Origin of the sequence: Acaryochloris sp. IP29b_bin.137, from assembly GCF_028285745.1 — a bacterium.
Lineage (GTDB): Bacteria > Cyanobacteriota > Cyanobacteriia > Thermosynechococcales > Thermosynechococcaceae > Acaryochloris.
On record NZ_JANQOP010000063.1, the window covers coordinates 1 to 50,047 of the forward strand.

The window sequence follows — 50,047 nt, forward strand, 5'->3', positions numbered from 1 at the left end:
AGGGTAGTCGTTTCGGCCACCCTATTTTCTTTGAAATCACACTGCCCTATCTACTGCTGACTCTAGATTTGAAGTACCTTGTCATCCCCAAAGCAATATTCTATAATTAATTAAAAGTTATAGATTCAAAAATATCCTGAGCTGTTAGTTTTAGCTCAGGGAATAATTCATCACTTAGAACACAATTCTCGCGATAGCTAATAGGTAATTGTTCAGGAATAAACACCGTAATAGTTTTTGCCTTAGGATCTACGATCCAGACTCTGGATATGCCTGCATTTAAATAGTCTGTTGCCTTGTCCGCCATACCTCTGAAGGATTGATCCGGTGAGATGACCTCGATGGCTAGCTCGGGAGGGACAGGGCAGGGACCATCTTTATCTCCCATGCTAGAGAGACGCTCATTGGAGATATAGAGCAAATCAGGAACGGGGACCCAAGTTTTCCCCTCTCGGGATAGGACAACCGCCCATTCAAGACCCACTTCTCCTCGACCTTGTGCCCATTGTCGGAGCAATACGTATAACTCACCTGAAACCCGAGAGTGGAATCGTTGTGGAGATATTTTTGGAATCGCTTCTCCATCAATGAGTTCACAGGCCGTTTCACCCTCAGGAAGTGAGAGAAACTCGTCTAGAGTTAGTTTTCGCGTGACAGCCGGAGTCATGATTTGCTTCACCTTGGGCAATCAGGGTGGGCTGGGGACTAATTCTAATGTAGTCTGTTGCTGATTCTTAGATTAGATCCTTATTCTTTTCTGTACAGTTGTTAATTCTGAGAAGAGTCAAGGAAGACATTAGGCGTCCAGCTACCGTGGAATCCATGGGGAATATGATGTTGAAGGTATAATTTTGCAATTACGGTGTTCAGATCTTGGGCATCTAAAATGGCCAAATAAGAACGATTTGTGGAAGCATCAAATACGAGAGAGAGTAACCAGCCATCGTCTTCTTGAGTGCTGCCGGGGCGAGGGACAAAAATCGGCTCACCTGGAAATGATCTGGGAGCGACACTCCAGATTTGCTGCTCACCGGATTCTTTATCGAACTTAAGAATGGCTTGCAGGGGACCATTTTTATCTGAACTGTCACAGACATTCATGTATACATAACGATGCTCTTTCCCGACCCATTGGGGATGCACAGAGGGAAATTCACACCCTCTTCCCACCACTTTTCGGTGAAATACGGTTTTAGTAGATAAATCAACCTCAAATTCCCATAACTCTCCTGTGGGGAAAGACTCAAAGTCAATTTGCTCAAGGTCTAACTCGTCTTGCTGTTTCTGGGGGAAGAAATCACTACAAACGGATTCAAAGTAGAGTTTCCCATCTTTTTCCCAGGCATTGCCATGGTGAAATCCAAAGAATGAGTCGGTTTCTAATATCTCTAGGTCATGATTGCCATGGCGAGAAATAAGGATGATTTTGGTGGGTTGCTCTGGATTGAAGTCAAAACATTGTTCAATGGTTTTGAATCCCAGCAGGAAAGGTAATCCTTTGACCTGAAAGGGATGCTGCACAAAGATGTAGTAATTTTCCGTTACTAACATGTCGTGTAAAAACGCAAACCCGGATAAAGGATGAGAGGACTGTTTTAATGGGTTGCCCTGCTCATCGAGTTCAAAGATGGTTAAGCTTTGAGACGCAATCCCTTTAACGCCAAAATTAATAAAACGGCCATCAATGATTCTGGGGTGAGCTGAAAAAGGTTGATCGGCTGCGAGCAAGCCATCTAGAGTGTCTGGACCAATGGTTTCTAGGGTCTCAGGAGTGAGCTGATGGGGATGACCGCCTTCCCACATCGCCCATAATTTATCTCCCCAGTAAATCACGCTGGTGTTTGCCGCATTTTTGAAATTGGTGTCAAAGATATTCGCCAGCCATCCACCCGCTTTTTGGGTGCCAAACCCTCGGTACAGGATTTTTCCAGCGGCTTGTTCTTTAAGATAGCCTTCTGTGCGGACGTAGCGATTTTGAAAGTGGGCACGACCTTGCTCAAAGGTGATGGCACAGATCATGCCGTCCCCATCGAAGGGATGACCGATCTTTTGGCCGTTGACTTCTAAGCTTCCAGCTCCATTCCGAAACAACGTCCCTTGAAGTTCTGGGGGGATGGTGCCTTCAACCTCATCAATCCAATAACTATATTCATTTAGCTGGGATTCGTAACCTTTAGCCCAGTCTTTGACTAGAGAAGTGTTCTCGTCTAATTTCTCTGATGTAATAGCTGTCATACCAATTTCATTAAGTTTTGTGATGATCTTAGCGCGAAACAACCTATGCCAAAATTGCAGAGATATTGAGGTAATGTTCTAGCAACGGTAAGTTTAGTCAAACACTTTTCAAGTGGGAGTCAGCTCTCCCAAGTTCTTTCGTCTACGTGATGCATTAACTGTCTTTCTAAGATTGCCACCAATTTTCAATCTGTAGATTCAGATACCCGTTCAAATTCTCGCCTGTTTGCTGTGATCAAAATTGGGATTAAACCATTTGTAGAGTATTCGGTTTAGGGATATGTTGATCCTCCATTTGCCAGACCTCAAGATACATATCAATCACCTCTTCTCCCTTGCGAATTGCTTCTTCACGGGTTGCGCCATGAGTACAAGGCATAACGACGAGATCAGCGAACTCAGGGATTGTGACTAGATAAAGCTGATCTTCCAGGGACCATTGAACAATCATGCTGTATTGGCTCATTAATCTTCGTCCTTCCGTATTTCTCCCAACTCAATCAGTAATTTGGCTAGCTGTTTTTCTAGATAGTGGGGGACATCATCTCCATCTTTGCCTGAAAGGGTCAGGGTTTTATTAAGAAGAGGATGCTTCCAACGTTCGTGGCTACCTTTACCCCGTTTAGGTAAATAGACGAATCCTGTGCGTACAAGTTGAGCCTTCAGCTCTCGAATCTTTCGCGGCATGAACTGGCCTACTTACACCTTAATGGAGTTGTAAACCATATCTCTTCTATCTCGTTATTCCAAGATAGCGCTCTTGTTAAGGGAGATCAGCTTCTTAAAGGACTCATTATCTAACTCCGTTAACCACGACTCATCCGAACCTACGATTGCACCAGCCAGTTTTTTCTTGTCCTCAATCATTTCGTCGATCCTTTCTTCTAGGGTGCCAATGGCGACGAACTTATGGACAAATACATTCTTTTTCTGGCCGATGCGGAAGGCACGGTCTGTGGCTTGGTCCTCCACTGCCGGATTCCACCAGCGATCGAAGTGGAAGACATGATTGGCTTTGGTGAGGGTGATGCCGACGCCCCCTGCTCTAAGGGACAAAATAAACACAGACGGTCCAGTCTCAGGATCTTGAAACTCAGTAATCATCTGTTCTCGCTTGTTACGGTTGGTGCCGCCGTGGATGTAGTAGGTGGTGTAGTGGTGGGTTTGGCGCAGATACTTTTCCAGGGCATCACCGAGTTCGGTGAACTGGGTGAACACCAACAAGCTTTCTCCTTCTTCCATCACTTCAGTGATCATCTCCGTAAGACGGCTGAGTTTATGAGAACGCTCGGGGGTAAAGTCACTTTCATCTTGGAGGAACTGCCGGGGATGGTTACAAATTTGTTTGAGCTTTAGCAGGGTGGAGAGAATCATGCCCTTGCGCTGAATACCGTCTACCTCGTCAATGTCCTTGGAAATCTCTTTGACAACAGCTTCGTAGAGGGAGGCTTGCTCTTTGGTGAGGTTGCAATAGAGTTTTTGCTCCACCTTATCGGGTAGGTCTTTGATAATCGATTTGTCCGTTTTCACCCGTCGCAGGATAAAGGGCTCCACTAGCTTTTTGAGGGTGGTGGATTGCCTACGGTTATTGTCCTTTTGGATTGGTAGTTCGAAGTTTTTGCGGAACTGGTTTTGCTTGCCCAAGTATCCCGGATTAAGGAAGTTGAAGATGGACCATAAATCTAGCAGCCGATTTTCCACAGGGGTGCCAGTGAGGGCCAGTCGGTGGGTGGCTGAGAGCTTAAGGATGGCTTTGGTTTGAGCAGCTTTGGGATTTTTGATATTCTGCGCTTCATCTAAGACAATCCGATGCCAAGGAACAGCATCCAGTAGCTTGCTATCCCTGCGGGCGAGGCTAAAGGAAGTAATCACCACATCATTCTGGTCCGCCATTGCCTTAAAGTCTTTGGCGGCTTTGGCCCGTTCATTGCCGTGGTGAACGATGGCTTGTAGATGGGGAGCAAATTTCTGGATTTCTCGCCGCCAATTGCCCACGACTGAGGTGGGTGCAATCAGTAGGGTAGGGAGTATGGTTTCGTCGGCTTCTTCCCGTTCCTGAGCTAGGCGGGCAATCACCTGAACGGTTTTGCCTAGGCCCATATCATCGGCCAAGCAGCCATTTAGGCCGAGCTGCTCTAAATAATTTAGCCAGGAAACGCCTCGTCTTTGGTATTCCCGTAAGGTGCCTTGTAGGGTTTTGGGATCTGCGATCGCATCCAATCTACTCTTATCCTGAAGCTGCTTCAGCATCTGGGCGAGGGTCTTGTCGCGGTCAAAATCCACCTCCACATCGTCTCCTCCTTCTGCGGTCATCCGCATAAACTCTAGGAGCGTCATATCGGGATTCTCAGCCTGCTGAGTTTTCCAGAACTCCAGCATCTGCTGCATCTTGTCCTGGTCGAGGTGCATCCACTGGCCTCGAAACTGCACCAGGGAAGATTTTGCCTGCACCAGCTCCAGCCATTCCTGCTCAGAAACCTTTTGGTCCCCAATGGCTAGGTCGTACTTATATTCGACCAGCCGATCTTGGGAGAAGTAGCTTTTGGATTTATCGTTGGCGTTGGAGATGGATCGCCCCTTCGCCCGCAGCCTAATCTTGGCTCGCTGCCGTCCCTTGGGTGTCCACCAGGCGGGCACAATTACTTTGTAGCCTGCATTCTCTAATACCCAGGCGGATTCCTGCAAAAAATCTAGGGCGGCACCGATCTCCAAAGGAATACCAATGGGTTGGTCGGTTTCTAGTCCCTGCCAAAGCTGGGGATAAATTCGAGCGGCATACCCTAAGCCGAGTAATAGATGCTGCTCGAAACTCTCACCTAAATGCTTTTGTAATTCCTGTTGCTTTTCGGGTTTGAACCGCCAGTAATCTAAGAGGGAAATTTGTAAAGACGGATCCTGTTTGGGGGCGACGAGAAACTGCAATTGCCAATGATCTTTCGGCTTGGGGGGATCTTGGAATTGGAAGCAGAGATAAAAAGAGGTTGAAGTTTGGGTTTTGCGGATGCGATCACGCCACGCTCGCCACTGTTCATATAGCTCCTGATTGGCGTTACGGCCATCATGGTTGTCCGATTGCAGACAATCTTCAATCAACGTGCTGGCGATTTTTTTCGAAAAGCTGGCGGGTAAATAGGTTGCGGTAATTATTTCCGTCAGCAAATGTTCTGAAAAATGTCGCAACAGCGTTTTTCGATCATAAAAAGTGGAGGTTGGAGGACATTCCGTAAACCCAGACACACAGGCTAGGGGCATATAGTCCACAAATCGATCTAGCTCAGTTTCGTAGGATTCACTGACAATTTCCCAGGCTGGATAGATTTCGACGGCCTGAGATTTAGTTCGAGATTTAGATTTGCTGCGAGAACCCTTGGTGGATGACACTTCTCGGTAACGCAGGGCTGGAATATATTGATCTTTCAGCAAGACAGGTTTGAGGGTTTGGGTGTAGTGATACCAAAACAGCAAATCTGCCCCGAGCTGCATATCTGCCAGATTATGCAGGGCAATAAAGTGTAGCTCATTGAGCAGCTTGATGATGTCAGTGACGGGTTGCTGTTTATACTGCCCTGTCTTTACCCAAGTTTTAACCTCAAAGCAATCCACCTGCCAATACTGCCACTCAAAAGTCTCAGGAGTGGCCTGCTCCAGGTATCGGGCCAGTTCTAGGGAAGGGAGCGGGGCCTGATCTGTGCTAGGAAGCAAGAAATGGCGTGAATCAATCAGTTGTTCTAGGGGGCGACCGGGTTTCACACCTAGCTCATTGCTGAGGAAGTCTTCTAATTCGTCCCTCGCCAATTGGAAGGGATGAATGGAACGAGCTGTTTTTCGCTTCTTTTTGGGTTCGGTTGTTTCCACCCAAAGATAAAAAGCGCCTGATTGTATAAATGTGGCTTCGTCAGGGATCCAGGTTCCGTGGATGATCTTCATGACTTAGGTTAGATACAGGTGGCTCAGCGTAGTTCCAAGGTTAACCAAACTGTATCAGGTTGGGTTGACTGCATTGCGAGGCCTCTGATAGCCCTGCTTCCGCGCTAGTTGGTTTCTTCTGTCAATCGTTTACCCGGATCACAATCAAGAAGTTGGCATAGAAATACAGATTTAGATCGCTACTGTTTCTGCCAGTGATCACCATCACTGCTTTGCTTTGTGTAGGATCACTTCCTACTGAGGCCGAGCGTCATAGCATCGTGCAAGCAGACAGAATGATGCCAATGAATCTTTCGTATTACTTCATCCTTAATCTTGCGGGAATTAGGGGCTTTAACGAGGTCTAAAATCGAATGCATTTTGAGGGTCTCAAGTTTTTGGCAACGAAACGTCTTGAATGTGGAAATTGGCAACCTGGTTTTCTATCAAATGCTATCTTTTGCCCAATTCAGGGAATATTAAATGCGGTCTCCAACTTAGCTGATGGGCCATCATTCTGGGTACACACATGCAATACTTCCTAAAATTGAGCCCAAACACTGTCCGTGAATAGGTTTGTTGACTAAACAGACCCTAATGTGTTTACAATTGAGCTTTTTGTCAATCTAAAAGGATCTGTAATAAAACTATTGCGGCTTTAGATAATCGTTTTTTCTGTTTCACCCACGCGATCTAATTTTTCTTTTTTGAGGAGATATTTAATGGCAACCAAATGGAAACTGATTGTTCCTGGTATCATCGCCGGTGCAGTTGCGATCGGGGGAATTGCTGCCTATTTTTACTTAAAGGTTATTCCTGCTCGGGAAGGAACCAGTCCTGTCGCCAGCGCGAAAATTGTGCCCGATGAAGCCTGGATGGCCGGCTACGTTGATATTACATCTGACTCATGGGATAAATTACGTAATTTTGGCACTCCAGAGGCTCAAGACATCGTGTTTGGTGGTGTCGATACGATGACGGCAGATATCAAAAAACAGTTAGCCGAAGATAAATTAGACTATGACAAGGATATCAAGCCCTGGCTAGGCAGCGTTATGTTTGCTGCTGTCCCGGCAAGCGATGAGGCCTCCGTTCCTGGCTTCTTAATGGTGATTGGTATTAAGGACAAGGTTGAAGCCCTAAACTTTGCTAACAAAATCAAAGACAAGGAAGATCTAAACGTCAAAGAAACGGATCATAAGGGTGTCAAGATTCTAGAAGTTGAAACTTCTGGCTCTCCTAGCTTTGTGGCCATTCTCGATAATCACCTAGCGATGTCTGACAACCCAGAGGTTGTCAAAAAAGCAATTGATTCTTCCAAAGGCGATCCTTCTTTGGCGACTGATGGGGATGCCAGAAAAATTTTGGAAGAGAGCATGAAGCTGGACAACCCCGTTGCTCAAATCTTTATTCCCAACTACGGAAAACTGATTGAACAGACAGCGGCGTTTAATCCCGGTAATCCTCTCCCTCCTCAACTCAAGGATCAACTCAATCAGATTAAATCTGTGTCCGTTGGCATGGGCATTGACAATGAAGGGGTGCGGTTGCGTGCTGTGACCAAGGTCAATCCAGATTCATTTAAGTGGGAATTCAAGCCAGTTCCAGGCAAAATCATTTCTCAGTTCCCTGCCAACACATTACTATCGGCAAATGGAGGCAGCCTAAGCAGCCAATGGAACTACGCTATCGAGCAACTAGAGAGCTTACCTGAATTTAAAGAAGGTTTAGACGAAGTTAGACAGCAAATTCGTCAGAATACCCAGCTTGACTTGGACAAAGACATCATTGGTTGGATGGATAAGGAAGTAGGCTTGGCCCTTATCCCAGGCAATCAAGGTCTACTGCAATCAGTGGGGTTTGGAGGCACCTTGGTGTTTAAAACCAGCGATCGCGCTAAAGCGGAAGCAACCTTAGCCAAACTGGATGACCTTGCTAAACAGAGTAACGTCCCAGTTAACAAGAGTAAAATCGGTAATGTTGATGTAACTCAATGGCAATTCCCTCCAACAAAAGAAACCCTTGCAGGTCATGGTTGGATCGATAACGAAACGGTCTTTTTCGCGATTGGTGACCCGATCATCAAGGTAATGGCTTCTAAACCAGATAAAACCTTGGATCAAAGTGAGACATTCAAGTCTGTTACTCGAACATTACCCAAGTCGAATTCCGGTTACTTCTTCGTCAATATGGATGAAGCGAACAAAGTGATTTTGAGTAATCCGGCGATTACGAGTCAAGGCATCATCACACCTCAAGTTGAAGCTGTTCTCAAGTCAATACGAGGAATTGGCATTGCTAGCACTCAAATGGATAAGTCCACTTATACGGGTGATGTACTTTTAGCACTTAAGCCAAAATCATAAGCGCAATATTCTGATTGCTATAAGATCTGGTCGAGTCATATTCTCGACCAGATCTTTCTGCTTTAAGAGAATTGAAATCTTAGCTTTCACAGCAGCTTAATCAGGGTGCTCAAATCGAGTGTATCCAAACGTAAAATTGAGGGGTTGAGAAGGATTGAGTATGTTACAACTCTCTCATTCATTCACTTGGGAGTAGTAATCGATGAATGAACATCCGCAACCTTCGTCTGGATCTGGGCAAGAACCTGAAGGCCAGCCTGAAAGCCCTCCTAGTCCGCCCCCTTTGCCCCATGAGTCTCAAACTGTAAACCAATCTCCATCCACTCCCCCTCCTTATCCACCAGACTATCAATCTCCTTCAACGCCGATGCCCAATGAACCACCTGCCAATCCTTTCATTGAGTCCGGTAAAGCTGCCATGTCAGATGCAGCAAGCGTGGTCAAGCGGTTGCAGAAAGATCCCACACAGGGACTTCAAGCCGCTCTAGATTCATTGGGAGATCAGCGGGCCTTTAATGTTGGACTATTGCTAGGTGGTCTATTTGTATTTTTTTCCTGGGGAGCCGCTTGGCGCGTCAGCAATGATATTTTTCGTTTTTTTACGTTCTCTTTGAGTCGCTTCTCTACTGGATCTGACTTCCGTCCTCAGTTAGGCGTTGCCGATCACCTCAAAATCATTATTGTCTCTGCCTTGCCGTTCCTCGCTGCTGTGGGCGTATTGATTGCTATTCAAAAGCTCTTCAAAAGCCGAGGCAATAGCAAACAAATGGTGTTTATTGCAGGAATATGCTTTCTCCCTGTAGCCATCCTGCAGCTACTCATTATGGTATTTGGTGCGGGAAATATTGAGTTTCTTCTAATTCTGATTTTGGTGGTATTTACAACTACAGTGTTACTGATCAATACTGCTTTAATCGATGTCCTTAAGCTATCTTCGCGCACGGCGATGATTCTAGTTCCGGCTATTTTGTTAGTAATTTTCTATGTGCAGAAGCTTCTGTTGGAGAGTATTTTGACCCCCTAATTTTGACGCCTAAAGGAATACTTAGAGATTACGGGCACTAGCAAACTGCACTGCCGCTCTTGACGTCTTCACATATCGCCAATGCCAGGGCTCGAAATTAACCCCTTGAGCATTACTACGGGGAAATGAGAGCTCAAACCCATATCTGCTGGCATTGTTGCTTAGCCAACGATAGGCGGTAGTGTCTTCAAAGGCTACCTTTAGATCTTTGTCCGGTTGGTTGCGATCGCCAATGTCAATCGCATACCCAGTATGATGCTCACTAAAACCAGGTGGGGCACTGAATTTGGCTGCTGCTTGTTGACTACCGCGTTTTTGGACCTGCTTATCAAATAATTCGGCTTGATCCTTTACCGAGCGAAAACCAGAGATGGGCTGAAGTGTGAGGTTCGCCTTGGCAGCAGCATCGACGAGTTGAGAAAATGCTGCCGCTGCTTCTTGATCTAAATATTCTGTCCGACGATAAGCCCCACGGGTAAAGTCTCCAATACTGACTAGGCGATTACTGTCATTTTCGGCGTAGGGTAAGTGACCGTAAAAATCTTGAGGTTTGGAGGCAATGGGTGAAGTTGGAGGTGTGTTGATGTTAGGTTGTGGCTCGTTCGGAATGGATGGCAAGTTTTCATACAACGGTGGCGTTGGTTTACTTTGAGCAGAGGGTGGCAATTCTTGGGGTGTTTCAACAGTGGGTTGTGCTGGGAGCTGTGGCGATTGTTCTTCCGATACGGGGGAATCAGCAGGGATCCATTGAAGGCTAGCTGCTAGCCAGACAATAACCGCTGTGGTCAAAATACTGATCACTACAAACTGAAACTGACCGAAAACTTTTTGGAACCCTTTCATAACTCTATTTGCTGCCCCAAACTTTGACAGTATCCACAATAATTGAGAATAGAAGCTTTAGTGTCTCAGTCCCGCTGAATTAATTGAGCTGCAATCCAGCCCCTAGCACCTGACTTAGGAAAAAAGACGTCGTACCAGAGGTAACCGCCTACATCTTTTTGCTGACCCACAATTTGCACACGATCGCCAGGGTAAGCCATATGTTTAGTGGGGAACTTTGTTCCAGGGCCTGTACGAATATTTTTGCTTTCTGGACTGCCAACAATGGTTGCATTCGTCGTCGAGGGCACCGGTTTTGGCGATGGCTTCGGCGTCGGTTTTGGAGACGGGGGAGCGGTTTGATCCGCTTCTACTAGCTGAGCTGCAATCCACCCCTGTGCTTGGGATTTAGGAAGGTAAACATTGTGCCAGAGGAAGCCCCCTTGATCGCGATCGCTGGTAACAATCCTGATGCGATCGCCGGGGTAGACAATATGAGTTTGAGCATAGTTTGTACCCGGACCAGACCGAATATTTTTTGATCCAGGTTCTCCGACAATCCGGGCATTGGTTTGAGCTGCATTAGGCGGTAAGGCAACGTCAACTGGCGGGGGTGTGACCGGCCGGTTGATCTGGCTATCGTTATTATTGCTGGTGGATGACGAAGGAGTGGAGGACGGAGAGTTATCAACTGCTCTATCTGAGGTAGAAGGGTTTGTATTCACCGCAGGGGTTGGTGATGGGGAATTACGAGTGAGCAAGTCCGAGACCTGTCCTCGCAAAAGCACTGCCCCCGCTAGTACAAATACCCCCACAATGCTTCCGGTCAGCATAGCTTTCTGCCATTCCGGGAATCGAGCTTGATTGACGGTTGGTGAAACGGAGGGTGGATGTTGGGGAATGACAGCTTGTGTAGGTTCCGGTACACCCGGTTCAGTGACCGGTGGAGGAGAGGGGTGTTGAGGTGGGATATTTTGAGGGGAGTGAGAGACGATATTCGCTGCCTCCACACCTGCTGGGAGTGTTTCCTGATGAGCAAGGGTTGCAGACGGGCTGTTGGGTATTTCCTCCTGAGCCATATCGACAATATCGGTTGGAGGCAGAACCAGGCGATTCATCATGGCTGCAGCACTTAAGAACCTGTTGTTAGGGTGGGGATGAATGGCTTGATTCAAAGTGGCAACAAATTCTGGGCTGAGATGAGGGGCTAAATGCTGCCAGAGAAGCATACCCGTTTGCGGATCAGTTTCGAATTCCTGAGGAATTTTGCGGGTCAATAGATAAATAGCGGTCAGGCCAAGGCTGAACAAATCACTGCTATACACGGGACGTCCGGCCAATTGTTCCATGGGCATATATCCGGGTGTACCCACTACAATCGAGCGATTCGTTTGTCCTTGAGAATTAACGACCGTACTCATTGTTTCTTTGACAGCCCCAAAATCGATCAGGCTGGGAATTCCGTCCTTTTGGCGCAAGATAATGTTGTCTGGCTTAATATCCCGATGGACAATCCGCTGTTGATGGATATAGTCAATGACGGGTAGGAGTTTGACTAAAATCTCTCGTACTTCTGTCTCACTGAGGGGACCTTGCTGCATTTTCTGGGTTAGGGTTTGACCTGCAACCCATTCTTCAACTAAGTAAAACTGGCCTGCTTCTTCCAAAAAAGCGTAGAGTCTGGGGATTTGATCATGACTTTCTCCCAAACGCTCTAGGATAGCGGCTTCCCTCTGAAACCGATCTTTCACCAATTGGTAGATCTGAGGATTATTATCAATGGGCTTCAACTGCTTGATCACGCATTGACGGCGGGATGGCATCTGGGTATCTTCTGCCAAAAAGGTGGTGCCAAACCCACCATCGCCAAGGATCTTGATCACCCGGTAGCGGTTATTGAGTAAGGTTGGGGTTTGAGGGGGTTGCACATTAGGAGTATTCGCACCAGAATTCGTCATGCATCCACCTGACTGTCGAGAAAAAATAAGGGAACCTTAATCCCACCATAAAAGCTGCTACGGCAATATGCAGTGATCAGACCCTATCTGTCACGTGATTTAAAGCAATTCTGCCCCACCTTGCTTCGCCGAGGACAGGGATAGTCGCGTTCAAGCTCTTAAATTTCTTAGATTCAGTGCTGGGTAAACAGCAGCCAGAACCATATGCAATATTCCTTTCAAATCTATCAACGATCTTTCCAGCAACCTTTACAAACCCATCATGGCCTGTGGTCAATCCGACAAGGTTTGATTGTGTCGTTAGCAGATGATTCTGGCCATATTGGCCGCGGGGAAATTGCGCCCCTAGCCTGGTTTGGGTCTGAAACTTGGGAACAGGCCTATCACTTTTGCCAGCACCTGCGACAGCAGCTAACGCAATCTCAGATTTTGTCTGTCCCGGATGACTATCCGGCATGCCAATTTGGATTTGGCACGGCTTGGGAAGCCTTAACTCAAAACTTGGTATCAACCCCAGCTCCCCCTGATATCTGTGGCCTATTGCCAACCGGAATACAAGCGTTATCTGCTGCCTCACACCTGTGGGAACAGGGCTATCGAACCTTCAAGTGGAAGATTGGGGTGGATGCTCCCGAACACGAACAGAGTCTTTTCCGGCAGTTGATGGCAGCTCTACCGCAACAAGCCCTGATTCGACTGGATGCCAACGGTGGGTTAACCCATAAAGCGGCTCAGGGTTGGCTTCAGCTTTGCGATTTGGTCGCAGACCACAGGACGATTGAATATCTAGAGCAACCTTTGCCGCCTAATCAATTTTCTGACATGTTGTTGCTAAGTCAGCAGTTTGAAACACCTTTAGCCTTAGATGAGTCAGTGGCAACCCTATCTCAACTCCAGCAGTGTTATCGCCAAGGTTGGAAGGGTATTTTCGTGATTAAACCTGCCATTTGCGGTTATCCTGATCGCTTACGTCAGTTTTGCCAGACCCATCCCATTGATGCTGTTTTCTCCTCTGTGTTTGAATCAGATATCGGGCGACAAGCTTGCCTAAAGTTAGCCGCCGAACTCTCTAATCCTAGACGGGCGATAGGTTTTGGTGTTCGCCATTGGTTATCCCCTGATGAATAATAAATCGTTTCCTCGTGATTCCTTCAAGCCGACTAGTGCTTGTTCTCCTCAGGTACTCTGGCAACGACAAGACTGGATGATGGGTTTGAATAATCAGATTTGGTTAGAGCGAACTGGGCAACGCCAATTAGAGTTACAACACTGGATAGATCGAGAGCAATATCCCAGGATCCTATTAGTCCAGACCGATCCGTTAGAGTTCTTGGCTGGATTTATGGCGGCTTGCTTATGCGATTGTCCTGTGTTCTTAGGGAACCCGCATTGGCAACGGTCTGAATGGCAGCAGGTTTTACACTTGGCAAATCCCCAAATTATTTGGGGCGTCTCTCAATTGCCAAAGATTGATATCCCGGAACCGACTCCAACCCAGCCAAAAGAGAAGGGATGGATTTTGATTCCTACCGGAGGCTCATCAGGGCAAATTCGATTTGCGATTCACACTTGGTCTACCCTAGCTGCCTCAGTCAAAGGCTGCCAACGCCACTTTTTCGGCAATCAACCGGATGCTATCCATTCTTGTTGCTGGTTACCGCTGTATCACGTGAGTGGGTTGATGCAGTTTATGCGATCGCTCCTTACAGACGGCCAATTCATCCTATTACCCAAACACTGTTTTTCCACCCATCCCCCTTTGGTTCCAGACATTGCTGCCTTTCTTGATTCTGAATCTAAGCAACCTCAGCAGTATTTTCTTTCCCTTGTCCCCACTCAACTCCAGCGACTCTTACAACAGAGTGACGCTCGCTTACAATGGCTCGCTCGGTTTCGCACCATTTTGGTGGGGGGAGCCCCGGCATGGCCATCTTTATTAAAGACAGCTCGCCAGCACCAACTTCGCCTCGCTTTAACTTACGGCATGACGGAAACCGCCTCACAAGTCGCAACCTTAGATCCAAATCAATTTCTATTGGGGGCAATTCACAATGGCCCCGTCTTGCCCCATGCCCAGATCACTATTCGGGATGATCAACTCAAGCCGGTTACTGCCAATACCATAGGACAAGTGGTCATTCAAAGTGACTCTCTCTGTAAGGGCTATTACCCTCAACGATTTGCGTCTTCTCATCAATTTTTGACAGACGATATTGGCTATTTCAATGACTATGAAGAGTTGCATATCGTGGGCCGTTTAAGTCGCAAAATTATTTCAGGAGGAGAGAATATTTTTCCCGAAGAAATAGAATCAGTCCTCTTGGGTACAGGCATGGTGAAGGATGTGATGGTTTTTGGCGAGCCTCATCCCGACTGGGGCCAAAGTATAACGGCTTTAGTGGTCCCCTTATCTCCACACTTTTCCCTGCCTGCATTGAAATCGATGCTTGCCAACCAACTCAGTGCCTTTAAACAACCGCAACAATGGCATGTCTTACCTGAGCTTCCCCGTAACCCACAAGGCAAAATCGACCCGGCCCAAACCAGAACAGCCGTTCAGTTCCCTCAATCAGAGGGTTAGGGATCGGGGATTCGGATATGGGCTCATCCAATTTTATGGATATTTTGCGCCTTGTTAATCCCCACAAACAAGAGTGAACTTTGGTAAAAGAAGTGAGCAGGTGCTGGGGGTTAATGCTAGATTAAACCCAGGTACAAAAAGTCAAAGTTAACAAGTAATCCCAGAGCATGTCTGTACCTCCTACCTCTGTTCTGAAGAGCAACCTTCTATCTGAGAACTTACAATTTGTGGTCATCATTTTCTATATTGGAAGTGCAAAGGCCAGAACACTTATCTAGTAAAGATACGTAAGACTTACCTCTTAGAACTGTTGCTGTTGTTAATGTCCACTTTAGCTGTTTTTCTGTACACTCTATCTATTTTTCAACTCTGAGCAAACATACATTCTCGGTTTCTATAGGATTTGGGGTTTGGTTACAATAAGCCAAACCCCTTAGCCATTATAGGGTTGTTTATATTGCTCAAATTCAGAGGAACTACTGCGATAGCAGCCGTTGAGTTATTTCAAGAAAGCCTAATCCTTCAGCTGCCTGGGTCATGGCCTGGGGGTGGTGGCTGATATGCCCCAGGTAATGGGATAGGTTGGCAACACCAATGGACAGGGAAAAAACTTGAGGGTCAAATAGATCTTGATCATTAGGGCTATCGCCAATCGTCAAGACTTGAGATAAATCATATTGTTCAGGCAAATGGTGCGTGAGAACAGTCAGTAGTCCCGCTTGTTTGTTTTGGCCTTGGGGTTTGATATGGCATTGCACCGTACTGTAGGTGAAATCAAATCCTTCGGTGGCACATAATTGCGCCATTTTTTCTAAATCTACTGGGTCAAAGCCCGGATTATCAAAGGTCCAATCCGTGATCCTAAAGGCGTTGTCAGCGGTGGTCCGTAGATGAGGGAATTGGGTCTGGAGCTGACGGAAGGTTTTGGCTAAGTGGGTGCGGTGATCTTTGAGGCCAGGGATATCTGAAAGGACTTTTCCCGGTGTGTCTGGCTGATGAAAGAAAAGGCCACCATTTTCTGCGATCGCACCCTGTATAGGTAAATAGTGAGCCAAGCCACTCACCCATCCAGCTGACCGCCCAGTGACAATCACAACGGTATAGCCAGCCGATTGCAAATCCCATAAGGCCTGCCCCAATGCTGGCGGAAACTTCCCCTCCACTGTTAACGTACCATCCATATCAGTTGCGATTAGTTTAATCCCGTTTAGGATTTGCGGGTGGATCTCAGCCAACTTGAGAATAGAGTTACTCATTAAAATTTCTGTCGGGCGGTAATCTTCTACAGCTTCAAATTTTAGACTGCCTTGTAAATTACTGCTCCATCCGTTTCCCGGTTATCAATAACCAACAACTCCGCCAGGCATAATTCCTGTACCTTAATCTTGACCTCATCAGCGCTCCTTTCGGTTGCAATGACGCAGTCGCTGAGGGTTGCACCTTGCTGATCTCGACAGACCTTCAAAATCTGGACCTCCAGGGGGGGATGAGACGGAGAAAAACTGTTCACATCTCGAACAATGACGGGAGGTGTGAAGTTATCCCCTGATCCGTATAGCAATTGCTGCTTCATATTCTTGTAATCGACCATTTCTGGAATCAAAAACAGATCGACCACCTGACCGATTCCAAAAAAGCCAAAAGTTAGAAGGTAAAGAATGCCACTAACTGGTTTACCTAAGTAAAAACGGTGAACCCCGAATATACCAAAAGTTGCGAAGAACCAAAGAAGATAGGCTGTACCCGTATTGGCCATGGGAGTAGTATGACCTCTATCGACCTGCTCGCTATCTCTCAATTCTAGCCAAAACCCTTCTATGACCTAGCAATTCTCTTTAACTTTCTCAAGAAAAGCGCTTTCATGCTTCAGAGTTGCCAAGAGTATCTAGATCATTCTCGCAGTATAGGCGCAATCAGTCATGGTCTTATGACATAAAAATCAACTATCGGCGATGGTCCACCCTTGCACTGGAGATGTTGCTTCCAGGCTTCCAGAAATATAAATGGATAAAAATATATATCCCTAAAGTGGGAAAGCTGACCTAGGACTGCTCCTGTAACGATAAACAAAAAGAGCAGGAATATTGATGGACGACTAAGCTTTTCGAGAACCAAAAGGTTACCGGGAAGATGAATATTAGTCTTCCAGTCTCCCAATAAGCATTTTCAGCTCTTCAGCTAGCTCTTGACTGGTAATTTTATGCTCTACATCACTTGTGTCGTCCATAAACATATTCCCTTTACCGGTCAAGAGCCAATCGATTGAGACTTGATAATAGGTATTCAGCAGAATAAGGAAGTCTATATTCAATAAATAATCCCCACACTCGCAGCCAGACCACTGCCTTACAGAAATTGATAGATTTTTTGAAATTTGAACTTGCGACAAACCGAGATGAGCCCGCAACTGCTTCATCCTTCTACCAATTTTCTGGGCTGCAATATTAATGATCAGCTGATCTTTTTTCCCTAATTGCTTGCGAGGCATGGTGGATAACGGATTCGATAAACGATAGGAATATTCAATCACCAGAGAGATTCTATAGCATTACCAAAACGTGATTGACTGTAGATTTTATTACTGGAAAATATTGTCCAAATATTTAGAACCAGAAATATTTTAGATGGAATTCCTAGATCAGTTCTATGTAGGAATACGGATTCTTGATGCATCTTAAAACTGGAGTGAATGCCAATATTTTCAGTAAAAGTACTGATCTACCCACTCAACAGCCGTCAAAACTCCAGTAAAATCCCAATTTATGGGGGAGGCAACTCCGTATATTCACGGATACAATGGATGTATTCATAAATTGCCTACAGGGTAATTGCACCTGAAGCAATTGCCCACGAAATAGATAAATCAGTAATTTTACCAACCCCAATGGCTAGGTGTCTGGGCTATAAGTTCTTTGTAGCCAAAATCATGCTGCTTAAATTAGCAGCTAAAAGAAGACAGCGAGTCAAGTAAATATTACCTAGTAAATTATTCAGATACCGAAATGGAATCAACGCAATACAAACGATCTACAAGAGGATTTCAAACAAGAAGACGGGCAGAACGGCACTATTCAGATCCTCAACCTGCTGTTACTCAAAGCAGTCTGTTGGAGGCTGCCTATAAGACTCAGTTAGACCTGGCCGTCAAAGGAGTTTTATTTGAGAGTCTATATCCGCTCAGTCGCGATGAAATAGCTGAACGAATTACTTGGTTGTTGACAGATACTAAACACGGCAAGATCAATCGAATTTTTGCTTCCCTTCAACGTTTAATATCTAGTCGGCTTGTTGCAGCAACACGAGTTGTTGAGCAAGGGAAGGAAGTTACAAAATATCTCCTCGATCTTCCCTATGAAGAACTCCAACAAGAGCGGGCTGCTCGGATCAGAAATCAGCAGTTTCAGTACAACGAGTAAAACTGTTCATTGCAGTTGAATGCATTAAAGACAAACCATTGAAAGTCCTACCACTCGATAACATGATGTGCGATGTACTGATTAGGGATACTCGCACTCCATGCACCAAACTCCATTCTCAATCCAACCTATCAAGGTTACTGTCGGTAAGACTGGGCCATAGCTAGGTCGGTTACAGGTGCATAGACGAAAATAATAGGCTCATAAATCTGGGAACTCCAAGCCAGAGGATATTCCGAGTTAAGATTATAAGCTACTGGGGCAATCGGTACCCATAGAATCATTGCCCTATGCTCTCGGCTCATAACAAAAACACTCGTGCTAACCAACCAAAGTGCACGAGTGCTAGAAAAGTTCTAACCAATCTTAGATAAGCTATTTTCAGTATTCCCATTCCCGGCAAAAAGAAAACTTTTACTTTGAATAAACAACTTTAGCTTATGAGGCTAAGACTTTAGGATCCATATCTACAGGGATTTCAGAACGGTTGACCCATAACTGATTTACCCTGCCTCTGGAAGTAGTAAGGGATCGTTCCTTTATCAGCGAAAGGGGGTTTAGCCTGATTCAAAGTTTGAATTAAAAGTTACAGCTCACGCCATAGCTTAATTTAGCTATTCTCAATTTCATAGAAAAAGATAACTATATAAGAAAATATTAGCCCTATTTACTGAAGACGGAATAGGTTGGCTGCTCCCCACATCAACATTCTTTTGCTCGCAGAAGGGGTTGCTCCATTCATTTTGAGACATCGGCAGACTGTGGGAAATCGCCTGCACTGAGTCAAGGATGGGGGCAGAATGATTCTTCACTCCTTCAATCCACAACTCCAGCCATAGTGCGAATACTCTGGCTTGTCATTGTGAGAACCTTCCATCTGAGTCACAGTCCGCTAGGTGTTAGCAAGCTCGGTGGCGGCTGAATCCGCAGTAGAAGGTTGCCAAATAGCAGCTTTAATCAGAGCCCAAATTAGGGAAACATTATAGATTGCCCAAGCAGCATTGAGAACATGTAGGCCTGGGTTCTCTAGGCTACCAGTTGCATAACGGAATAAACTCCACGAAATACCTAAGGCTGTTAGCACAACAACCGTGATTTGTGGAATGACAAGACCAATATACATACCCGATTGACGCTGTTTTGGAGTCACTTGGAACTTTACAGGTCTACCCGTAAACACACTCCAAACAGCTTTGATAAACAGTGGGAATAGTGCGATCGCAAATTGTTCTGCTCGCCATAACTCTGACTTCTTAATGCCCCAAGCTGCCGCCATAAAGGTGATGCGGTTGAGAATAAAGGCAGGTACAAAATGGATGGCAAATGCTAATCCATAGGTTTGCACGGGAATCGCCCCGGTAAAAAAGTAGATCAGTGGACAAGCAATAAAAATCAGCGTAAAAAATCCCGAGAAGTAACTATACATAGTCTGGAAATATTGCAGCTGTTGCCAAACGGTTAGTCCTTTTTTCGTGAGTGGATTTTCCCGGAGAAGGACCTGAACCGTACCCTGAGCCCACCTCAGTCGCTGTTTCAAGGTGGAGCTGAGGTCGTCGGGGGCTAGGCCAACCGCCAAGACTTCATGGTGATAAACCGACTTCCATCCAGCTGCATGGAGACGCATGGCAGTATTCATATCTTCCGTAATACTGGCACTGGAAACGCCGCCCACCAACTCAAACTCTTCTAAGCGTTTTTGGTCCTCTAAATATTCATCCGCAAAATTTTGCAGACCAGTCGTCACCAATGCTTCCCGGCGTAAGATCGCATTGGTGCCAGTATAGAAGGCTGAGCTCATGCCATCCTTCCCTTGTTGAATCGGGCCATAAAACAACCGAGCTTGATGACCAAACGGATCGCCAGGCGGCAGATTATAAAAGTCTTGAGGCGTTTGAACGAAGGCAATGTCGTTGTCCTTGTACGCTCCATCTTGCATGCTGTATTCAAAGAAATAGGGCAAGACTCGCTGAAGAAATTGAGGCTTAGGAATATGGTCTGCATCTAGGGTCAAGATCAGATCGCCTGTGGTTTCCCCAGAAAACAAGGCATGGTTAATGTTGCCAGCCTTGGCGTGATGGGGTTTGCCTTTTGGCTTTTGACGAGCAATATAGCGGCTGCGGGCTAGGTCAATTAGGTCCTGTTCTTTTTGCTCAATGGCTCGCTTGACGGCCTTTACTTCTGCTTTCAGGTACTCTGTAGCCGAGCCATATTGATGATTTAACAGGCGGGTGCTTTGTTGCAAGCTATGGAGATACCCGGCCAATTGTTGAGTTTGATCTTGGATGGCGTTGTCTTCCGGAGTAAAGAATTTAATGGCAATGAGACACTGGCGTTGATCCGGGGTTGGATTGTAGCTGACAAAGTCTGTGAATTGGCTCATGATGCCAAATCCCCTCCCGCCTTCAGCCATTGGCTCAACATCTTCTAGGGACTTAAAGATTTTGTCAGGGTTATCGAGTCCGGGGCCTCGGTCCCAAATTTGTAGTACCAAAACGTTACTAGAAATATTGAGTTCTAAGTCAATCAGTGTCGTGGCAGGGAGATCTTTATGGGCATATTTCAAGACATTATCCACTGCCTCACCCAATACCGTTTGTATCTCCAGCCAAGGTTTCATGGGGATATGGGGTTGTTGGAGCTGATTATACCAGTCCAGCGCAACTTGAGCATTTTCCCGTTTGGTTTCTACCGTTAAGGTATGAGACTTTAACTGTTCCTCTCCTGCCGCAATTTCGGACACTAAACTTTGGAGGTGTTGTAGTTTTGCTTTGAGCTGCAGACGCTGTGTGTTAATGTCATCTGCTGCTGCGCGAAGCTGTGGCGTTTGCAGATCCGCAATACACAATTGCTCTGACATTTGCCGCATTTGGGGAGAACCGCCATCATCCAGCACATATACCTTCAGCTTGTTGGCAGGATAGTCTAGGTTTAAGGATGCTTTAGCCGTTTCACGAACCATCTCAACCGGTTCGTTATAGCAAGTGATAAAGACATCAATACTTGGCCACTTAGACTCTGGCAAGGTAGGGCGCATGTGTCTGAGAGGCTTGACATCTCGAACAATGGGCCGCCAGAGACCAATAAAGAACATCACCCCCCCGATATAGCTATATATTTCTGCCAGCAGGAGTGGAATGGCTAGCCAGAGCACATTAAAGTTGACAGAGTTGAGAATCCGCCACTGCAGATACCAGCCCCCAAAAATGAGGTTAACGATGACTAAGAACCGAAACAGCAACGTTCTATCCTTTAGCCGGATGCGGATATTGCCGGAGAAGGTAGGGGTATTTTCAACAATGGGGACGGCATTAGTCATGAGACTGGGTATCCTTACTGCTTGCCTAATAAAGAGGGATAATGTTGGTGGGTTTCAGTCATATTTTTAGGAATCACCACAGTAATGTTGTGGTTAAGTTGAGTATTGACACTGAGCTGCTTATTCTCACAACCTCTGGCAAAATAGTTGTCCAGGATGCCGATGAGGGTCGGTTCTGGCTGATCGATAGCTAGGGAGTAGGTATCCATTAATCCACTCAAAACAGTTGTTATTTATGGTTTTGGGACAGGGTGTTATTTGGGGTTCCCCAATAGGTGCCCGTTGAATCCGTAATCAGCTGCAATTTGGGTTTAGGGGTGGGGGGCAAACCGGTCCCTATCTCTTCGTTGGCGACAGCTTTCCACCATGGGGAATTGCGGGAGGTATCGGCAACCAGTAACGGTTGGCGATCGCGCAGCCGATACAAAATAGACTGCAGAACAATACTGTTGGTAGAGCCACTAAAACCAGGGTTAGACTGGCCGGTTTGCTCATTCACCCCTTCATAAAAGCCCAACACAGGGTTATAGAGGTCCAACGCAGACTGATATAGCTCTTGAGCATAGGCATTGTCAGGGAAAATCGCATGATAAGCGAAGGCTGCCGCACTGCTGATGATGCGTTGCTCGGGTTTCAGGGATTTATCGGCAGTGGATGCGGCCCAGGGTTGTTTATCTTTATTAATCAGGCTGCTATGAATCACGTAGGGTGCTTTGGTAGTGAGGGTGGTGCCTGCTGCCGTCAATACGCCTTCGCGGTTATAGCGTTCAGCCTGAGCCTGCAACATTGGTAAAACCAACCGCCGCATTTGTGGATCGAGGCCCAACTCTAAGCCATAAACCATAAATGGATTGCTAACTGTCTGTTGCTCAATATCAGGTTTCTTCCGCGGACGGTCTCGCTCAATCGGAATTTGAAAGCCTTCTAATTCGGCGGTTTTGTAGTTTCCACCGACGGCGGCTTCCGTCACATCAAAGCCCCAAAGTTGAAACCCCCGGGCAGCGTATTCTTCGTAGCCCAATCGGGAATCTGGCTTGACGCGAATTAAGCGGCGGCCATTGCTATCCGTTTCGACAAAAGCGCTGTGGATGCGACCATCTCGCACCACCCGCAGGAAAGACCAATCTAAGACAATTTCATCAATAATGGTGGCATACTCCTTGTGACAGCCCTTGAGATTGTGAAGGGCCAACAAGAACCGTCCCACATCTAAACCGGACCAGCCAATGCCTTCAGGGGCCGGGTTCATGCCGTAATCAACAGCTTCTAGGGTGCGAATATCGTAGTTGCGATGGGGCAATTCACCGCCATGTAACGGCAATTGTTTAATTGCACCTAAAAATAAACGGACCCGCTGATCAAATTCTTCGATGCTAATCACATCTAGGGATTCAGCCGCCTGAAGGGCGGCTAAATAGTCCCCCATTCCCCACAAAGTAGCGACTTTCATATCGCTGCGATCGCTGACCAATCCCGTACTGGATTCGTAGTTGGCCTCAAAGTATTTCCAGGCCGCTTTGGCATAGCGTTTTTCAGCTAAATGAGGACGGCGCGTCAGATCTTGGCAAACCGCTGATTCCTTCACTTTGCCACCAGACAGAATGGGAGCAACTGCCACCTGGACGGATTGTTCCACCATTTGTTCTACCTTGCCGATCGGAGCTGGAGCTGGGGTAGGGGCAGGTGCTGGAGTCGGTGCAGGCGTTGGTAAAGCAGCCGTTGTTTGGCTGGATGGGAAGTTAGGTGTAGCACCGTCGCCTTCGATCAATTGACAGCACACGACTAAATCCGAATCAATGGATTTAGAGGGGGATAAATGCTTGTGAGTGGGAGGAGGAGCATTGCTCGGAGATTGGGCAATAACAGGACTCGGCGTCGGTGTAGAGACTGGGGCCGGAGTAGGTGAGGGTGAAGGAGCGGGTGTTGGAGTCGGCGCAGGTGAAGGAGCGGGTGCTGGAGCCGGAGCCGGGGCAGGTGCCGGAGTTGGGGCCGGTGCTGGAACTGGGGCCGGAGCAGGTGCTGGGGCCGGTGCTGGAGCGGAAGCTACATTGTCTGGAGCTGGGTAACCTTCAGCAACGATGGTACTTTGGGGTGTTCCGGTGGAGGCATTCACCCCATTCCCCCCAATCAGGGGGCGATATCCTCTCGCTTTGTAGTAGAGGATTTCCATAATCAACCCATTTGTATTACCGGTTAGGGCCCGATTAGGCTCATTGGTTGCCTCATACATGCCGGCAAAAAAACCGCCGCCATCTGGGCTCATCAAGCCTTTCGCGACTTCGAATAATTCCTCTGCATAGGGTTCATCCGGGAAGATATAGCGCCACCCAAAGGCCGCTTTGGTGCTAATACTGCGTTTCTCGGGATGCAGTTCATTCTTCTCAGTAATGGTGGCCCAAGCGACACCATTGGAAAAAACGGTGTTGTAGAGGAAGTAAGGCGGGCCATCAATGTTATCTTCGGTAACCGCCGTTAGTTGGCCCGTAGCCTGATAGCGACGTTTTTGGACTTCGAGTACACGGGCCGCATAATCGCGCATTTGATCGCCCAAAAAGCCAAACTCAATGCCGTCCAAGATATAGGACTCACTCACCACATAATTGTTGGCATTCGTTTCTTGAAAGGCTCGGGTATCAACGGGGATTTGCACCCCGTATATCTCGACTAATTGAAATGGCTCAAAGGACAGCGCCTTGGGGACGGAATATCCCCACAACTCATAGCCTCGGGCCGCATATTCTTCGTACCCTAGTCGGCCTTCTTGGACAGGCAACGTTTGACCATCTTCAAGGACGGTAGCTCCAAATAGATTGCCGTCTTGAATGGAGCGTTCAATCGCCCATCGATCGATAATAGATTTTAACCAGTCTGCATATTGGGGATGACAGGTGCGCAGGACATGAAATGCTGCCAAAATTCGGCCAATATCTAAGGCCGACCAACCGATGCCGCGGTCAATGGGGTTGTTGCCATAGTCCACCATCGCACCATCGGCAGCGTTATAGACCTTATTGGGCAAGCTGTCTTCAAACAGCGTTAATTCAGATAGAGAAGACAGAAATTTATTGAGTTTGAGGTCAAACTCATCTTGGGTGATCAGGTTCATCCACCGGGCCGCATTGAGGGCCATGAGGTAGTTCCCCATATCCCACAGGGTGCCGGAAGGGTAGCCTCCGGTTGAGTTAGTAAATCCGGTGGCTTCTTGATAGTTGTTGACAAAGTACTGCCAAGCCGTGCGCGCGTAAGTCTCTTCTTCGGGGGTCAAAGGATTGGTAATCCCGCCACAGGAATTATCACTCGGCGGGGGCGGAGGGGCAGATATGGGGGCGGGCGCAGGCGCTGGAGCGGCGGCAGGAGTCGGGGGAGGAGCCGGAGCGGCGGCAGGCGCGGGGGCGGGCGCAGGCGCTGGAGCGGGCGCTTGTGCTGTTTCAGGTGCAGGAAAGCCTTCCAGAACAACGGTTGTTTCAGAGGTTCCGGTGGAAGCACTCACCCCATTTCCCCCAATTAGGGGTCGATTGCCTCTGGCCTTGTAATAGAGAATCTCCATAATTAACCCATTCGTATTTCCCGTTAGGGATTGGTTGGGTTGTTGGGTCTCTTCATATAAACCGGCGAAAAAGCCGCCCCCATCAGGGCTCATTAATCCCTTTGCAACTTCAAACAGCTGTTGAGCATAGGGGTCATCCGGAAAAATATAGCGCCACCCAAAGGCTGCCTTGGTGCTGATACTGCGTTTGTCGGGATGAAGTTCGTTTTTCTCAGTAATCGTGGCCCAAGCTTCGCCATTGGAGAAAACAGTGTTGTACAAGAAGTAGGGGGGACCATCAATATTGTCTTCGGTCACCGCCGTTAATTGACCTGTAGCTTGATAGCGTCGTTTCTGCACTTCGAAGACCCGAGCGGCATAGTCCCGCATTTGGTCACCCAGGAAGCCAAATTCAATGCCATCTAGGATATAGGACTCACTGACGACGTAGTTATTGGCATTGGTGTCTTGATAGTTGCGAGTATCCACAGGAATCTGCACCCCATAGATCTCCACCATCTTGAACGGTTCAAAGGATAACGCCTTCGGCACCTGAAAGTTCCAGAGTTGGTAGCCTCGGGATGCATACTCCTCATACCCCAGTCGGCCTTCTTGCACTGGCAAAGTCTGCCCATCCTCTAGAACAGTTGCCCCAAACATATAGCCATCTTGAACGGACCGATCCACTGCCCAGCGATCGATGATGGATTTCAACCAATCTGCATATTGGGGATGACAGGTGCGCAGCACATGAAATGCCGCCAAAATCCGACCAATATCCAAGGCAGACCAACCAATCCCTCGATCAATGGGATTGTTGCCATAGTCCACCATGGCGCCATCAGCCGCGTTATACACCTTGTTCGGTAAGCTGTCTTCAAACAGTGTTAACCCCGCTAGAGAAGACAGAAATTTATTCAGTTTTTGATCGAACTCTTCTTGGGGGATCAGGTTCATCCAGCGGGCCGCATTGAGGGCCATCAGGTAGTTTCCCATGTCCCACAAGGTGCCGGAAGGGTATCCCCCAGTGGAGTTGGTGAAACCCGTGGCCTCTTGATAGTTATTGAGAAAGTACTGCCATGCCGTGCGAGCATAGGTTTCTTCCTCTGGCGTTAGGGGATTGGTAATCGCCCCACAATCATTTGCTTCTTGTGCATTGGCAACTTTCCCTGTTGTGAAGGGAAGCCACAGAGAAGGAGAAAAAATGCCAATTGCCAACCAGGCAACTAGTCTAACTATCGGTAAAGGACGACGTCGCTTCATCAGGCAGGATGGCCCCAATCAAAAGATGCAAAAGAACAACAAACCCAGTTGCAGTTGACGAGAAAGTGAATAGGGCTAATTCCTACTACGCATCTGGCTCAGATACTCCCGCCCAAATGGCTAGAGGCTTGCCAACTTTCTTAAATAATAAGCACTCTAAAATAATGCCATTGTTATTAGCTGTCAATACGGCGTTTGGTTCATCTAAGGTTTCATAAAAACCACTGTACCAACCTTTTTCCGAACCAACTTTTTCTTGCACAAAAGCAAATAACTTTTTGGTGTAATCTGTGTTGTAAAGAACATGCCAACCGATGGCTGCTTTCGTACTCACAAAGCGAAGGTGGTTGTAATTTTCTCCAGTATCGCTAATGGTGGCCCAGGGTTTGCCGTTCACATATAAGGTGTTGTAAACAAAATAGGGTTCTCGGTCCAAATTATCTTCCGTGATCGCCGTTAATTGATTCGTAGCTTCATAACGAGCTTCCTGGGCCGCTAACATTCGATCCGCATAGGCTTTTGGCAGAGCTTTAAATCCGGTTTCGATGCCATCAAGGAAAAACGGCTCACTCAAAACGTAGTTATTCGCTTCCGAATTTTCGCGATCGCGGACATCAAACGGAATGCTATGGCCATAGAGTTCGACAAAGGCCGATTTGTTGTCATAGTCGAGGGCCTTATCAACATTGAGCCCCCACAGTTTCAAGCCATAGGCTGCATAATCTTCGTACCCTAGGCGCCCTTCTTGGTTGTATTGCTCTTGCCCCTCTTTGATACTGGTGCCATACATTTGACCATCTTTGGTCAACCGCTTGACATCCCAGGCTTTCCACACTGCTGTGGTTTGGGGTTCGAATTCAGGATATTTAGCGGCAATAATTTTCAGCCAGAGGGCGATACGACCCAGGTCAATGGCTGACCAGCCAATTTCTTCTCGCTGATCGAGGGAGCCATAATTCACGGGCATTAAGGTCTGGGAATTGTAGACCTTGTTGGGCAGTTCCCCCTTATATAGTTCCAGCTTGGCTAGAGTCGTCAGCATCTTGCTCATGGTCTCTTTGAATTCCTTCTCAGACACCAGATCTAATTCCTTCGCACTGACTAAAGCCGCCATCGCAGCACTTTGATCCCAGAGGGTCACGGATTGGAATTGATCCACAGAATTGACCAAGCCCGTTTCGGGATTCATATTGGTCTCAAAATAGCTCCAAGCCTTCTGGGCAACCTTGAGCTCTTCAGGGGATAGTTTGCCAACATGGGCGGGGGTAAAGGGCGTAACTGTCTTGGCAATTTCTTGTTTACTCACCCGTTCACCTGGAAATTTAATGGATCGTGAATCCGGTTTTTCATGTTTGACCTTCGGTTTCGCCTGGGTTGAGTCAGATTTGGCAGTATCGGGAGCAGTAGCAGTGGTGGTAGGTGCAGACTCTTGGGTTGTTTTTTTAGACAGATTTCCCGATAACAGTTCTAAGCCTGCGATCGCAGCGACGGCTGTTACGACGCCACCTAAATAGGTGAGAAAAGCAAGTTTTTTAGGTGGCATTTCAAAATTAGAATTCATAACTGCTCCCAGTTGGAATAATGACCGTAATTGTCAGCACTGAAACAATATTAATTGGCAGCTAGGATAACCAGCTAGAGAAAGTTTTCTTGATTTCTGAAAACTAGAAAAAAAGATCAATAATCATCAAGCAAGATAAACTTTCTTTACCAAAAAGGGGCTTATCTGCCCTAGAATTCCCAACTCATCAATAGGTTTAACACTCTGAAAAAATTAAAAATCGATTCTTAGTTGACCTGAAAAGATATGACTGTTACTGGCCCCAGCACCACTCGAAATAATATTGGTGAGAACATAGCCAAAATCAAGCTCAACATTTTCGGCTAAGGAGGCTGTACATTTTGCTTGTAAACCTCGACCCGTACTTTTACCGCCATTAACCACTTGGTTGCCAATAGAAGCAGCAAACTGACAGGTTAATGGGTCAAAAATTTTACCTTTCCACCCCACCTCAGCGTTATAGAGCAAAAAGCTAAGGGGCGAGAAATAACCACTTTCTGCCTCTAAATCTTCAGCGAAGTTCCAGGTAAATACGTTGGCGGCCACCGAAAAAGGCCCGATCTTGCGCTCCAAGCGGCTAAAAGACTGGATTTCTTGGTTGCCATCATTGAACAAACCCGCTTGGAACAGGCCAAAGAATGTGGTTTGACTGTCAATTTGCCAAAAGACACTCGGACGAAAGCGCCAATAGCTAATTTCATTCTCTAAAGTGGTGGTGTTGAACTTATAAGGGCCATGTTCAACCTCCCCAGAAACCAGAACTTGCCCAAAAAGCGACGTTTTCGCCCCTACCTTAAAGGTGGGCTGGGGGTCTAAACGGTTAAACACTTCAGCACCAGCAGCTACATTCAGAGAGACATCCCCCTGCTCAGTCTCCCACCCTAAAATTAGTGGAATATTTTTGACCGGTTCCAGATCATTTTGCTTATAAGTATTCAAGCCGGTTGTAAAGGTAACAAGGTCCCCATTTCGGAGGCGAAAAGAAATAATTTCTTCGATTTTTAAGTTTTCTTTGCCAAATTCATCGAAATCAAGCTTAAAATCCGTCGTCGAGTTCTCTAAGACCAAAAAGGACACCTGCGGATCATCGGCGGCTCCAATCGGAGCACCCTCTGTAGGCAAACGATCTGGAGGATTGATCTGAGACGGTTGCACCGGAAGATCTTTCGGTACCGATGAAGGTTGAACCGCTGCTGGGACCGGTGTTGGCGTATCCTGCACCAGAACCGGCTGGGATGCGGGTGAAATATTTTGCTGGCGGGCAGGTGAGGGTAACGTGCGAAATCGAGGAGCCGTTTTCGCAGAAGATGTCGCTGGAGGCCGATTTGTCTGGGCAGGACGGAGGCGCTGCGGCCTGGGTTGCCCTAGACGAGGACGGGGGCCTGATGGACGAACAGCAGGACTGGGTGTCGATATCTGATCAGCAGGTTCTGCAGCACCGCCTTGGGATGCCGCTTCGGGTGGGGGCGCTGAGGAGGGCAGCGTCGGGATATGGGTTGGTGGTAAAGCAGGACCTGAAGGCCGGGCAGCTGGGCTGTAAACAGGATTAGCAGACGGCAATGCCCCGCCTTGAAAAGCATCTTCTGAAGGGATAGATGAGGAGGTATCGGGGATATCTGTTGGCCGAAGCGCAGGACCTGAGGGCCGGGCGGCTGGACTAATGATCAGTAGGGGGGAGTTGGGAGGGACAGGGGCGGGGGAATAGGGCGGGGAGTTGTTTACCCTCGACGCTTCAACCTTGATATTCACATCAGTAGGAACGGTGGCTCCGCCTTGAGGCCCCTTTTCAGGGTGGCTCTGAGGCGTAATGGCAGGTGGGGGTTTGGGCTGTTGCGGGGCAGGATCTGGCTTCTGCCAGGTATCGTTCGGCTGAATAGGGAGCTGGCGTAAGCCAGGGTTCAACTCATAGGGACCCGCTATCAAATAAGGGGGCTGGATAACGGGCTGAGTCAAGCGAGTTTGAGATAACTCCTGTATGTCGGGAGCATTGAAGTCGGGTTGACAGCCCAAACATAGCGTTGCCAGCACGGAGAGCATGAGAGATGTTCTACCACAAAGCAGGTCATAGGGGAAATTCAGCCAAAAAGCGACATTATCTCAGAAAAATCAATCTGCCCCAGTTTAGAGTGCCCTGTAAATTGTGGACTAACGCATCATTATTTATGTCTTTTTAGAGGAAATAGGTCGCCATCCCGGCAAAATACTTTGCCGTTGACGAGCCACAACCAGAGCATCATCACCGACATCCTTGGTAATCGTGGAACCCGCTGCAACTGTAACATCTGTTCCTAAGCGGATGGGGGCCACTAAAACACTGTTTGCACCTGTTTTCGTGCGATCGCCAATCTGAGTCGGATGTTTGTTAACCCCATCATAATTAGCGGTAATGGTCCCTGCACCAATATTGACCTGGGTTCCCAGGGTTGCATCTCCTAGGTAAGATAGGTGGGCCACGTTGGTGCGATCGCCAATAATTGTTTTTTTCATTTCCACAAAATTACCGACCCGACATTTTTCGCCAATGTGCACATTTCCGCGCAGATGCGTGTAGGGTCCAATTCTGGAGTTATCGCCGACTCGGCTATCTGAAATCACTGAATATAGCACCTGAACATTGGCACATATTCGGCTATTCTCGATCAAACTCCCAGGACCGATACGGCAACCGGTATCAATTTTGGTATCACCTCGTAGGTGAGTTTGGGGTTCGATAATAACATCAGTCCCTAATTCGACGGTTTCATCGATGGTAATGCTGTCTGGGTCTACGATAGTCACACCAGCAGCGAGCCAAGCATCCTTAATTCGATCTTGCAAAATGGTGTAGGCCGTAGCTAACTGTTTGCGATCGTTAATGCCTAGAATCTCTTGATAATCCTCCACATCTAGAACCATAACCGGATCCAGGTAATTCACGGCATCCGTCAGATAATATTCTTTCTGATCATTCTCTGCTTTGAGATCCGGTAAGACTTCTGCTAAAGCAGACCAGCGAAAACAGTAGACCCCTGCATTAATGCGTTGATTTTGGCGTTGGGCGGGGGTGCAGTCTCGATCTTCAATGATTTCTTGCAAATGCATTTGCGCATCACAAAAAACCCGCCCATAGCCCTTGGGATGAGGAAGCTGGGCCGTCAAAATGGTAGCTGCATTATGATGTTTTTGATGAGTTGCCAACATCTTTTCCAGAGTTTCGGGTCTGAGCAAAGGCACATCCCCATTGAGAACGAGCAGATCTCCGTCAAATCCTTGCAGGACAGGCAGCACTTGCTGGACAGCATGCCCCGTCCCCAACTGCTCAGTCTGTTCAACAAATTCCAAGTTGGGCCAGGATTGCATCTCGGCTCGCACCTGATCGGCGCAATACCCCACAATTACGATCTGACGAGACGGAGATAGATTTTGGGTACTGGTTAAGACTCGCTCGACCAGGCTTTTCCCTCCCAACTGATGGAGTACCTTGGGCAGGTTCGACTTCATGCGCGTGCCTTTTCCCGCTGCCAAAATTGCTACCGCGATCATGTCCTTGTCCTAGCGAGTCAACACCCACGGAGTATATCGTGCTTCCTGACCTTTTGAGTTAAGTAGAAGTGTTATATCGACTGAGTTCACGACCAATATCCTGTAGTTCCTCAGCACCAATTTCACAAATCTCAGCAATCTGAGTTGGGATTAAACCAGCTTCTATAGATAGAGCTAAATTTGCACATAAATCTCTCAATTGAGCCAAACGATTAGTTGCTTCTCCTAACTGTCTGGGACTATGTTTCGGCATTACTGTTTATTCTCCAAAGTGGTGGGTGATTCTGAAAATTGCCCTCGCCAAAGGGATAAGTGATTACTCTGAAGGGAATCACAACATTCATCCATTGCGGTTGATACAAGCTGTATGTCCGTTCGTTCACTAATAGGCAAAAAAAATTCCTCCATTTATCAGGGGGATCTTCAATATCCCTTGCTGCTGCCTAGGCACTCTACCCCGGGTTAAACCCATGGAATGGGTTCAGCAAAAAATACTCCCATGCAAAGTTCCAAAACTTGGTTGACCTGTTTCTCCATACTGATATTTCCAAAAGCTTCTCGATCAATCACAGCTCTACTAACCAACCCCAAAGCAACACTGATCAGCGCTTCATCAGCAATTTGGCGGACAGGATAGTCCCGGCGCAAATTTTGTAGTAGCTCCAGCATCTTCACGTAAGCGGTTGAAAACTGATCGGTCGTGTAGTCAAATTGACCTTTGATCAATCTTTCTTGCTGATTTCTAACAAACCGAAACGTATACTCCTTAGGATGGTTAAATCCCCATCGGATAAACCCTCTCGTAACGGCAGTTAGAATTTCCAGCGAGTCAGAACCTGCATTTTCATAATCAATTAAAATTTGATGCTCTGTTTGCTTGAATATCTGGATAGAGAGCGCATCAGCAACAGCTTTTTTATTTGTAAAGTGTGCATAGAGACTGGCCTTGGATCGGAATCCTGCGGCTTTTCGCAAGTCTTCAATAGACGTCTCTTCGTAGCCTTGATGAGTAAATAACTCAAGGGCAGCATCTAAAATAGCTTGCTTGCCGTCTCGACGAGTAAAACATTTAGATTGGTTACTTTTCAAAGGTTATCATTTTAACTTTTTCTGGTTTTTAGTGAACGTACGTTCGTCAACATTCTAAGCAAGCCCATAATCGAGTGGCCTTATCTTGTAGCAAAAGTTTAAACATCTGACAGAGGTTAACCGTTTAGCCCTGCTGTGCAATTTTCCCTCAGAACCCTTTATAATCCGATCGCCTTGTGTTCCCCTGAATATCCTCATGCGTACTCCCCTAAGCTGGTCTGAATTAGCTGACCGTACCGACTTCCATTTGGATCCTGTGAATGGTCCAACCAATTCCCAATCCCGCCTGCGCCTGTTTGGGCAATCCGAAGACAACGTACGGGTAACGCTATTCCGCGATAACCATGCCTGGTGTCCCTACTGTCAAAAGGTGTGGCTATGGCTAGAAGAGAAGCAGATCCCCTATCGAATCGAGAAAGTGACGATGTTTTGTTATGGGGAAAAAGAGCGGTGGTATAAGCGCATTGTTCCTTCCGGGATGCTGCCCGCCCTTGAGCTAGATGGCCGGGTGATTACAGAAAGCGATGATATTTTATTCGCTCTAGAGCAAGCGTTTGGCCCCTTGGGCAAAGGCATGAAAGATCCGACAGTCATTTCTTTACGCCAACTGGAACGACTACTGTTTCGAGCTTGGTGTACTTGGTTATGCTATCCCTCTCGCCCTCGACAAGATCAGCAAAATCGAGAGCAGTTTATCAGCGTGGTGGACAAGGTGGAAGATACCCTAAGTCAAACCCCTGGACCTTATTTCCTGGAAGACTTTGGTACCGCAGACGTCATTTTTACCCCCTATGTGGAGCGCATGAACGCCAGCCTCTACTACTACAAAGGCTACTCCTTGCGAGAAGAGAATCCTCGGTTCTCGGATTGGTTTGATGCCATGGAAAGTCGGCCCACCTACCGAGGCACTCAAAGCGACTTCCACACCCATGCCCATGACCTCCCTCCCCAAATGGGCGGTTGCTACAAGAACAACGATCCACAAACGCCCATCCATATGAATCGAGTGGATAATGGCCCGTGGGCGGAGTTACCGGATGTCACCTATCCTGAACCCGAAACCTCTCGGGCTGAAGCCTTACATCGGGTGGTCAAGCATCACGAAAATATCATTAAGGTCAATCCCACTCAGGACAAGTTATTTGATGAAGCCTTGCGCTGTGCGCTGACCCATTTGATCACGGGCGAGGTCTGCCCACCCCCACCGGGTTCTGATATTGGGTTGCGTTACTTGCGCGATCGCATCAGTGTTCCGCGCGATATGTCCATCTATGCGGCTAAGCGTCTTAAGGAATCTCTAGAGACAACCGCTGCACTCGTAGGCAACCGACAAGGCACGCCTATTCCAGTCCGTCACCGCCATGACCAAGATCCCGCCAACTTTGCCAAAGCATGATGCAGCTCATCTGATCCTGCAGGTTCAGACACGCTAATAGTGACTTAGCTAGCGGATAGAATATCCTGTTTTGAGAAGTCTCACTTCCAAGAATATTTAGCCAACATAGATAATTGATTCCTCATTCTGGCTTGCTATTAGGATTCCCCAAAGAGCGTAATAAATAGCAAGATACCGTATTTATACGGGCACTAAAAATATTTTTTCTACTCTTACATAAATCACAAAAGTATTTCTATACAAAGATTTCAGAGCTCATAAAATCAGAATGTAAGACAATATTTCTGTTAAATCATTCACTCAAGAAAACGAGTGCAAACTCCGTATCAATTCGGATCTCATTCTCTTGCTATCCCGGCTAGGGTGTAGCTAGGATGCAAGATTCTTATCGTCCTTGACATCGGCAGATGTCACTCGCATGTCGCCATTCGGCATTACTGTATTTGATACTCACTCCACTCATTCCTGATCATGTATCTAGTTCGCATTGGCAAAGTCCTCACCCAAAAAGGCCTGATTAGCAAGCACCAACTCCAACAAGCACTCAGGATCCAAAAGCAAACTGGACAAAAACTGGGAGAGACGCTTATTCAACAGGGGCTGATTTCTCGATCGCAGTTAAAGCAAGTGTTGTTCGAACAGCGATGTCGGAATTGGGTGGCTTGTTCTCTACTGACTCTCAGCACCTTAGGGCCAACATTTTCAATCATGCCGCCCACATCAGCCAACCATCAAAATGCGAGAAAACAAAAAAGCATTGTGGATGATGCCCTTGGAGGTGCCCAAACCAGTGCAGAGCCACTGCCCCAACAGCCCCCTTTGCAATCCTCTCTGGTGGCGACCCAGCCTCCTACCCTTGCTTCTCCATTAAGTGGCTTCTGTCATCCCCTAAACGGTAAAGGATATCTTTCCCAAGGAATTCGTGGTAAAACTCACCAAAACCGGATGGAGTATGCCTATGACATTGCCAGTTCAATGGGCACTCCTGTCTATGCAATGAAAGCTGGACGAGTCATTCGGCTACAAGATAAATTTCCTGACACGGGAGGCACGAGGGCGAATGCTGCTAAATTCAACTACGTTTGGATCGAACATGCAGATGGCTATCGTTCCGCCTATGCCCATTTACAACAGGGGTTCCGCAGTCGAGTCCAGCTCAAAGCTGGAGATTGGGTCAAGGCGGGACAACTGATAGGATATAGCGGAAATTCAGGATGGTCCTCAGGTCCCCATCTACACGTTGAAGTCCAAAAAGGAGGGAGTCGCGCAAAGTTTTCGCAAACTGTGCCGTTTCGAATTTCAGGATCCTGTGCCCAATTTGCCCGTAGAGCGAGCTAATCTTTTTCATTGAGTTAGTTATTTGAATCTCATTTCATCTATATTGAATGCTTGACTTCGGAGGACGCTATATATTTTTATTATCGGTATAAATTAATCGCTTCAATTTCACAAATCAAAGTCACCATTCAACATCCTCAATGTTACTTTTTTCAATTTTCTTTGTTACTTTTGTGCAATTTCTTTGCTATAGGTGTTCCCTTTTTAAAAACTTGAGATAAAATGCTCGCAAGGTTTTGAGGATACCTCAATGAATAAAGGTGAATTAGTAGATGCCATTGCCGATAAAACTGGAGTAACTAAAAAACAAGCTGATGTTACCCTCAGTGCTGCAGTTGATGTGATTATTGACGCAGTTAGCCATGGCGATAAAGTTACGCTAGTCGGCTTTGGCAGTTTTGAACCGCGCGATCGCAAAGCAAGAAATGGACGCAATCCCCAAACAGGCAAAAAGCTGAAAATACCCGCAACTCGGGTTCCAGCTTTCAGTGCCGGGAAGCTATTCAAAGAGAAAGTCGCCCATTAATTGACCCACTTTTTCTTATTTCATTTCTGAAGCAGCCCATTGAAACCTCTACTTTGTGGGTTTCTCATCGGGATAGTTCAGGTTGATTTGCTGCGATTTATTAATGATCGCCTCCGCAATCTGAGTATAGCTTTGGTGACTTGTCGATCACTCCTTCATTTACCATTTCTTAGGCATAGATTTTTCACGACTATGTCTATTCTTCGCGCTATTTCATTGGGGTCACGTCTAGATTCTAATTCTTCGGCCCCTAACTTGAATCCCCCCATCCTGTTAAGCCAGAGTTTGGATGAGAGGGAGTAAAAGCGTTACGAAATAGTAAACCAAGGGGGCTGTAAATACGTAGCTATCGGCTCGATCTAGAATGCCACCATGGCCTGGGATAAGCTGTCCAGAGTCTTTTACGCCTGCATCACGTTTCATCATCGACTCGGTTAGATCTCCCAACAGACTGGCAATCCCAATTAACAACCCCAGAGCGAGACCCAAGAAAACCCAGAACGGCCAAAGAAAGAACTTCGCCCCCAGCACCGCAACAGTCACACTTCCTAAGACGCCAAATACAGCCCCTTCAACCGTTTTTTTAGGGCTAATATTGGATAACCGCGTTTTACCGAAGAGGCGGCCAAAAGTATAGGCACCAATATCTGCTGCCCAAATACAGCCAAATGCCAAAAGCGTAATGGTCAGTCCCATGGGCAGTTGATTGAGGTTGGACCATTGCTCGGGCCAATATCCCCAAAGGGGCAAATTACTGGTTTCTAAAGAATCTAGCGATCGGACCCTAATCCAATAACTGGGCAAGTAACCACCATAAAATAAGCCCAGTATTGAGCTGGAGATATCGGATATTGTCGCTAACTTAGGCTGGAAGAGCAGATAAAAACAAATAAACGTCCCTGCTACGGGTAAGACGGCATCAGCCAACGCTACATTGATGGTAGCCGTAATCAAGAGTAACTGACTCACAATCATGGTGGTCTTTCCAGCAGGCCGATTTCCTTTTGCCCGCACGAGGTCAAAATACTCAACCTGAGCTAAGTACACGAGTATGCAAAAGCCAAGGGTAAAGTACCATCCACCCAACAAAATCATGCCCAACGCCAGAACGATGGCAATTATCCCACTAATGATTCGAGCCCAAGGCATATAAACAGGTTATTATTTCCCTCAAAGTTATTATCCTATGTTGATGCCTCTAGGCGGGTTGGCCTGGGCGAGAGGAGGATGCATTGAGGATAACAAAAAGCATCCGAACTGGCGATCTCATCGAAAAACAGAGTATTCTGAGGAACGGCTCTTTGCCAACGTTTATGCCTGATGAGGGGGTACTCTCACAGGCCAAGGTTAAGATTGGCGTGTATGGTGATTGTCTGCGGATTAGTTTCAATTCTTATGTTCAACGTCCATGATGCATCCCAAAGTAGTAACCCTACAGCCCAACGACATATTTGACGGAACCACTGGAATAACGTTTCGCCAAGATGTCACAGCAGCAATCGATGATGGGGCGGACATTATTTTAGTGGACTGTCAAGATATCAAGTTTATGGACAGTTCTGGGCTGGGCTCTTTAGTGCTTGCCCTTAAGGCAGTTCGGGCCACAAAAAGTCAGCTGGTGCTGTGTTCCCTAACCACTCAGGTGAAAACGCTATTTCATCTCACTGAAATTACTCAAATCTTTCAGATCTACGAGAATCGGCAGCATTTCGAGCAAAGCGAATTACTTAAGCTTTGAATCGGATGATTCAGGCTTTAACGAAACCTAACTTTAACCAAAAACAAGCTGTAGTAACGCCAAATCGTCTGTAAATCCCTGGTTGGTGCACTGTTGTATCTGCGCCAAAATATCATCAATTGAAGGGGAGGGTCGTTGGTGTAGGGTCCGCAGAATTTGGGAGAACCCCTCTAGACCTAACAACTCTTGATTGGGTTGATTCACTTCATAAATCCCATCACTAAAGATATAGAGGGTCTGATCAAGCCCAATCTTGCAGGTTTGGCTTTGATAGCTAAACTCTGTGAAGAGTCCCAGGGGTAATCCTGGGGTTTTTAGAGGTTGAACTGCATCCGTATTGGATACCAGTAAGGCAGGGGGGTGACCCGCACTGGCATAGACTAGTTCTTGACGGGAATGGTGGTATACCCCGTACCATATCGTTAAGTATTTTGGGGTCTCCGGACTGATGGTAAATCGATGGTTGAGGGCCTGTAACACTTCATGGGGCTGCTGATAGTTAATGCCTGGGAAGGCCTGCGATCTCAACATATTCAAAATCGATACGGAGGGAAGCGCCGCTCCCAAACCATGCCCGGAGACATCCAGTAAGTAGACGATCAACGTATCCGGGGTCAACCAATAATAATCAAAACAATCGCCACCCAATTGACGCGACGGAATAAATCGGGACTGAATTTGAATCGGAGACTGCAAAGGGGGCGGTAAAATTGATCGCACATATTGAGCCGCTTCAGCCAGTTCAGCTTCCAACATCTGCTTTTGTTCTCGCAAGTCGAGATTTAAACGATGTAGCCGAAGCCCTGCCCTTACCCGAGCTTGCAACTCGCTCATATCAATCGGTTTAGTCAAAAATTCATCTGCCCCCGCATTGAGACCAGCAATCCGATCATCCAAATCGGAGCGGGAGGTCAACAAGATAAAAAAGGTTGCGGATAGGTGTGCATTCGATTTTAATTGCTGACAGACCTCAATCCCATCCAGTAAAGGCATCATCCAATCACAAATAATCAAGGCAGGTTGAATCTCTTGGGCTGTTTCAAGTCCGTCTTGTCCATTAACTGCAACAGCGACTTGATAGCCTTGTTTTTCTAACGTGCGGCAGAGAAGCAGCCGGGTAATCGGATCATCATCGATGATCAGAATTTGCATCATAAAATTTCAGCAACGTAGGATTCAGGCTAGAGCGTGCCAGGTCAACCCATCCAAGATACAGGATTCACCCACTGCATTTATTTAGTGTAACAAGCGGAAAATGTCCCTTAATCAGGGGATCTTGGGAGCTTCGTTTCCTATAATTAGATCAAAGATGCCTATTTCTAGCGTGTGATTCGAATCGCCTTGGACCCATGGATGGAGGAATAGTCCCCCCCAAAACAGATGCCAACGCATTATCATCTCGACGTTGATACCGATCTGAATAATTTAGCCCAGGTTATGGACTGGTTTCAAAAGATTCATCCGTCTCAGATACCAGAACAGAAGTGGCTAGAATGTCAGATTGCCCTAGCAGAAGGATTCACAAATGCAGTTCGCCATGCCCATCAAGCCCTGCCTCAAGCAACCCCTATTCAAGTAGAGCTGGGGATTGAGTTGGATCGAATTGAAATTCGGATTTGGGATCAAGGTCCAATCTTTGATCTGCGGCAGTATTTGCAGAGCCATCCAGCGTTTCCTAGTCAGGAGGTCGATGGGGGACGGGGATTGTTGTTGATCCACCGGATAGCCGACCATCTTCAGTACCGCCGAGTCGATAATTGTCGCAATTGTTTATCAATTGTTAAGTTTTGGTCTCCAAATGACGATGTCAGCTAAGGCTACCTTATCCTGGGTTGCCCTAAGTATTGGTAATTCCCGGTTGCATTGGTTCTCTTTTCAAGGTCCTCATCTGAATAAAACTTGGGACACAGCTCACGTCTCCACAGCCACCCTTCCCGTCAACTGGCAAGAATGGCAACAGCTTTCACCTGCATTCGAAGATTGTCCTGCTGGCACAGATAGACCAGAGTTATGGATTATCTCGGTCGTTCCGTCTCAAACGCAGTTTTGGCAGACCTACCCGCAAGCAAAGGTCTTAACAGCAATTGATCTCCCCTTCCAGTTGCCCTATCCCACCTTTGGCCTCGATCGGGCATTATGCACTTGGACTGCAGGTCTATTGTATGGCTGGCCCATACTCGTCATTGATGCTGGAACTGCATTAACCTATACCGGGGCCATTTCTATCACCCAATGTTTAGGAGGGGCTATCTTACCGGGTTTGGGATTGCAATTGCAATCGCTACAAGCGACCTCAGCCCTCCCCTCCGTCTCCTTACCCAATCAATTGCCCGACCGATGGGCAATGGATACAAACACTGCTATTCAAAGTGGTATTGTCCACACGGTTATCTCTAGCCTGACGACTTATATTCACGATTGGCTATCCCAGTTTCCAACCAGCAAAGTGGTGATGACGGGGGGAGATGCCCCCATGCTCTACCGTTATCTGTGCAAACCTAGACCCCAAATCTATGAATTCTCTAACCACATCATTCTCAATCCCCTACTGCAGGGCTCAGGGCTACTGCATTTGCGCCAACACCATTTACACGAATCCCATTCCCTAGAAACAGCGTCTGACCAAACTAGCGGATGACGAGCGTCCCCTGGAGGTAGTCCGCTAACTGTTGCCTATGGTCATGGCTAAGGGACATATTGGCGGCATGATCGAGGTCAAATGACTTTACCTCGGAGATTTCATTCATGTCCTTAACCTGTAGATTACCTTGAACCTTAATTTCAAAGGTGAGGCAAACAGAGTGGAACCGTGGATCTCGATCGGGGGATGAGTAGACCCCCACTAACCGCCCCATCTGTTCCATCACGAGTCCAGTTTCTTCCTCCAGCTCTCGCTCAATCGCTTGTTGAATCGTTTCGCCCCAATCCATCATCCCTCCAGGGAGACTCCAACAGCCATTGTCTCGACGTTTGACAAGTATGATTTGCCCATCCTCAAGAATCGGGATTAGGCATATTCCTAATAGCGGATGCCGAAAGAGTAAGCCCAGCGCTGTCTGAGCCACATAAGCAAAACGTTTCATAACGAACATAACGAAAGATGTTATCTAGGGCAGACAATGAAGCCAAAAAAACTGGATGAATGGTCTGACACGGCAATTAACTTATCAAGGCAAATTTCAAAAATTATGCACACTCTGATAACAGTTCAGTGAGATAGTTCGCTTAACCCCTGATGGACTGTATTCTAGGTGCTTTAGCGCGAGTTTAGATCACTCAAGACATCTGACGCATGCTGGGCAGGTTTGACTTTGCGATAAATCTTCGCAAACTTCCCGTCAGGGTCGATCAAAAAAGTATGGCGATAGATCCCTTCATATTCTTTGCCCATAAACTTTTTAGGCCCATAGGCTTGATAAGCTTTGGCAACGCTCAAATCTAAATCTGACAGCAAAATAAAAGGAAGGCTTTGTTTATCAATAAATTTCTGATGGGATTTCCCATCATCGCCACTAATTCCGAGGATAACGACCTGCTTATCTTCATAGTGGGTATACAAATCGCGGAATCCGCAAGCCTCTTTCGTACAGCCTGGCGTATTATCTCGTGGGTAAAAGTAGAGAACCACCCATTGCCCTCGGAAACCTTGCAAGTCAACCTGCTTTCCGTTCGCGTCTGGCAGGATAAAGCCGGGTGCATCTTCGCCAACTTCTAACGTCATAGTCTGTAAAGGTAAAGGATCAATCGATACAATGAAGCGGTAAAAATCTGGGTCACTTTTTAAGGGTCTAGTGACATTATTTGGGCGGAATCTCTCTAGAATTATGCCCTAAGATGCTCGTCTTCAGAAGTGTTGATGCAAACAATCACGTATTACCCAGCGCTATCCTGCCATTAGGGTCGAGCTAAGCGATGGAGGACTCCGGGCAACGCTAGGATAAAGATATCCCTCTCCTGTGATTCTCAACTATGACCTTTTTCCGTCAAACCATTGCTCCATTCTTAATCGTATTGATTTTTGTTGTCGCTCTAGTCGCGGTCAGTGCCAGAATTTTTCTACCCGAGGATATGGCTCAACCTGCACCCGTAGAGGAGATTAGTTCGTCCCCCGCAGTGGTCATAAGCGAGTAGCATTTCTGCTTGGTCCTGTTTTTTGTCTGAAGAATCACCCTTGAGTGAAGTCTTATTACCTGGATTTGGGTTCCGTTTGGGCGCAGGTTCTGAACGATATATATTGCTGCAATTTATGCAATATACGTTTGAAGAACTCTACCCAGGCAACAACTATCATCATCTTCAGGAAATCATTGATCAGTATTGGTCAGACCAAACCCCTTTTTGGCTAGTGTCTCCTCAATCGGATAACCAACATTTTGTGGGTTGCTTGTGGCTTGGAACGGCCATCGACCAGGTGACGGGAGAGGCTTACACCCATCTATTTGTTGTTTACGTCACGCCAAAATATCGGAGGCAAGGATTAGGAACCGCCCTATTAAGGCGAGCAGAACAGTGGGCGGTACAACAAGGGAATCCACAAATTGGTTTACAGGTCTTTGCCCATGCCCAGGCGGCGAGGTCTCTATACGAAAAACTGGGGTATGCCCCCAGAGCCCTCTTGCTGATGAAGTCTGTTAAACAGCCAGAGCGTGACGGAATGTTATGAGTTGTCCTCTTAGCAGCAGGCCGGTTATGTTCGAATCCAGGAATGCTATGCATAAACAACAGAGCAAGCTTGTAACCTTAGTTCGGAATAAGCTAAAACCCTTATTCTTGCGTTAGCTGAAACCTGCATTCTTTCGTAGAAGAGTCTCAAAAATGGGCTTAACCCGAACTGGGGTTAACCTGGATTATTGCAGCAGGAAGAAGTGGCACAAACGCTGGCTCAAATTGCGCCCATCGGATTGGTCAACAACGTCTCGTCACCATTGATCGGCTGGTAACCAAGAACACGATTGAAGAGAACATCGTTGATCTGCATCGGCATAAGCGGGATTTAGCCGATAGTTTGTTAGAGGGTGCCGATATGAGCGGCAAGATATCCACCGATGAACTGCTGCAACTCATTCAAAACGGTTAATATTTTTCTACTCGCCCGATTTAATCGATCAAAAAGCCGATTTTTACACCGCTTTTTTGTTGAAATAATATAAATCAATAAAAATATTTCTTACATTTGTTAATTTTTAAGCGTGATCCCCATCACTGAACGGCCTTTATGGGGAAAACTAGGGTGGTTATGGTATGCCAAGCATTTTTCTCAAGAGAAACATCGCTTCTTGCCTCTGTCATAGCCTTCGTTAAAAGATGTTTTGCCAGGCTATCCCCCTTATTTTGGAGGTTGTGTTTATCAAATATTTCCTGTTTAGAGTCTTGAACTGTAGGTGCCCTCTATGATTACGGTAGGGCAGGAGATTGATAAGCCAGGAAATAACGATTGCACTTCGAATCGCTCAAAAGCTCCTAAACTCAGCTTTTGGCAACTCTGGAACATGAGTTTTGGCTTTTTTGGTATTCAGTTTGGCTGGGGCCTGCAAATGGCCAACACCAGCAGTATTTTTGAACATTTAGGAGCTCGGGTCCATCAACTTCCTTTGCTCTGGTTAGCCGCCCCTCTAACCGGGCTCATCGTACAACCCGTTATTGGGTACTTAAGTGACCATACCTGGGGACCGCTGGGGCGGCGGCGGCCTTATTTCCTGGCAGGTGCGATCGCAGGGTCCGTAGCACTAATTTTGATGCCGAATGCTCCCAGTCTATGGATGGCAGTGGGATTGTTGTGGATTTTGGATACCTCGGCCAATATCAGCATGACGCCATTTCGATCCTTTGTGGGAGATTTGCTGCCAGAGAAGCAGCGCACCTTAGGCTTTACGATTCAAGGTATCTTTCACGGTTTAGCCGGGGTGATTGCTTCGGCTTTACCCTGGTTATTGCACCATGGATTTGGCGTGATTGAATCCCAAGAGAATTACCATACGGTGCCGATGGCCGTTAAACTCTCCTTCTATATCGGCGCTTTGATCTTTTTAGGATCAGTGGTGTGGACCGTTGTCACGACGACGGAACCCCCACCCATAGAATTTGACTCAGCCTATCCCCAAACGCCTCAGACCGATGCCAAAGGTATGGTATCGGATATTGGTATTGCCCTACGAGAAATGCCCGCAACGATGCGCCAGTTGGCTTGGGTGCAGTTCTGTAGCTGGTTTGGGATGTTTTGTGTATTTTTGTATTTCCCACCTGCGATCGCACATAATATTTTCGGGGCGACCTCAGAAGGCACCTTACTCTACACCACAGGGATTGAATGGGCAGGGCTGTGTATTGCCCTATATAACGCAGTCTGTTGTATCTTTTCCTTTGTCCTGCCTAAACTAACTCAGCACATCAGTTTGAAAGTCACCCATTCCCTCTGCCTGATTTGTGGAGCCATAGGCTTATGCTCCCTCCTGTTGATTCACAATCAATATGCACTCTTACTGCCGATGGTGGGTGTGGGGATAGCATGGGCCAGTATGTTGTCTCTCCCCTATGCCATGTTGATTAATGTGCTACCAGTAAGCAAGAGCGGTCTCTACATGGGCATCTTTAACTTTTTTATTGTCCTACCAGAAATTGTGGCATCCCTGAGCTTGGGGTGGATGATGAACCATCTATTTGCAGATAATCGGTTGATTGCTGTTGTCATGGGGGGTGTTTTTATGCTGGGGGCCGCACTTTTGACCCAGCGAGTCCAAAACAGTTCAGACATTGAGCCTCTAAATCATGACTATGCTCCTGCTGAACAGCTCGTCAGCACCCATTAGTAAAATTTGCTGCTCAACACATCGCTTTTATCCGCAACATTGAATCGCACCACATGACTGATTGCGTTGTCAGAATTATATTTACTGATCGATTAGTCTATCTAGCTACAGTTCATTGTGCAGAATCTGCCTATGATGCCTGTCATAGCAATTCCAAATCTTAGGAGGCGCAGCGTCATGACAGAAGCATTGCTCCCAAGTGGCATCATTGCCTTTTTGATAGCCACCCTTGGCATTGGCCTGTACGCCTCTAAGCAGATTAAAGGAGACAGTGTCAATTTCTTAGTCGCAGGGCGTGGATTAACATTGCCTTTGGCTGCAGCCACCCTGATGGCCCAATCCGTCGACTCCAACGCCACCCTTGGCAATACTGACTTGGCCGCTGAGTTCGGTTTTTGGGCAGGGGCCGCCCTACCATTAGGATTGGCATTGTGCTTATTCTTGACAGCCCTTTTCTTTGCTAAACCGATGAACCGCATGGGTCTAATTACTCTACCGGACTTTTATCGTGTTAAGTATGGCCGCACAACAGAATGGGTAGCAGCAGTACTAATGGTGATTAGCTTCTCATTTCTACTAGCTGGGAATTTAGTGGCAGGCGGTTATCTCTTCCAAACCTTTCTGGGCACATCCTATACCCTCGGGGTTCTGTTGCTAGCAGGGATTGTTCTTATCTACACCGCCAGTGGTGGATTGTTTGCGGTTGCCTACACCGATGCTATTCAAGTATTTATTGCCTTGATTGGTTCACTTTGCTTATTTGGCTTTATTGGCTCGACTTTTGGTTTGGATATTCCGGCTGGAACTGGCCCATTAGCGATGGCACAGATGACCGATCCAGGTTCTGGTGCCCTTGTGAATTGGGCCACCTTACTCGCATTGGGTTTAGGAGATATCGTTGCCATTGACTTTATGGCCAGGATTTTTTCAGCTGAAAGTCCAGAAACAGCCCAAAGAGCCTGTTTAATCGGCTCGTTCGGAACCGTGATTATTGGAGTCCCTTTTTCAATCATTGCGCTTTCAGCCCCTAGTATTTTGCAGCAAGCTGGTGTGACGGCTGAAGGACCTGTTCTCTATGCGTTATTGCAGAATGTTGTACCGCCAATCTTAGCATTGTTGGTAATTGTGGCGATTCTCTCCGCCTCATTATCTACCGCAGATGGAGCCATATTAGGCACCTCATCAGTCATTGCTCACAATATTCTAGGCATTCGTCATGGTAGCCACAATGCAGGAGGCGATCGATTATTGGCCCTCACTCGTTTAATGGCCGTATTCATTACGGTAATGGGGGTGTTTTTTGCCTTAAGAGTTCCGCAAACAGGGGTTCTACTTCTTTTGGCATTTGATTTAGGGTTCGCTGGGCTCTTGGTTCCTTTGGCGGGTGGTTTGTTTTATCCTAAATCGACTCGTGAGGGTGCTTTGGCTTGCATTATTGTTGGCTCACTCATGCGATTGGTGCTATTTGCTTTAATGCCAGTTACATTTGGCATCGAAAATACGCTGTTGTATATTCCCAATAACTGGTTTAAGGCTGACTTTGACGGCATTCCAACGCTGATAAGTCCGTTAGTTGGTTTAATTTTGTTTTTGGTTGTTTCAAAGCTGACCTATAAGCCAGCTCGCATTACGGAAGAGTCCGTTCGAAAAGCACTTCAGAATGTGTGAGCTTACGCTTTGGGAGTTAGACCCTACAATAGCTCTAGCATGAGAATAATGCCTAGATGACACCCTTCCTGATGTCATTCCTTTGTCGCCCCCATAGGCTGCCTCGACCTGCAATACCAGAATGATTCGCTTGACATTCACTTCTTCTCTATCTAAGAGAGAAATGGGCATCCTAACCCTAACGAAGTAAGCTGCTTTAGTAGTCCTGGTTAGTTGTGCCTTATTCTAAATCTTTACTATCCATTGTCACGTTGATCAGCATCCCGTTAATAAGTGCGTGCAATGAAATTACCCAAATTCAAACACAAAATAAGTATCTCAATGCAACCCTAAAGCCTGGAGTTGGCTTTGGCGATATTAGCCTTCGTTCTACTTCGCTGAGAGAAATTACTGCCCAGTTGGGGCGGAACTATAAACGAAAAGTTCTTGGGTTTACTGAATCGAAATGTGTAAACGGAGTTTGCACCTCTAGCCGCCTGGAACTCATCACCATTAACTATAAATCCCAAGGGTTTCAATTTTTGTTTGAACAAAGGGTTAATCAATTGCAACGAGAAGGAGCTTTACCGTTAAAAGAGATACAGGTGAATTGCATCAAAGATAGTTGCCCCTATAAGGGTAAGACAGAACAGGGAATCGGGTTAGGGGATACACGCAAACAAATCAAAGAAGCTTACGGCAACCCCAAGCGCTCACCAACTAATACCTGGCAGTGGTCATATCCTAAAATGGGTATTTCCTTTGAAATTGACAAGAAGTATCAAGATCCAGTACGAGATAGTGATCGCATCAAGACCATCGTTATTTCCAAGGACTTGCGGTGACTGGCTCGCAGCTTCAACTCAATCAGGGCAGAAAGATAGAACTGGCTACCTATTCAGTTTCTGTCCAGCTTGAAGATCACCTCTTACTTAACGATTGCAGGCTCAGACTTAGGTTGAGGTTTGAGGACTTGCTCCACACGGGCTTGCCCCAGGGAGTAGGTAACTGCGTAGCTCCGAGCTAATAAGCTGAGCCAGAGTTGGGGAAAACGTTCCTCCAGTAAGGGCTGTAGCCAACGGACTAGTTGGGGAAACCATGACCGCAGTAGTGCATTGCCAAAAGCATCTACGGTAAAACTCCAATAGCTACCCAGCCAACGGAGTAAGTCTTTGGCACCCACCACGATCCAAATCCACAGAAGTAAGGCGGGGTTGGTAAAGGCAGCTTTGAGGGCCATACGATTGAGGGGTAGCCAGCCAAACCGATCTTTAATAAAAGCTTCTGTTACCTCGGGATCTTCTTCTTCCAAGATGCCAAAGAAGGTGTTAAGCATGGCATTGACACGCTCAGGGGGCAAATGTTTACCCGTGGGTACCATCATCCCGCGGGAAAATAGCCAAGTCACGGCAACGTTGCTTTGATAGGCCCGAATTTGGTTGAGATGTTTGGCTTTTAGCAAATCATGCTTGAGGGCGGTATCGAGTAAATCCGTTAACCGAGGGAGGTTACGGACTAAGGAGCCAAATCCCGTGAAAATGAGTGGCGATTGCAAGGAGGCCGAGTCTCCGATCGCAATCAGTCGATCAAAGGCAATGGTGCGATCGCAACTATCCAAACTAAAGTGCCCCGGGATATAGCCAAACGTCGGCTTAATCCAAGTCAAATCCTCTAAATCACAGCGGCGATACTCCGGCAAAATCGAAAAAAAGTCTTCATACATCTCCAGCAGAGAGCCGGGATTGTCGGGATGAACCTGATGGTAATGGAACAGGTAGAACGTTAGCTCATCCCCTTTACCGGGGAATAGCTCCCAAATGAGCTGCCGCCCTCGCGAGATATCGCCGTGGCTATTGAGGACATCGCCGTATCGCGCATCCCAAACCTCACGATCTAAACCAGAAATGACCGCTCCGACCGTGGGACAGACGCTATCAAAGGACCGCCCGCCATTTAGTTGCCAGGCGATGGGAGAGGCTGTTCCCATGGCATCTACCAACAAGCGTCCTGTGGCCGTCTTTTCCGCGCCACTGGGCAGATGAACAACCTGAACACAAGCCGCAGTCTCACCAATATCCACGCGCTGGAATTCAGTTTGATCCCAAATTTCACCACCAGCTTGCCTGAGCTTTTCACCACACAACCGCAGCAATCGTTCGGAATCAATGGCAATATTGAGGACCGTCGGTGTTCTCAATACAGGAGCTTGGCAACGAGATGGATTATTGGCATCAAAGAATTTGTGAAACCCATCAACATATTCAGAGGCGATCAAACTTTCAAATTCGGCAGGGGTGAACAGCCCCAAATCAATCAGATTGGCAAACTCACTGCGAGAAATATTCCATTCCCGATTCATCCGACCGAAGGGCAGTCGCTCAATCAAGAGAACCCGATAGCCTAGGCGAGCCATCACCGCTGCATGAATCACCCCAAGGGCACCGCCTAAATAGACCAAATCATACTCAGGCGCATCCGATACGACTTGGGAAAACACCACTTCTTTCGGTTGTTTTGGATTGCGAACTCCGTCGCGCCAGCGTTGCTCCCACCAGTAAGCTCGGGTGAGATCATACTCGCCATTGGGAAACCGCTGAAAGTATTGGACGGTGCGGGGATAATCCTTTGCCAGAGCTGCAAAGATTGACGCTTGCTCTAAATCGATGGTGGGAGGCTTGGGATAGTAATAGGGGAAGTGAGTTCTTAACGACTGCTCTAGGGCTTTAACCAGCTTCTTTTCCTGGGGAACCGGAGCAGAACCCCAGCGAAAGACCTTCAGATAAGTGGTGCGTTGCAAAGACCATACAAAAATAGCTAATTCGCTAGGCTGCCCAGGAAATTGCAATCGGCAACCGGAGGGCGTCGATACCTTTTGGCCTGCAGGGGAAATATATGAAGATTGCAACCAATGTCTAACAGCGTCAGTGTTCGGTGTGGGGATTTCTAAATAGGAAAGTTCTTGCATACCCTGTTGTATCGGAGAGAAATGGTTTATCGGCAATAAACCTTATGTGCGACTGCGCTGTGGATTGATGCTTGAGAACAAGGACATCGGTTGTTCTTTTTTACGGTCGAATAGTCAGAACCACGAGATATTGACGCTAGGCTTAGTAAACAGCACAGCTAACCACACCATAAGCTAATTTTGACCCTTGGCGTACGTTACTTATTTCGCTTTTGCAAAATGAATTATGATAAATAGAATATAAAGATTTATTAAGTTCTATGCAAGCCTTATCCAATCTTTTTGAGCTTCCTCTGGCTGAACCCGCTGCCAAATTTACCTATGAGACGATACAAAAAGGTAAAAATGCCTTCGGTGCTGCCCATCGCCAGGTCCTGGCAAATATCAAAAATGCATTCTATCCCGGCTTAGGTAAAGTTGATTCGTTGGATGATGAAACACTTTCATACGTCCAAAATCGCCAAGCCGACTTGATGGAAAAAGATTGGCAAGATGCTCAGTTAGGGGTCTATCCTATCAGCTTGTTGTTTGATAATCCTTGGGAAGAGTTTTTCCGTCTTTACCCTCAAATTTGGTTGGATGCTCCTCAAACTTGGGCTCGAGCAGATCAAAAAAATTACCAAGACTTTGCTCCTGGAATTGATGTTGATAGCTACCCCCAGTACTATATCCAGAATTTTCACTATCAAACCAATGGCTATTTGAGTGAAACATCTGCTGAAATTTATGACTTACAGTTGAACTTCTATTTGGTGGTACGGCTGATGCCATGCGTCGTCGGATCCTGGCTCCTCTTAAAACAGGATTGGCTGCATTCTCCGCCATCTCTGCCAGCCAAATTCGGATTCTGGATGTTCCCTGTGGTGCCGGACGGACATTAAGGCAATTACGGGGAGCATTTCCTAACACTGCTTTGTACGGCGTCGATTTGTCCAAGACCTATCTCCAAAAGCTTTGGGGATGACAAGGTACTTCAAATCTAGAGTCAGCAGTAGATAGGGCAGTGTGATTTCAAAGAAAATAGGGTGGCCGAAACGACTACCCTA

At 46.9% G+C, this 50,047-nt stretch carries 40 protein-coding genes; 17 read left to right on the forward strand and 23 right to left on the reverse strand.

Features of this window, described 5'->3' with window-relative positions; translation table 11 throughout:
* Positions 1-106 precede the first annotated feature (106 nt).
* The 5 genes from Q0991_RS04725 to Q0991_RS04745 all read right to left on the reverse strand — a co-directional run bounded on the left by Q0991_RS04725 (position 107) and on the right by Q0991_RS04745 (position 6,162).
* Positions 107-667, reverse strand: a complete 561-nt coding sequence (locus tag Q0991_RS04725; protein WP_299485968.1) for a Uma2 family endonuclease — start codon at positions 665-667, stop codon at positions 107-109.
* 101 nt (positions 668-768) lie between these two features.
* Entirely contained in the window at positions 769-2,235 is a 1,467-nt protein-coding gene (locus Q0991_RS04730; protein WP_299485970.1) for a carotenoid oxygenase family protein, read from the reverse strand.
* Between the two features lie 247 nt (positions 2,236-2,482).
* Positions 2,483-2,701, reverse strand: coding sequence for a type II toxin-antitoxin system HicB family antitoxin (locus tag Q0991_RS04735; protein ID WP_366524898.1), 219 nt, complete (start codon positions 2,699-2,701; stop codon positions 2,483-2,485).
* Positions 2,701-2,922 carry a type II toxin-antitoxin system HicA family toxin gene (locus Q0991_RS04740; RefSeq protein WP_299485974.1) on the reverse strand — a complete coding sequence of 74 codons (222 nt, stop codon included), beginning with the start codon at positions 2,920-2,922 and terminating at the stop codon, positions 2,701-2,703. Before Q0991_RS04740 ends, Q0991_RS04735 begins: the two co-directional genes overlap by 1 nt.
* A 54-nt stretch (positions 2,923-2,976) precedes the next feature.
* Complete coding sequence (locus Q0991_RS04745; RefSeq protein WP_299485976.1) at positions 2,977-6,162, reverse strand: DEAD/DEAH box helicase; 3,186 nt, start codon at positions 6,160-6,162, stop codon at positions 2,977-2,979.
* Positions 6,163-6,863: 701 nt separating this feature from the next.
* Here Q0991_RS04745 and Q0991_RS04750 point away from each other — a divergent pair.
* Positions 6,864-8,507 carry a DUF3352 domain-containing protein gene (locus Q0991_RS04750; protein WP_299485978.1) on the forward strand — a complete coding sequence of 548 codons (1,644 nt, stop codon included), beginning with the start codon at positions 6,864-6,866 and terminating at the stop codon, positions 8,505-8,507.
* Between the two features lie 202 nt (positions 8,508-8,709).
* Positions 8,710-9,531: a Yip1 family protein gene (locus tag Q0991_RS04755; protein ID WP_299485980.1), complete on the forward strand. Its 822-nt coding sequence runs from the start codon at positions 8,710-8,712 to the stop codon at positions 9,529-9,531.
* Between the two features lie 21 nt (positions 9,532-9,552).
* On the opposite strand, the gene Q0991_RS04760 is transcribed toward Q0991_RS04755, so the two are convergent.
* The gene (locus tag Q0991_RS04760) at positions 9,553-10,374 is read right to left on the reverse strand and encodes a D-alanyl-D-alanine carboxypeptidase family protein (RefSeq protein WP_299485982.1); all 822 of its coding nucleotides are present in this window, start codon (positions 10,372-10,374) and stop codon (positions 9,553-9,555) included.
* Between the two features lie 65 nt (positions 10,375-10,439).
* A complete protein-coding gene (locus tag Q0991_RS04765) occupies positions 10,440-12,311 on the reverse strand; it encodes a serine/threonine protein kinase (RefSeq protein WP_299485984.1) in 1,872 nt (623 codons plus the stop codon).
* A gap of 204 nt (positions 12,312-12,515) precedes the next feature.
* On the opposite strand from Q0991_RS04765, the gene Q0991_RS04770 reads away from it, so the two are divergent.
* Both Q0991_RS04770 and Q0991_RS04775 read left to right on the forward strand, forming a co-directional pair.
* On the forward strand, positions 12,516-13,439 hold the full coding sequence (locus Q0991_RS04770; protein ID WP_299485986.1) for an o-succinylbenzoate synthase: 924 nt from the start codon (positions 12,516-12,518) through the stop codon (positions 13,437-13,439).
* Positions 13,432-14,892 carry a 2-succinylbenzoate--CoA ligase gene (locus Q0991_RS04775; RefSeq protein ID WP_299485988.1) on the forward strand — a complete coding sequence of 487 codons (1,461 nt, stop codon included), beginning with the start codon at positions 13,432-13,434 and terminating at the stop codon, positions 14,890-14,892. The genes Q0991_RS04770 and Q0991_RS04775 overlap by 8 nt, the downstream gene beginning before the upstream one ends.
* Positions 14,893-15,368: 476 nt before the next feature.
* Here Q0991_RS04775 and Q0991_RS04780 read toward each other — a convergent pair whose 3' ends face one another.
* From Q0991_RS04780 to Q0991_RS04790, 3 genes are all read right to left on the reverse strand, one after another.
* Positions 15,369-16,148, reverse strand: coding sequence for an HAD family hydrolase (locus Q0991_RS04780; protein ID WP_299485990.1), 780 nt, complete (start codon positions 16,146-16,148; stop codon positions 15,369-15,371).
* Between the two features lie 41 nt (positions 16,149-16,189).
* On the reverse strand, positions 16,190-16,648 hold the full coding sequence (locus Q0991_RS04785) for a TM2 domain-containing protein (protein WP_299485992.1): 459 nt from the start codon (positions 16,646-16,648) through the stop codon (positions 16,190-16,192).
* 381 nt (positions 16,649-17,029) lie between these two features.
* Positions 17,030-17,380, reverse strand: coding sequence for a helix-turn-helix transcriptional regulator (locus tag Q0991_RS04790; RefSeq protein WP_299485994.1), 351 nt, complete (start codon positions 17,378-17,380; stop codon positions 17,030-17,032).
* A 514-nt stretch (positions 17,381-17,894) separates the two neighbouring features.
* On the opposite strand from Q0991_RS04790, the gene Q0991_RS04795 reads away from it, so the two are divergent.
* Complete coding sequence (locus Q0991_RS04795) at positions 17,895-18,308, forward strand: hypothetical protein (RefSeq protein WP_299485996.1); 414 nt, start codon at positions 17,895-17,897, stop codon at positions 18,306-18,308.
* An 892-nt stretch (positions 18,309-19,200) separates the two neighbouring features.
* On the opposite strand, the gene Q0991_RS04800 is transcribed toward Q0991_RS04795, so the two are convergent.
* The 8 genes from Q0991_RS04800 to Q0991_RS04835 form a co-directional block, all read right to left on the reverse strand.
* Positions 19,201-21,624: a glycosyltransferase family 2 protein gene (locus Q0991_RS04800; protein WP_299485998.1), complete on the reverse strand. Its 2,424-nt coding sequence runs from the start codon at positions 21,622-21,624 to the stop codon at positions 19,201-19,203.
* A 14-nt stretch (positions 21,625-21,638) separates the two neighbouring features.
* Positions 21,639-21,833 (reverse strand): hypothetical protein, encoded by a 195-nt coding sequence (locus Q0991_RS04805; protein WP_299486000.1) that lies wholly within the window; start codon positions 21,831-21,833, stop codon positions 21,639-21,641.
* 20 nt (positions 21,834-21,853) lie between these two features.
* On the reverse strand, positions 21,854-26,413 hold the full coding sequence (locus Q0991_RS04810; protein WP_299486001.1) for a DUF3131 domain-containing protein: 4,560 nt from the start codon (positions 26,411-26,413) through the stop codon (positions 21,854-21,856).
* A gap of 85 nt (positions 26,414-26,498) precedes the next feature.
* Positions 26,499-27,974 carry a DUF3131 domain-containing protein gene (locus Q0991_RS04815; RefSeq protein ID WP_299486003.1) on the reverse strand — a complete coding sequence of 492 codons (1,476 nt, stop codon included), beginning with the start codon at positions 27,972-27,974 and terminating at the stop codon, positions 26,499-26,501.
* Positions 27,975-28,187: 213 nt separating this feature from the next.
* Positions 28,188-30,011 (reverse strand): hypothetical protein, encoded by a 1,824-nt coding sequence (locus tag Q0991_RS04820; RefSeq protein ID WP_299486005.1) that lies wholly within the window; start codon positions 30,009-30,011, stop codon positions 28,188-28,190.
* A gap of 123 nt (positions 30,012-30,134) precedes the next feature.
* Complete coding sequence (glmU, locus tag Q0991_RS04825; protein WP_299486007.1) at positions 30,135-31,496, reverse strand: bifunctional UDP-N-acetylglucosamine diphosphorylase/glucosamine-1-phosphate N-acetyltransferase GlmU; 1,362 nt, start codon at positions 31,494-31,496, stop codon at positions 30,135-30,137.
* Between the two features lie 58 nt (positions 31,497-31,554).
* Positions 31,555-31,749 (reverse strand): hypothetical protein, encoded by a 195-nt coding sequence (locus Q0991_RS04830; protein WP_299486009.1) that lies wholly within the window; start codon positions 31,747-31,749, stop codon positions 31,555-31,557.
* Between the two features lie 209 nt (positions 31,750-31,958).
* Positions 31,959-32,585, reverse strand: a complete 627-nt coding sequence (locus tag Q0991_RS04835) for a TetR/AcrR family transcriptional regulator (RefSeq protein WP_299486010.1) — start codon at positions 32,583-32,585, stop codon at positions 31,959-31,961.
* Positions 32,586-32,781: 196 nt separating this feature from the next.
* On the opposite strand from Q0991_RS04835, the gene Q0991_RS04840 reads away from it, so the two are divergent.
* The 3 genes from Q0991_RS04840 to Q0991_RS04850 all read left to right on the forward strand — a co-directional run bounded on the left by Q0991_RS04840 (position 32,782) and on the right by Q0991_RS04850 (position 35,845).
* Positions 32,782-33,981, forward strand: a complete 1,200-nt coding sequence (locus tag Q0991_RS04840) for a glutathione S-transferase family protein (RefSeq protein ID WP_299486012.1) — start codon at positions 32,782-32,784, stop codon at positions 33,979-33,981.
* Between the two features lie 471 nt (positions 33,982-34,452).
* The gene (locus Q0991_RS04845; RefSeq protein WP_299486013.1) at positions 34,453-35,319 is read left to right on the forward strand and encodes a M23 family metallopeptidase; all 867 of its coding nucleotides are present in this window, start codon (positions 34,453-34,455) and stop codon (positions 35,317-35,319) included.
* 250 nt (positions 35,320-35,569) lie between these two features.
* Positions 35,570-35,845, forward strand: a complete 276-nt coding sequence (locus tag Q0991_RS04850) for an HU family DNA-binding protein (RefSeq protein ID WP_299486014.1) — start codon at positions 35,570-35,572, stop codon at positions 35,843-35,845.
* A 273-nt stretch (positions 35,846-36,118) separates the two neighbouring features.
* Here the strand turns inward: Q0991_RS04850 and Q0991_RS04855 are convergent, their stop codons facing one another.
* Positions 36,119-36,994 carry a phosphatidate cytidylyltransferase gene (locus Q0991_RS04855; RefSeq protein WP_299486016.1) on the reverse strand — a complete coding sequence of 292 codons (876 nt, stop codon included), beginning with the start codon at positions 36,992-36,994 and terminating at the stop codon, positions 36,119-36,121.
* Between the two features lie 259 nt (positions 36,995-37,253).
* Here Q0991_RS04855 and Q0991_RS04860 point away from each other — a divergent pair, with 259 nt between their 5' ends.
* The gene (locus tag Q0991_RS04860; protein ID WP_299486018.1) at positions 37,254-37,583 is read left to right on the forward strand and encodes an STAS domain-containing protein; all 330 of its coding nucleotides are present in this window, start codon (positions 37,254-37,256) and stop codon (positions 37,581-37,583) included.
* Between the two features lie 33 nt (positions 37,584-37,616).
* Here the strand turns inward: Q0991_RS04860 and Q0991_RS04865 are convergent, their stop codons facing one another.
* The gene (locus tag Q0991_RS04865; RefSeq protein WP_299486020.1) at positions 37,617-38,738 is read right to left on the reverse strand and encodes a SpoIIE family protein phosphatase; all 1,122 of its coding nucleotides are present in this window, start codon (positions 38,736-38,738) and stop codon (positions 37,617-37,619) included.
* Positions 38,739-38,963: 225 nt separating this feature from the next.
* Between Q0991_RS04865 and Q0991_RS04870 the strand changes: the two genes are divergently transcribed.
* Together Q0991_RS04870 and Q0991_RS04875 are read left to right on the forward strand one after the other, a co-directional pair.
* A complete protein-coding gene (locus Q0991_RS04870) occupies positions 38,964-39,398 on the forward strand; it encodes an anti-sigma regulatory factor (protein WP_299486022.1) in 435 nt (144 codons plus the stop codon).
* Positions 39,388-40,221: a pantothenate kinase gene (locus tag Q0991_RS04875; RefSeq protein WP_299486024.1), complete on the forward strand. Its 834-nt coding sequence runs from the start codon at positions 39,388-39,390 to the stop codon at positions 40,219-40,221. Before Q0991_RS04870 ends, Q0991_RS04875 begins: the two co-directional genes overlap by 11 nt.
* On the opposite strand, the gene Q0991_RS04880 is transcribed toward Q0991_RS04875, so the two are convergent.
* Both Q0991_RS04880 and bcp read right to left on the reverse strand, forming a co-directional pair.
* Entirely contained in the window at positions 40,211-40,666 is a 456-nt protein-coding gene (locus Q0991_RS04880) for an NUDIX hydrolase (protein ID WP_299486026.1), read from the reverse strand. The two genes, Q0991_RS04875 and Q0991_RS04880, sit on opposite strands and share 11 nt — an antisense overlap.
* Positions 40,667-40,839: 173 nt before the next feature.
* The gene (bcp, locus tag Q0991_RS04885; protein WP_299486028.1) at positions 40,840-41,304 is read right to left on the reverse strand and encodes a thioredoxin-dependent thiol peroxidase; all 465 of its coding nucleotides are present in this window, start codon (positions 41,302-41,304) and stop codon (positions 40,840-40,842) included.
* Positions 41,305-41,552: 248 nt separating this feature from the next.
* Here bcp and Q0991_RS04890 point away from each other — a divergent pair, with 248 nt between their 5' ends.
* The 5 genes from Q0991_RS04890 (at position 41,553) to Q0991_RS04910 (ending at position 46,881) form a co-directional block, all read left to right on the forward strand.
* A complete protein-coding gene (locus Q0991_RS04890; RefSeq protein WP_299486030.1) occupies positions 41,553-41,714 on the forward strand; it encodes a hypothetical protein in 162 nt (53 codons plus the stop codon).
* 40 nt (positions 41,715-41,754) lie between these two features.
* The gene (locus tag Q0991_RS04895; protein WP_299486031.1) at positions 41,755-42,246 is read left to right on the forward strand and encodes a GNAT family N-acetyltransferase; all 492 of its coding nucleotides are present in this window, start codon (positions 41,755-41,757) and stop codon (positions 42,244-42,246) included.
* 727 nt (positions 42,247-42,973) lie between these two features.
* On the forward strand, positions 42,974-44,389 hold the full coding sequence (locus Q0991_RS04900; protein ID WP_299486032.1) for an MFS transporter: 1,416 nt from the start codon (positions 42,974-42,976) through the stop codon (positions 44,387-44,389).
* Between the two features lie 177 nt (positions 44,390-44,566).
* Positions 44,567-46,057: a sodium:solute symporter family protein gene (locus tag Q0991_RS04905; protein ID WP_299486034.1), complete on the forward strand. Its 1,491-nt coding sequence runs from the start codon at positions 44,567-44,569 to the stop codon at positions 46,055-46,057.
* A gap of 215 nt (positions 46,058-46,272) precedes the next feature.
* Positions 46,273-46,881 (forward strand): hypothetical protein, encoded by a 609-nt coding sequence (locus Q0991_RS04910; protein WP_299486036.1) that lies wholly within the window; start codon positions 46,273-46,275, stop codon positions 46,879-46,881.
* A gap of 83 nt (positions 46,882-46,964) precedes the next feature.
* Here the strand turns inward: Q0991_RS04910 and Q0991_RS04915 are convergent, their stop codons facing one another.
* Positions 46,965-49,001 carry a flavin-dependent dehydrogenase gene (locus Q0991_RS04915; protein ID WP_299486038.1) on the reverse strand — a complete coding sequence of 679 codons (2,037 nt, stop codon included), beginning with the start codon at positions 48,999-49,001 and terminating at the stop codon, positions 46,965-46,967.
* A gap of 260 nt (positions 49,002-49,261) precedes the next feature.
* Here Q0991_RS04915 and Q0991_RS04920 point away from each other — a divergent pair, with 260 nt between their 5' ends.
* Positions 49,262-49,882: a hypothetical protein gene (locus Q0991_RS04920; RefSeq protein ID WP_299486039.1), complete on the forward strand. Its 621-nt coding sequence runs from the start codon at positions 49,262-49,264 to the stop codon at positions 49,880-49,882.
* The last annotated feature ends 165 nt before the right edge of the window (positions 49,883-50,047 follow it).

Bases quoted from the DNA above. Each gene is read 5' to 3' on its own strand.
- Q0991_RS04725 (WP_299485968.1), bottom strand. From the start codon at position 667: ATGACTCCGGCTGTCACGCGAAAACTAACTCTAGACGAGTTTCTCTCA.
- Q0991_RS04730 (WP_299485970.1), bottom strand. From the start codon at position 2,235: ATGACAGCTATTACATCAGAGAAATTAGACGAGAACACTTCTCTAGTC.
- Q0991_RS04735 (WP_366524898.1), bottom strand. From the start codon at position 2,701: ATGAGCCAATACAGCATGATTGTTCAATGGTCCCTGGAAGATCAGCTT.
- Q0991_RS04740 (WP_299485974.1), bottom strand. From the start codon at position 2,922: ATGCCGCGAAAGATTCGAGAGCTGAAGGCTCAACTTGTACGCACAGGA.
- Q0991_RS04745 (WP_299485976.1), bottom strand. From the start codon at position 6,162: ATGAAGATCATCCACGGAACCTGGATCCCTGACGAAGCCACATTTATA.
- Q0991_RS04750 (WP_299485978.1), top strand. From the start codon at position 6,864: ATGGCAACCAAATGGAAACTGATTGTTCCTGGTATCATCGCCGGTGCA.
- Q0991_RS04755 (WP_299485980.1), top strand. From the start codon at position 8,710: ATGAATGAACATCCGCAACCTTCGTCTGGATCTGGGCAAGAACCTGAA.
- Q0991_RS04760 (WP_299485982.1), bottom strand. From the start codon at position 10,374: ATGAAAGGGTTCCAAAAAGTTTTCGGTCAGTTTCAGTTTGTAGTGATC.
- Q0991_RS04765 (WP_299485984.1), bottom strand. From the start codon at position 12,311: ATGACGAATTCTGGTGCGAATACTCCTAATGTGCAACCCCCTCAAACC.
- Q0991_RS04770 (WP_299485986.1), top strand. From the start codon at position 12,516: ATGCAATATTCCTTTCAAATCTATCAACGATCTTTCCAGCAACCTTTA.
- Q0991_RS04775 (WP_299485988.1), top strand. From the start codon at position 13,432: ATGAATAATAAATCGTTTCCTCGTGATTCCTTCAAGCCGACTAGTGCT.
- Q0991_RS04780 (WP_299485990.1), bottom strand. From the start codon at position 16,148: ATGAGTAACTCTATTCTCAAGTTGGCTGAGATCCACCCGCAAATCCTA.
- Q0991_RS04785 (WP_299485992.1), bottom strand. From the start codon at position 16,648: ATGGCCAATACGGGTACAGCCTATCTTCTTTGGTTCTTCGCAACTTTT.
- Q0991_RS04790 (WP_299485994.1), bottom strand. From the start codon at position 17,380: ATGCCTCGCAAGCAATTAGGGAAAAAAGATCAGCTGATCATTAATATT.
- Q0991_RS04795 (WP_299485996.1), top strand. From the start codon at position 17,895: ATGGAATCAACGCAATACAAACGATCTACAAGAGGATTTCAAACAAGA.
- Q0991_RS04800 (WP_299485998.1), bottom strand. From the start codon at position 21,624: ATGACTAATGCCGTCCCCATTGTTGAAAATACCCCTACCTTCTCCGGC.
- Q0991_RS04805 (WP_299486000.1), bottom strand. From the start codon at position 21,833: ATGGATACCTACTCCCTAGCTATCGATCAGCCAGAACCGACCCTCATC.
- Q0991_RS04810 (WP_299486001.1), bottom strand. From the start codon at position 26,413: ATGAAGCGACGTCGTCCTTTACCGATAGTTAGACTAGTTGCCTGGTTG.
- Q0991_RS04815 (WP_299486003.1), bottom strand. From the start codon at position 27,974: ATGAATTCTAATTTTGAAATGCCACCTAAAAAACTTGCTTTTCTCACC.
- Q0991_RS04820 (WP_299486005.1), bottom strand. From the start codon at position 30,011: ATGCTCTCCGTGCTGGCAACGCTATGTTTGGGCTGTCAACCCGACTTC.
- glmU (WP_299486007.1), bottom strand. From the start codon at position 31,496: ATGATCGCGGTAGCAATTTTGGCAGCGGGAAAAGGCACGCGCATGAAG.
- Q0991_RS04830 (WP_299486009.1), bottom strand. From the start codon at position 31,749: ATGCCGAAACATAGTCCCAGACAGTTAGGAGAAGCAACTAATCGTTTG.
- Q0991_RS04840 (WP_299486012.1), top strand. From the start codon at position 32,782: ATGCGTACTCCCCTAAGCTGGTCTGAATTAGCTGACCGTACCGACTTC.
- Q0991_RS04845 (WP_299486013.1), top strand. From the start codon at position 34,453: ATGTATCTAGTTCGCATTGGCAAAGTCCTCACCCAAAAAGGCCTGATT.
- Q0991_RS04850 (WP_299486014.1), top strand. From the start codon at position 35,570: ATGAATAAAGGTGAATTAGTAGATGCCATTGCCGATAAAACTGGAGTA.
- Q0991_RS04855 (WP_299486016.1), bottom strand. From the start codon at position 36,994: ATGCCTTGGGCTCGAATCATTAGTGGGATAATTGCCATCGTTCTGGCG.
- Q0991_RS04860 (WP_299486018.1), top strand. From the start codon at position 37,254: ATGATGCATCCCAAAGTAGTAACCCTACAGCCCAACGACATATTTGAC.
- Q0991_RS04865 (WP_299486020.1), bottom strand. From the start codon at position 38,738: ATGATGCAAATTCTGATCATCGATGATGATCCGATTACCCGGCTGCTT.
- Q0991_RS04870 (WP_299486022.1), top strand. From the start codon at position 38,964: ATGCCAACGCATTATCATCTCGACGTTGATACCGATCTGAATAATTTA.
- Q0991_RS04875 (WP_299486024.1), top strand. From the start codon at position 39,388: ATGTCAGCTAAGGCTACCTTATCCTGGGTTGCCCTAAGTATTGGTAAT.
- Q0991_RS04880 (WP_299486026.1), bottom strand. From the start codon at position 40,666: ATGAAACGTTTTGCTTATGTGGCTCAGACAGCGCTGGGCTTACTCTTT.
- bcp (WP_299486028.1), bottom strand. From the start codon at position 41,304: ATGACGTTAGAAGTTGGCGAAGATGCACCCGGCTTTATCCTGCCAGAC.
- Q0991_RS04890 (WP_299486030.1), top strand. From the start codon at position 41,553: ATGACCTTTTTCCGTCAAACCATTGCTCCATTCTTAATCGTATTGATT.
- Q0991_RS04900 (WP_299486032.1), top strand. From the start codon at position 42,974: ATGATTACGGTAGGGCAGGAGATTGATAAGCCAGGAAATAACGATTGC.
- Q0991_RS04905 (WP_299486034.1), top strand. From the start codon at position 44,567: ATGACAGAAGCATTGCTCCCAAGTGGCATCATTGCCTTTTTGATAGCC.
- Q0991_RS04915 (WP_299486038.1), bottom strand. From the start codon at position 49,001: ATGCAAGAACTTTCCTATTTAGAAATCCCCACACCGAACACTGACGCT.
- Q0991_RS04920 (WP_299486039.1), top strand. From the start codon at position 49,262: ATGCAAGCCTTATCCAATCTTTTTGAGCTTCCTCTGGCTGAACCCGCT.